We start from the raw sequence: 54,418 nt of genomic DNA, 5'->3' as shown, positions 1-54,418 counted from the left end.
CATTTAGACTGTAACTTGCTTGAACATTTGGTTGGAAGTCAGCTTTTCTAAGTAGAGACTGAATACGAGCGTAAGCGTATTGGATGTATGGCCCAGTCTCACCTTCAAATGAAACCATTGCTTCCAAATCAAAGTCATAACCATTTCGACGGTCAGTTTTCAGGTCGTAGAATTTGACAGCTCCAACCCCAACAGCTTGGGCGATTTGATCCTTGTTTTCAAGGTCAGGATTTTTTGCTTCGATTTGAGCTTTAGCACGAGTGATGGCTTCTTGGAGAGTTGGCTCGAGCAGGATGATGTTTCCTTTACGAGTAGAGAGTTTTTGGCGATTTTTGGTTACAAGACCAAAGTCAACGTGAACCATATCGTCACTCCAAGCAAATCCCATTTTCTTCAAGACAGCTTTCAACTGTTTAAAGTGGTTAGATTGCTCTTGGCCGACAGCATAGACATTTTTAACAAAGTTGTAAGTACGAGCACGGTAGATGGCTGTTGCGATATCACGAGTGATGTAGAGAGTAGCGCCATCTGATTTTTTAATCATAGCAGGTGGCAAATCGAAATCATCCAAGTTGACAATACAAGCCCCTTGAGACTCTTCGAGCAGACCTTTTTCCTCCAAGATTTGTACGGCTTCATCCATCTTGTCATTGTAGAAGGCTTCACCGTTTAAGCTATCAAATTCAACACCGAGAAGTTTGTAGATGCGGTTGAATTCGACCAAACTTTCATCACGGAACCATTGCCAAAGTTCAGTTGCTTCAGGATCACCATCTTCTAGTTTTTTGAACCAGAGGCGGCCTTCATCATCGAGAGCCTTGTCAGTTTCGATTTCGGCATTGATGCGAACATAAAGTTTCAACAACTCATCGATTGGGTTGGCTTCAATGGCTTCTTTAGATCCCCACTTTTTATAAGCAACCATGAGAAGACCAAACTGTTTCCCCCAGTCTCCAAGGTGGTTGATTTTAATGGTTTTGTAGCCCATCTTCTTAAAGATATTAGAGAGGGCATCTCCGATAACTGTTGAACGCAAGTGGCCGACTGAGAAGGGTTTGGCGATATTGGGACTAGAAAGGTCAATCGTAATATTTTGCTCTTGGCCTTCCGTTTGTTGGGCGTAGTCAGCACCTTTTTCGATGACTTCTTTGATAACTGCACCAGAAATAGCAGATTTATCAAGGAAAAAGTTTACGTAAGGACCTGTTGCCACCACTTTTTCAAAGGCTTGGCTGTTGATCTTTGCAGCAATATCAGCAGCAATCACTTGCGGTGCCTTGCGTTCGACCTTAGCTAGTGAGAAAGCAGGGAAAGCGATGTCTCCCATATCTGAATTTTTAGGTTGTTCTAGTAAATTGAAAATAGCCTCTTGGTCCAGGCTATCGATGACGCTAGCCAATTCGCCAGCAATCAGTTTTTTTGTATTCATAAGTAGGCTCCTTTTGGGCTTTTCTTCTATTTTAACACAATTTACTACATTTTTTGAGAAAGAAGAGAATTTTTTTGAATTCTCTATTTTTTTTGGTATAATATGGTTATAAAATAAATGAAAAATTTATTATAAATATTCGTTTAAGAGGATAATATGAGAAAAAGAGAACGGCATCAGTTGATTAAAAAGATGATCGCTGAAGAAAAACTTGGGACACAAAAAGAGATTCAAGATCGTCTAGAAGCTCAGAATGTCTATGTGACGCAAACGACTTTGTCACGTGATTTGCGTGAAATCGGCTTGACCAAGATCAAGAAAAATGATATGGTGTATTATGTACTAGCAAATGAGACAGATAAGATTGATTTAGTTGAGTTTTTGTCTCATCATTTAGAAGGAGTTGCAAGAGCAGAATTCACCTTGGTACTTCATACAAAACTTGGGGAAGCGGCAGTCTTAGCAAACATTGTAGATGCAAACAAGGATGAATGGATTTTAGGAACGGTTGCTGGTGCTAATACCTTATTGGTTATTTGTCGAGACCAGCACGTTGCCAAGCTGATGGAAGATCGTTTGCTAGATTTGATGAAAGATAAATAAGGTCTTGGGAGTTGCTCTCAAGACTTATTTTTAGCAAGGAGAGACGGAAAATGGCAACAGAAAAGCTATCACCCGGCATGCAACAGTATGTGGATATCAAAAAACAATACCCAGATGCTTTTTTGCTTTTTCGGATGGGTGATTTTTACGAGTTGTTCTATGAAGATGCAATCAATGCAGCACAGATTTTAGAAATTTCCTTAACAAGTCGGAATAAAAATGCAGAAAATCCGATACCCATGGCGGGCGTCCCCTATCATTCTGCCCAACAGTATATCGATGTTCTGATTGAACAGGGTTATAAAGTTGCCATTGCAGAACAGATGGAAGATCCCAAACAAGCGGTCGGGGTTGTCAAGCGAGAGGTGGTCCAGGTCATCACACCTGGTACAGTAGTTGATAGCAGTAAGCCCGATAGTCAGAATAATTTCTTGGTTGCCTTAGATCGTGATGGCAATCAATTTGGTTTAGCTTATATGGATCTAGTGACGGGTGATTTTTATGTGACAGGTTTATTGGATTTCACGCTGGTTTGTGGGGAAATTCGTAACCTCAAAGCTCGAGAAGTGGTTCTGGGCTATGACTTGTCTGAGGAAGAAGAACAAATTCTCAGCCGTCAGATGAATCTTGTGCTTTCCCATGAGAAGGAAGGCTTTGAGGATATTCATTTACTGGATCCACGTTTGGCAGCTGTGGAGCAAGCGGCAGCTAGTAAGCTACTCCAGTATGTTCATCGGACCCAGATGCGGGAATTGAACCACCTCAAACCAGTTATCCGCTATGAAATCAAAGATTTCTTGCAGATGGATTATGCGACCAAGGCTAGTCTGGATTTGGTTGAGAATGCCCGTTCAGGCAAGAAGCAGGGGAGTCTCTTCTGGCTTTTGGATGAAACCAAAACAGCTATGGGCATGCGGCTTTTGCGCTCTTGGATTCATCGTCCCTTGATTGATAAGGAACGAATCGTCCAACGTCAAGAGGTGGTGCAGGTCTTTCTTGACCACTTCTTTGAGCGTAGTGATTTGACAGACAGTCTCAAGGGTGTTTATGACATCGAACGCTTGGCTAGTCGGGTTTCTTTTGGCAAGACCAATCCCAAGGATCTCTTGCAACTGGCGACTACCTTATCTAGTGTGCCACGGATTCGAGCGATTTTAGAGGGAATGGAGCAGCCTGCTCTAGCCTATCTCATCGCACAGTTGGATGCCATTCCGGAGTTGGAGAGCTTGATTAGCACAGCGATTGCCCCTGAAGCCCCTCACGTGATTACGGAAGGTGGTATTATTCGGACGGGATTTGATGAGACCTTGGATAAATACCGTCGTGTCCTCAGAGAAGGTACGAGCTGGATTGCAGAGATTGAGGCTAAGGAGCGAGAAAACTCTGGCATCAGCACGCTTAAGATTGACTACAATAAAAAGGACGGTTACTATTTCCATGTGACCAATTCGCAACTGGGAAATGTGCCAGCCCACTTTTTCCGCAAGGCAACGCTGAAAAACTCGGAACGCTTTGGGACTGAGGAATTAGCTCGTATCGAGGGAGATATGCTGGAGGCGCGTGAAAAGTCAGCCAACCTAGAGTATGAAATCTTTATGCGTATCCGAGAGGAAGTCAGCAAGTACATCCAGCGTTTGCAGGCTTTAGCCCAAGGGATTGCGACAGTTGATGTCCTGCAAAGTCTGGCAGTTGTGGCTGAAACCCAGCATTTGATTCGACCTGAGTTCGGTGACGACTCACAAATCGCTATCCAGAAAGGACGCCATGCTGTCGTCGAAAAGGTTATGGGGGCGCAGACCTACATTCCAAACAGCATCCAGATGGTAGAAGACACCAGCATTCAATTGATTACAGGACCTAACATGAGCGGGAAGTCTACCTACATGCGCCAGCTAGCTATGACGGCGGTGATGGCTCAGATGGGTTCTTACGTGCCAGCAGAAAGTGCCTACTTGCCGATTTTTGATGCTATCTTTACTCGTATCGGAGCGGCAGATGACTTGGTTTCAGGTCAATCAACCTTTATGGTGGAGATGATGGAGGCCAACAATGCCATTTCGCATGCGACTAAGAACTCTCTCATTCTCTTTGATGAATTGGGACGAGGAACTGCAACTTATGACGGGATGGCTCTTGCTCAGTCCATCATCGAATACATTCATGAGCATATCGGAGCCAAGACCCTCTTCGCGACCCACTACCATGAGTTGACTAGTCTGGAGTCCAGTTTGGAACACTTGGTCAATGTTCATGTGGCAACCTTGGAGCAGGATGGGCAGGTCACCTTCCTTCACAAGATCGAACCAGGACCAGCTGACAAATCCTACGGTATCCATGTGGCAAAGATCGCTGGCTTACCAGCTGAACTTTTAGCAAGAGCGGATAAGATTTTGACTCAGCTAGAGAATCAAGGAACAGAAAGTCCAGCTCCGATGAGGCAAACAAGTGCCGTCACGGAACAGATTTCACTCTTTGATACGCCAGCAGAACATCCTATCCTAGCAGAATTAGCTCAACTGGATGTGTACAACATGACACCTATGCAGGCTATGAATGTCTTAGTTGAGTTCAAGCAAAAATTATAAAAAGAGCCCACTCATGCATTTGTGAGTGGGTTTTTCTCTATTACTTTTTATGGGCCAAAAGTTGATTGATGTGGTCCACTTTTTTAGCTTCTCTTTTATAGAGGATAGTCCAGATGATGAGGTAGACAATCGCAAACTCTGGAATGAGTTGGAGATAGAAAATCCAGTGGAAGGGGAACCAACCGGCCAGAGTAGCCAGAGGGACAAAACCAGCTAGCATGAGGAAGAAATGGGAAAGCGTCGCACGGAGCAAGCTCCAGTCGCGGCTGAATAAGCGTCTGCCAAAGCTAAAGAGAACTCCGATAGCTGACCAGATGACCATACAGTAGAGCAAGACGAGGGCACCGTGAACCTGATGTTGCACCATCACTTGTCCGACCAGAGAATCGGGACTCAGTGGGGCGTAGGTATTTGGTGCATAAATGAGTGAAAAGATAATAGATAGGATGAGGCCGATGAGAACACCAGCAGCAGCATCGTGAAAGATTTGTTTTTTCATAGTTCTAATTTCTCCTTGATGGTTTTTAGGTAACGGCGAGATGAGTAGGTGAAGCTTTCGTTTTTGAGAAAGATTTCAACCAGACCGTTAGAGGTTAGCTTGAGATGAGAGATCGAGTCGATATTGATGATTTCTGATTGGGAAATTTGGATAAAAGTGGTCGGCAGAATGTCAAGAACTTGATAGAGACGCAAATCAATAGTGTAGGTATGAGATGCAGTTTCTGCAAGAACCTTCCGATTCTCGATATAGAAGCGTTGAATCTTGCCAATCTTAACTAGATAAACCTGATCATCAATCTTTCCTTTGATTGTTTCTTTTTGGTCAAGATTTTCTACGAACTCGATGACTTTCTGGACTTTTTCGGTCGGCTGAGGAGTTTGGACAATCAGCTTTTCCTCCTCATAAGTCTCCTTAATCTGTAGTTCTACTTTCATAAATTTTCCTCCTTTTCAGTTATACAAGGTTGTGATCACTTCCTGTACACCTTTATTAAACACTATTTTACGAACCATGGCAAGAGCTTTTGACTATGTGGAGAGATTTGGAGTCTATGTGGTATTTGCTTTTTCTGGTAGTATCTGAAATATGGTATAATAGCACTAATCAATTTCTAGGAAAATAGATACAGAAAGGGGCTGAAAGATGTCTCATATTATTGAATTGCCAGAGGTGCTGGCAAACCAGATCGCGGCAGGAGAGGTCATTGAACGTCCTGCCAGTGTGGTCAAAGAGTTGGTAGAAAATGCCATTGACGCGGGCTCTAGTCAGATTATCATTGAGATTGAGGAATCAGGTCTCAAGAAGATTCAAATCACAGATAATGGTCATGGAATTGCCCACGATGAGGTGGAATTGGCCCTGCGTCGTCATGCGACCAGCAAGATAAAAAATCAAGCAGACCTTTTTCGGATTCGGACGCTTGGTTTTCGTGGTGAAGCCCTGCCCTCTATCGCATCCGTCAGTGTCTTAACTTTGTTGACAGCGGTGGATGGTGCGAGTCATGGGACCAAGCTAATCGCGCGTGGGGGAGAAGTTGAGGAAGTCATCCCAGCGACTAGTCCTGTGGGGACCAAAGTTTGTGTGGAGGACCTCTTTTTCAACACACCTGCCCGCCTCAAGTATATGAAGAGCCAGCAAGCGGAGCTGTCTCATATCATTGATATTGTCAACCGTCTGGGCTTGGCCCATCCTGAAATTTCTTTTAGCTTGATTAGTGATGGCAAGGAAATGACACGAACAGCTGGAACTGGTCAACTGCGCCAAGCTATCGCAGGGATTTATGGTTTGGCGAGTGCCAAGAAGATGATTGCTATTGAAAACTCTGACTTAGATTTCGAGATTTCAGGTTTTGTTTCTTTGCCGGAGTTGACTCGAGCTAATCGCAACTATATCAGCCTCTTCATCAATGGCCGTTATATCAAGAACTTCTTGCTTAATCGTGCTATTTTGGATGGTTATGGAAGCAAACTCATGGTAGGCCGTTTTCCACTGGCCGTGATTCATATCCATATTGACCCTTATTTGGCAGATGTCAATGTGCATCCGACCAAGCAAGAGGTGCGAATTTCCAAGGAAAGAGAGCTAATGGCGCTTCTTTCAGAGGCTATTTCAAATAGTCTCAAGGAACAAGCCTTGATACCGGATGCTTTAGAAAATCTTGCCAAGTCGACCGTACGCAATCGTCAAAAGGTAGAGCAGACCATTCTCCCACTCAAAGAAAATACGCTCTACTATGAAAAAACAGAACTCTCAAAACCCAGTCAAGCTGAGGTGGCTGATCATCAGGTGGAGTTGACTGAGGAGGGTAGGGACCTAACCCTGTTTGCTAAAGAAACTTTGGACCAATTGACTAATCCAGCAAAACTGCATTTTGCAGAGAGAAAGCCTGCTAACTATGACCAATTAGACCATCCAGAGTTAGACTTGGCCAGTCTCGATAAGGCTTATGACAAGCTGGAGCGAGAAGAATCTTCAAGCTTTCCAGAGTTGGAATTTTTCGGGCAAATGCATGGAACTTATCTCTTTGCCCAAGGGCGAGATGGCCTCTACATCATAGACCAGCACGCGGCTCAGGAGCGGGTTAAGTACGAGGAATACCGTGAAAGCATTGGCAATGTTGACCAAAGCCAGCAGCAACTCCTAGTGCCCTACATCTTTGAATTCCCAGCAGATGATGCGCTTCGTCTCAGGGAAAGAATGGCACTTTTAGAGAAAGTGGGCGTCTTTCTAGCAGAGTACGGAGAAAATCAATTTATCCTGCGTGAACATCCTATTTGGATGGTAGAGGAGGAAATCGAGTCTGGTATCTATGAGATGTGCGACATGCTCCTCTTGACCAAGGAAGTTTCTATCAAGAAATACCGAGCAGAGCTGGCTATCATGATGTCCTGCAAGCGGTCTATCAAGGCCAACCATCGTATCGATGACCACTCAGCCAGACAGCTCCTTTATCAGCTCTCTCAATGTGACAATCCCTACAACTGTCCTCATGGACGTCCTGTTTTGGTGCATTTTACCAAGTCGGATATGGAAAAGATGTTCCGACGTATTCAGGAAAATCATACGAGTCTTCGTGAGTTGGGGAAATATTAAGAACACAAAAAGCCTTTGTTCCTTTTGAACAAGGCTTTTTAGCTTTTCTATGGTGGGAATTTTGAATGGACATGGCAACTTGCCATGAGGTTTACACTTGCTTGACAAGAAAAAGTAATGAGAAATATGATTCAATTGACTCAAGGTTTCATAGAGTCGTCTTGGTTTGAGGGATTCTCAAGACCAATCACTTTATCAAGATAACGTTGTTTGGTTTTGAGAGTCTTGCTGATAGCAATCGCTGAAGCAATCAAAAGAACGAAGGTCAGCCAAATCCAGGCGGTGAACTCGGCTGGAAAACTAGAACCAGCTAAAAAGAGATAGATAGCCAGAGCTAAGACGAAAATATAAATCACTTGCCAAAGACCAAAGGATTTAACCTCCTTATAGTATTTGTCCTTGTCTTCCTCAAAAATTACTGCTGTGGAATCTTTTTCAGAGTTTTCATCTAGTAGTAGATAGTCAGTTGTCACTTGAAAAATCTTACTTAATTCAATGATTTTTTCGATTTCAGGAAGGACTTGTCCAGACTCCCATTTTGAGATGCTTTGCCGAGAAACATTGATTTGTTCAGCTAGCTTTTCCTGGGACCAACCTTTTTCCTTTCTGAGCTCAAATAGTTTTTCTGCGAGTTTCATCATTCTATCCTCCTTTTTCTACCTCTATCCTAACAATTTTTACTTATAATGAGAATACAATCTCCTGTACTATTTGTCAACCAGAGGTTGCACCTTTTGTTGCAGTCTGTCTTGGGGAAATATGGTATACTAGATAGGCAAAATAATGGAGAAAAATTATGTACGAATATTTAAAAGGAATCATTACCAAAATCACTGCTAAATACATCGTCCTAGAGGCAAATGGTATAGGTTATATTTTGCATGTAGCCAATCCCTATTCTTACTCAGGTCAGGTCAATCAAGAAACTCAAATTTATGTGCACCAAGTTGTCCGTGAGGACGCCCATCTGCTCTATGGTTTTCGATCAGAAGATGAGAAGAAACTCTTTCTTAGTCTGATTTCGGTATCAGGGATTGGTCCGGTATCAGCTCTTGCTATCATCGCAGCTGATGACAATGCTGGCTTGGTTCAGGCGATTGAAACTAAGAACATCACCTACTTGACTAAGTTCCCTAAAATTGGCAAGAAAACAGCCCAGCAGATGGTGCTAGACTTGGAAGGTAAGGTAGTTGTGGCTAGCGATGACCTTCCTGCCAAGGTGGCAGTGCAAACCAGCGCTGAAAACCAAGAACTGGAAGAAGCCATGGAAGCCATGTTGGCACTGGGCTACAAGGCGACTGAGCTCAAGAAAATCAAGAAATTCTTTGAAGGAACGACAGATACAGCTGAGAACTATATCAAATCGGCCCTTAAGATGTTGGTAAAATAGGAGAATAATATGACAAAACGCTGTGGTTGGGTTAAAATGAACAATCCTTTATATGTGGCCTATCATGATGAAGAGTGGGGTCAACCCCTTCATGATGACCGTGCTCTTTTTGAACTGCTCTGTATGGAAACTTACCAGTCGGGTCTATCTTGGGAAACGGTACTAAACAAACGCCAAGGATTCCGAGAAGTCTTTTACAACTACCAAGTTCAACGTGTCGCGGAAATGACAGATGGCGAGTTGGAAGCCTTGTTAGAGAATCCAGCCATCATCCGAAATCGTTCCAAGCTCTTTGCGACACGTGCCAACGCCCAAGCATTTTTGCAAGTCCAGAAAACCTACGGCTCTTTTGACGCTTATCTCTGGTCCTTTGTTGAGGGAAAAACGATCGTGAATGATGTTCCTGACTATCACCTAGCACCTGCTAAAACAGCCTTGTCTGAAAAGTTGTCTCAAGATCTCAAAAAACAAGGCTTCAAGTTTACAGGTCCAGTCGCAGTTTTGTCTTTTCTACAGGCGGCAGGCCTGGTTGATGACCACGAGAATGATTGCGAGTGGAAAAACGGAAATTAGTGAGTCCAAGCGTCTAACTATCTGAGAAAATAGAAAAAGCTGAGAAAATTATCTCAGCTTTTTGATTATATGCTAGTAACTTTTATAGTGCAGTAAGAAATGTCAGTCCACCTAAGACAACGCCAGCTGAGTTTGGAATAATTAGTATCCAATCCTTCTTAGGCTCTTTTGTCCATCCGTAAATAACCCAAATTAAACAAGATACTGCTGCGGATAAAGGCTGGAATGGTTGAGCTTTGTTGCCTTGTAAATTGGCAAAAATTTGTGGGATGTAGGCGATAAATACAACAATCCCGATAAAGGCTCCAATTGAACCGACAATTTGATTTATTTTTTGTTTAGTCATATACACCTCCTTTAAAAAGATATCATAGAAATAAGCAAAATGCAATAAATTCAGACACAAATTGTAACGAAAATCAATACCAAAGCACAAAAATGGAGAAATTGTTTATTTTTTGTTATAGTCAAAGCGAATGACTTGCTTCTGTGTATCCACATAAGCGTGAACGCCAAAGGGCACAATGGCTCTTGGAGTTGCGTGACCGACATTCAGATTATAGACAATCGGGATATTGTTATCAATGATATCCAATAGTGCTTCCTTATAGTCGTCATAGAAGGTTTCATCCATTGGCTTTCCGACCAAGAGTCCACTGATAACCCCAAATATCCCCGTGTCCTTTAAAGTCCGCAACATTTTTTTGAAATCATCAGGTTCAGGCTTTTCTTCGCTTGTTTCTAGCAAGAGAATCTTTCCTTCCCAGTCACATAAGTCAGGGAAGAGTCGGTACTCTTGGCAGAGGTCCGTGCTGTCTGCGTATCGAGAATTGTCAAAGATATCATAGAGGGACTCAAGGCAACCACCGAGAATTTCTCCCTCAAACTGAGCATTTCCTTGCAACAAATCAAAGCCTGTATTTACATGACTGATACGAGCTGTTCCCAGAGCCTTGGGACTAAAATCAGTCCGTTCCTCATACCAAAGGTCGCTAGGGCAGATTTCTGAGATTCTTCCTGTCTTGATCAATTCTTTAAAGTAGTGAAAGCTATAGGGTAACATCTCATTGTCTAATTCACAAATGTCTGCTAGAAAGGATTGCCCATAAAAAGTCTTGATCCCTAGTTTGTGCAACATAAGGTGGTTCATGGTTGTATCCGAGAAGCCAAGAAAAATCTTTTGTTGGATAACCTTTTGGAGCTGGTCGTTTTCAAAAAGGTAGGGTAGCAAGCGATAGGTATCATCCCCACCGATGGCGCATAGGATCATGTCGATGCTATCATCAGAAAAGGCCTGCATCAAATCCTCTGCACGTGCCTCCGGATGGTCCTTGATAAAGTCTAACCCTTTTAGCGAATGGGGCAAAAAGATAGGATTGAGTCCCAAATCCTTAAGACGTTGGAGCCCCAAGTCGACTTCGTGTTTGACAAAATCCTCTCCGATAACACCGCTAGACAAACTAACAATACCAATAGTAGAAACCATATCTCATCCTCCTAGAAATAGATTGATACTCTTCGAAAATCAAATTCAAACCACGTCAGCTTTGCCTTGCCGTACTCAAGTACAGCCTGTGGCTAGCTTCCTAGTTTGCTCTTTGATTTTCATTGAGTATGAGCCTATTCTATCACAAAAGATGAGAGAAAACTACAAGAATGAGACTCAGAAGTGCTATTGAATCTCAAGAAAGCAAGTGAAAAAAGCAACCGCTTGTGCAGTTGCTTTTCGTTTTTCTAATCTCTAATCTCACTAGATATGAGTTACTTGGTCAACTCTTGATTATAGGAGAGAGCTAAATCAATCCAGTAAGGAAGTTCTTTTTGACCTTCGATATCTAGGTCTATATAGCCATGATAAGGTCGCCCTCTCATCAATGTGGTATGAGCTCCTGTTCGGGGTAGAACTTGCTTTTCCGTTTCTTTGCCAATTCTCACCATAACCAGCTCGTCCTTTCTGGAACTGACAGTAAGGACCATTTTCCCACGAATCATAAAGGCCAGGCCACCAAACAGTTTCTTTTCTTCTAACTCTTCTTCGAAAATTTGGGGAGGAAGTTTGAGTGCTAGAATTTTTCGAATCTGCTTAGCTAAAGATTGACTATATGCCATAGCGTTTCACTTTTCTTAATAACGTGATGGGCCCGCGCTTGCACTTCGGATGTTAAAACGTTTCTTGAGATAGAAGCGAAGAGCGAGAAGGGCAGCTCCCAGGATAGCCAAAGGCAATGGAGCAAGGACTGGATTGAGGCTGGCTGGTAGGAAGCTTGTTGCAAAGAAGACAACCAACCAAAGGACCATAGAAGCCAAGATAACGAGGATTGATTTCCAGAATGGAGGACGTTGGCTACGATCTGTGTCTGGTCCATAGTACTGGTAGACAAAGTAGTACATCAAGTAGAAGGCAAGTCCTCCTACAAGTCCAACCAACAAGAGGGTAATCAACCCATAGCCAATGGCCTGATCTGTAGAGAAGAAGGTAGTCAGAGCGCTAACCAATGCAAAAAGACTGGTGATAAAAAGGGCTGAGTCCATAATCATGAGTTTTGGATCGTCATTTTCTTTTGGATGCTCTTTTTCATATTGCTCCTTGACTGTAAAGCTGTGAGCCCAGTGGGTTGGGGCCCCGTAGAGGGAACGAGCTGTCGTTCCTTTGGCTTGCTCTTCAAGGATTTGGGGAATGACTTCCTCAAAGACAGCCTTGATTTCAGCGTCTGTCTTACCATCTTTGATAAATTGTTGGGTAGCGATGTGGATAAACTCTTGGTTTTTCTTGGTTAGTTTTTGTAAATCAATCTGAGACATAGGGATTCCTCTTAGAACCATTTTTTATGGATGAGATAGAGAGTGAGCGAGACACTCATAGCAAAGGCGATAAAGACGATTAACCAGAAGGCATGTGGCTCACCGTTCAAAGGGATTTCATTATCCTTAAAGTTCATCCCATAGGCAGAGAAGATCATAGTTGGGATAGACATGACGATGGTCACGAGAGCCAGGGTCTTCATGATGTTGTTCTGGTTGTTGGAAATGATAGAGGCAAAGGTCTCTGTCATAGAGTGAAGGACGTTTCCATAGATATCTGCCATCTCGATGGCCTGTTGGGTTTCAATCAGGGTGTCTTCGAGCAGGTCCTCGTCTTCTAGGTATTTCTTGATATTGCTGGTTGCACTGGTCAATTTCTTAATCACGCGCTCATTTGTCTTAAGTGAGGCCTTGAAATAGACGATGGTCTTTTCCAATTCCATGAGCTCGATTAGCTCTTCGTTTCGAGTGGACTTGTGAAGTTGACTTTCGATTTGTTCACTCTTACGGTCAATCGAACGAAGGGCAGTCAGGTAAAGCTCAGCATTGCGATAAAGGAGTTGAAAGATAAAGCGTGACCGCATGAAAGTGTAGAAGTTACGCAGTTTGCGGTTGATGAAGACATCGAGAACAGGGAGGGATTCCAAACAGGTAGTGATAATGGTTTCCTCGGTGATGATAATCCCCAGCGGAATCGTTACGTAGTAGGTACGGTTGTTTCTCTCCTCTGTGATGGGGACGTCCACGATGATCAAAGTATACTCGTCTTCGATGGTAATACGGGACATTTCTTCCGCATCGAGTGGTGCTCGAAGGTCGGCAATATCAATGTCAAAGGCATTAGCAATTTCCAATGATTCATTTTGTGTAGGATTGACGAGGTTGATCCAAGTGCCCGGTTCAAGCGTGTCGATCTCTTTAAATTCAGTTGTTGTTGAGAGAAAAACTTGTTTCATATCCCCTATCCTTTCCTACTATTCAATGATTCATTTTTTGCACCGTACTATTATACTATAAAAACAGCTTTTTGGGTAATAGAATTTCATATTTTTTGGTATAATGGAAAGCAATAATGGACTAGAAAGAACAAAGATGCAAGATAAAATTGTGATTCATGGGGCGCGTGCCCATAACTTAAAAAATATTGATGTGGAGATTCCGCGAGACAAGCTGGTTGTTGTGACTGGTTTGTCTGGGTCTGGGAAATCCAGTCTGGCTTTTGATACCCTCTATGCTGAGGGGCAACGTCGCTATGTAGAGAGTTTATCAGCCTATGCTCGCCAGTTTTTGGGTAATATGGAAAAACCAGATGTGGATGCCATTGATGGTCTCAGCCCAGCTATTTCCATCGACCAAAAAACGACTAGCAAAAACCCACGCTCGACCGTGGGAACGACGACTGAAATCAATGATTATCTGCGTCTCCTCTACGCACGTGTGGGGACGCCTTACTGTATTAACGGGCACGGAGCTATCAAGGCTTCTTCTGTAGAGCAAATAGTGGATAAGGTCTTGGAATTGCCAGAACGCCAACGTCTGCAAATTTTAGCTCCTGTCATTCGCAAGAAAAAAGGGCAACATAAGAGCGTCATTGAAAAGGTTCAGAAAGATGGTTATGTCCGCGTCCGAGTGGATGGGGAGGTCTATGATGTGGCCGAAGTTCCAGAGCTGTCCAAGAGCAAGCAACACAATATCGATGTTGTGGTCGACCGTATTGTCATCAAGGAGGGCATTCGTAGCCGTCTCTTTGATTCCATTGAGGCTGCCCTTCGTATCGCAGAAGGTTATGTCATTATCGACACTATGGACGATTCTGAGTTGCTATTCTCTGAGCACTATGCCTGTCCAGTTTGTGGTTTTACCGTACCAGAGTTAGAGCCTCGTCTCTTCTCCTTCAATGCTCCTTTTGGTTCTTGTAGTGAGTGTGACGGTTTGGGCATCAAGCTGGAGGTGGATACTGACTTGGTAGTGCCAGATGCCAGCAAAACGCTACGTGAGGGGGCTTTGGCACCTTGGAATCCTATCTCATCTAACTACTATCCAAATATGCTAGAGCAGGCCATGACAGCCTTTGGAGTAGATATGGACACGCCTTTTGAGGACTTGTCAGAAGAAGATAAGAACTTGATTCTCTACGGCTCGGATGGCAAAGAATTTCATTTCCACTATGAAAATGAATTTGGTGGTGTGCGCGATATTGACATTCCTTTTGAGGGAGTTGTCACTAATATCAAGCGTCGTTACCATGAGACTAACAGTGATTACACGCGCACCCAGATGCGTCTCTACATGAATGAGCTGACCTGCGGGACTTGTCACGGCTACCGTCTCAATGACCAGGCCTTGTCTGTCCGTGTGGGTGGTGAGCAAGGACCACATATTGGTGAAATCTCAGACCTGTCTATCGCAGACCACTTGGCTTTGGTGAGCCAGTTGACTCTGTCTGAAAATGAAGCCATTATTGCCCGTCCCATTCTCAAGGAAATCAAGGATCGCTTGACCTTCCTCAATAACGTAGGTCTTAACTATTTGACTCTGTCACGTTCGGCAGGAACCCTTTCAGGTGGGGAGAGTCAGCGTATTCGCTTGGCGACCCAGATTGGATCCAACCTATCAGGTGTCCTATATATCCTGGATGAGCCGTCCATCGGTCTTCACCAGAGGGATAATGACCGCTTGATTGCCAGTCTGAAAAAGATGCGTGACTTGGGCAATACTCTCATCGTGGTGGAACACGACGAAGATACCATGCGCGAGGCGGATTATCTGATTGATGTTGGTCCGGGTGCCGGTGTTTTTGGTGGAGAGATTGTTGCTGCAGGAACGCCCAAACAGGTGGCTCGCAACAGCAAGTCTATCACTGGTCAGTACTTGTCAGGAAAAAGAGCGATTCCAGTGCCAGCAGAGCGCCGTTCCGGAAATGGTCGCTTTATCGAGGTGACGGGAGCGCGTGAGAACAACTTGCAAAATATCACCGCTCGCTTCCCACTAGGAAAATTCATTGCAGTAACGGGGGTGTCAGGCTCAGGGAAGTCGACCTTAATCAACAGCATCCTCAAAAAAGCCATTGCCCAGAAACTAAACCGCAATTCAGACAAACCTGGTAAGTTTAAGACGATTACAGGGATTGAGCATGTAGACCGCTTGATTGACATTGACCAGAGCCCTATCGGACGGACTCCAAGGTCTAACCCTGCTACCTATACAGGAGTTTTTGACGACATCCGTGACCTCTTTGCCCAGACAAATGAGGCCAAGATTCGAGGCTACAAGAAGGGCCGTTTCAGTTTCAACGTCAAGGGTGGTCGTTGTGAAGCCTGCTCAGGTGACGGGATTATCAAGATTGAGATGCACTTCTTACCAGATGTTTACGTGGCTTGTGAAGTCTGCCACGGAACCCGCTACAACAGTGAAACCCTTGAAGTTCACTACAAGGAAAAAAATATCTCGCAGGTTTTGGATATGACGGTTAATGATGCGGTGGAATTTTTCCAACACATTCCGAAAATTCAACGCAAACTTCAGACCATCAAGGATGTGGGGCTGGGCTATGTGACGCTAGGGCAACCGGCTACTACCCTTTCTGGAGGAGAAGCTCAGCGTATGAAGTTGGCTAGCGAACTCCATAAACGCTCGACAGGAAAATCTTTCTACATTCTGGATGAGCCGACGACAGGGCTTCATACTGAGGATATCGCTCGCTTGCTTAAAGTCTTGGCTCGCTTTGTTGACGATGGCAATACCGTCCTCGTTATCGAGCACAATCTGGATGTCATCAAGACGGCAGACCATATCATCGACTTGGGACCTGAAGGTGGTGTTGGTGGTGGAACCATCATAGCAACAGGAACTCCAGAAGAAGTAGCGGCCAATGAAGCCAGCTACACAGGACACTATTTGAAAGGAAAGTTACATCATGAATAAACGCGTGCAAGCATTTCTAGCTAAAATGCAAGAAAAAGAACTAGATGGAATCATTATCAACAACCTTAAAAATGTCTACTATTTGACAGGATTTTGGGGCTCAAATGGAACAGTCTTCATCAGCCGTGACCGTCAGGTCTTGGTGACAGACTCTCGCTATATCATTGCAGCTAAGCAAGAAGTGACAGGTTTTGAGATTGTGGCTGACCGTGATGAGTTGGCTGTTATTGCAGGCATTGTTAAGGATATGGGCTTGTCTCGTATCGGTTTTGAGGACGAGATTTCGGTCTCTTATTACCACCGTATGCAGGCAGCTTTTGCGGGAATTGACTTGCTTCCACAGACTCAGTTTGTAGAAGCGCTTCGTATGATTAAGGATGAGAAGGAGATTGCGACTATTCGCAAGGCTTGTTCTATCTCAGACCAAGCTTTCCGCGATGCGCTTGACTTTATCAAACCTGGAAAGACCGAGATTGAGATTGCCAACTTCCTTGACTTCCGTATGCGGGAGCTAGGAGCATTTGGCTTATCTTTTGACACGATTCTAGCCAGTGGTATCAACTCTTCTAAACCCCATGCTCATCCTATGCACAAACCAGTGGAGCTGGGAGAAGCCATTACCATGGACTTCGGCTGTCTCTACGACCACTATGTCAGCGATATGACACGGACCATCTATCTAGGCCATGTCAGTGACGAGCAAGCAGAGATTTACAATACGGTTCTGAAAGCCAACCAAGCTCTGATTGACCAAGCCAAGGCAGGTCTAGGTTTCCGTGACTTTGACAAAATTCCTCGTGATATTATCATTGAGGCAGGCTATGGCGACTACTTTACTCATGGTATTGGCCATGGTATTGGACTGGACATCCACGAAGAACCCTACTTTAGCCAAACTTCGAAAGAAGCCATTAAATCTGGTATGGTCTTGACTGATGAACCGGGCATTTATATTGAAGGTAAATACGGGGTTCGTATCGAGGATGATATCCTGATTACAGATAACGGTTGTGAGTTATTGACACTTGCTCCAAAAGAATTGATTGTTATCTAAAAAATGAGATAAATCATTGACTTTTATATTTTAAAGGTTTATACTGATAGACGAAAACGGTAGGTGAGGCTACCATAGGGATACGGATGACTACCGCAAAGCAGTGGAGACACTACTCGTTGGTCAACAGTCCTGGTCGCGAAGGCCAAAACTAAGCTCATTTCATTGCCCTATGGAGTTAAAGCTTGAACGAAAAACAGATAATTAGTTTTTTAATCCTGCCATTTTATGGCAGGATTTTCTACTGTTTTAGAACAGGGAAAGGAGACAGACGATGCAAATTGACGACCACCCAGAACCGCACATACACAGCCAATCGCTGATTTGTGTCGTTCTGCCCTTATAAAGTGATTGGTCTCTGTGTATGAAACACATCATTCATACAGATAGGAGAAACCAATGAAAACTACAAAAGAAAGATTAGCAGCAGCTATTAATACACCTTTAAACGAAACTCTATCTTTTTACAAGACAAGTCTAACAGGCTTAACTGAGGAACAGATAGAAAAGAATCGTGATTTATATGGTGAAAACACCATCACCAAGGGTCAGGAAGACAGTATCCTCAAAAAAATTTACGAATCTATTATCAATCCATTTACAATCATCCTCCTGGTCATCGCTATGATCTCCATGGTGACCAACGTCTGGTTGGCGAAGCCTGGGCAAGAAGATCCGACGACCTCTATCATCATCGTCGTTCTCGTTCTAATCTCTGGTGGCATTCGCTTTGTCCAAGAACTGCGGAGTGACAAGGCTGCGACCAATCTATCAAAAATGATTGTGAACACAGCCACAGTTATTCGCGAAGGCCAGAGTTTAGAGGTGGCAATTGAAGATTTGGTCGTTGGAGATATGGTCAAATTGAGTGCTGGGGATATGATTCCAGCAGACCTCCTTTTAATTGAATCACGTGATTTCTTTGTTCAACAATCTGGTTTGACAGGTGAAAGTGATTCGGTTGAAAAACTGGCCTTGTCAAAAATGAGTCAGTCAAACTTTGATAGTCTACTAGAAGCAGAAGCACTCGCTTTTATGGGAACCAATGTGATATCAGGAAGTGCCAAGGCTTTGATTCTAGCGGTCGGTGATGACACCATGATGGGAGAAATCGAGCAAACCCTCAATACCTATGACGAACCAACCTCTTTTGAGCGGGAGATGAACAGTATCTCTTGGCTCTTGATCCGTTTGATGTTAGTCATGGTTCCCATCGTGTTTCTCTCCAATGGCTTGACAGATGGGGATTGGTTGGAAGCAGGTGTGTTTGCACTGAGTGTGGGTGTCGGGCTCACACCTGAGATGCTTCCTATGATCATCACTGCCAGTTTAGCAAAAGGCTCCATTATCATGGCCAAGGAAAAAGTCGTCATCAAAAAACTCAATGCCATACAGGACCTAGGTGCTATTGATATCCTGTGCACGGATAAAACCGGAACCCTTACCCAAGACGAAATTGTCTTGGAATATCCTTTGGATATACATGGAGATTTGGATTTGTCTGTGTTGAGACGGGCCTACCTCAATTCCTATTTTCAAACCGGTTTGAAAAACTTGATGGACCGTGCCATTATCAGTAGAACTGAAAAAGAAGCTAAAGAACACGCTATTCTACAAAATTTGGATACTAGCTTCCAAAAAATAGATGAATTACCCTTTGATTTTGAACGCAGACGGATGAGTGTCATCGTCAAGGATGAGAACGAAGTTGTTAGTTTGGTAACCAAGGGTGCCCTAGAGGAAATGCTTGCGATCTCAACCCATGTGGAATATCAAGGTCAGATTAGTCCTCTGACGGATGATATCCGAGTGGAAATCTTAAAAGAAGTGGACCAACTCAATCAACAGGGATTGCGAGTCTTGGGAGTCGCTTATAAAACAGGTCTAAAAGAAGGTTTTGCTTACTCAGTTGAAGATGAAAAAGAGATGATTCTAACCGGATATCTTGCCTTTCTAGATCCACCAAAACCATCAGCAGCACCTGCTATCCAAGCTTTGTTAGAACACGGTGTTCAAACAAAGATCTTGACGGGAGACAATGAGAAGGTAACCCAAGCAGTTTGCGAAAAAGTTGGTCTAGACGTTGATCAAATCTTGTTGGGTTCTGATATTGACGCCATGACGGACGAAGAGTTGGCCCAAGCAATTGAGAAGGTGACTGTCTTTGCCAAACTCTCTCCGGATCAAAAAGCACGAATCATTTTACAAATCAAATCTAATGGACATTGTGTCGGCTATATGGGAGATGGGATCAATGATGCCCCTTCGATGAAAGTCGCAGATGTGGGGATTTCTGTTGATACAGCAGTAGATATTGCCAAAGAAACGGCTGATGTCATTTTGCTAGATAAGGATTTGATGGTGCTTGAAAAAGGGCTGGTTGAAGGGCGTAAGGTCTACGCTAATATGACCAAATATATCAAGATGACGGTCAGCTCTAATTTCGGGAACATTTTCTCTCTTTTAGTGTCTGGTATCTTTTTACCTTTCCTTCCTATGGCTCCGATTCACTTGATTGTGTTGAACCTAGTCTATGATCTTTCTTGCATTGCCTTGCCATTTGATAATGTGGATGAAGACTTTTTAAAACATCCCCATAAGTGGGAGGCTAAGTCTATTACTCGCTTTATGATTTGGATGGGTCCGATTTCTTCTGCCTTTGATATTTTGACCTTTATCTTGCTCTATTTTGTCATTGTCCCAATGGCGACAGGTCAAGCCTATGCTCACGGAGCAGAGTCTGCAACGGGCTTTATCATCTTGTTCCAGACAGGTTGGTTCATTGAATCCATGTGGTCCCAAACCATGGTTATCCATATGCTTCGTTCAGCAAAACTTCCTTTCTTACAAAGTCGTCCATCATGGTTTGTTCTTGGAACAACCTTGCTAGCAGCTAGTTTTGTGACCTTCCTTCCCTACTCTTCAATTGCTAGCCTGCTTCATTTAACCCCTTTGGAACCAATTTATTTCCTCTTTTTGCTTTTGATTATCGTTCTCTATATGATAAGTGTTACAGTTGTAAAACGATTGTATATCAAAAAATTTAAAAGTTGGTTATAAATTGATTTTGTCAAGAAAAAAGTACGAAAATCGCGAAAAAAGTTAAATTTTTTTAAAAATAGGTCGCAAGTCGGATGCTTTTTATGGTATAATAGACTAAACTGATAGTAACATGTAGCGAAAGGGGTAGGTACATGATCAAAATTTATACAGTCTCAAGTTGTACTAGCTGTAAAAAAGCGAAAACCTGGCTCAATGCCCACCAGTTAAGTTATAAAGAACAAAATCTCGGTAAAGAAGGAATTACAAGAGAAGAGTTATTAGATATTCTCATGAAAACAGATAATGGAATTGCCAGTATCGTTTCGTCAAAAAACCGCTACGCTAAGGCACTTGGAGTTGACATCGAGGATTTGAGTGTCAATGAAGTGCTCAACTTAATCATGGAAACACCACGGATCTTAAAGAGTCCGATTCTCGTTGATGAGAAGCGCCTGCAAGTCGGCTATAAAGAAGATGATATCCGTGCCTTCTTGCCACGCTCTGTCCGTAATGTAGAAAATGCAGAAGCACGTCTACGTGCAGCTCTATAAAACATCAAGGCTGGGAGTGACTCCTGGCCTTGTTTGCTCTTTTGTTTTAAAATCATGTGAGGAATTATGAAAAAGTTACTAATTGCTAGTTTGGCCGTCTTCTTTTTACTTGCTGGGTGTGGGCAAAAAAAGGAGGCGACCTCTCCTACAACATCGGAGTCTGAACCTCTCCAATCCAACCTTCCTGTTTTGGATAATGCCGAAAAAAATACGGTGGTCACCAAGACCTTGCTGATGCCAAAGTCGGAAAATGGAACGCAGCAGATTCAGACCATTACCTATAAAGGCAATCAATTTTTGACCTTGACCATCCAGCAAAAACGACCTGTCGGGGATGAACTCAAGACCTTTATCTCTGAAAATGGCCTAGAGGAAACGCAAAAAGCGCTTCTAGAAGCAGAAGAAAAGGATGAGACCATCCAAGAGGCTCGCAAACTAGCAGGATTTACACTGGAAACCAAGCTACTCAGCGAGACAGAAATCCAGACCACAACGACTTATGATTTTCAAGTGCTGGATGTCAAAAAGGCATCTCAAATAGAATATTTAAAAAATATTGGTCTTGAAAATCTCTTAAAAAACGAACCTAGCCAGTATATTGCTGACAGAGTGGCAAATGGGGCGGTAGAACAGTAAGAAAATCCAAATAAACAAACTGATTTATTTGTAGAACGTAAGGAAATATGCTATAATAGTAATATTCTAAGGAAAGAGGGTGTTAGAATGGGATTTACTGAAGAAACTGTACGGTTTAAATTGGATGATTCCAATAAGAAAGAAATTAGCGAAACATTGACAGATGTTTATGCTTCTTTGAATGACAAGGGCTACAATCCGATTAACCAGATCGTCGGTTATGTATTGAGTGGTGACCCTGCCTACGTTCCTCGTTATAACAATGCACGAAATCAAATCCGTAAGTATGAGCGTGATGAAATTGTTGAAGAATTGGTACGCTACTACCTTAAAGGACAAGGAGTCGATCTATAATCTATGAGAATTATGGGATTGGACGTTGGTTCAAAAACAGTGGGTGTTGCCATTAGCGATCCCCTAGGCTTCACTGCTCAAGGACTTGAAATCATCCAGATTAATGAGGATCAGGGCCAGTTTGGTTTTGACCGTATCAAGGAATTGGTTGACACCTATTCGGTGGAACGCTTTGTAGTTGGTCTGCCTAAAAACATGAACAATACCAGTGGACCGCGGGTAGAAGCTAGTCAAGCCTACGGGGCAAAATTAGAGGAACTTTTTGGTTTACCAGTAGACTATCAAGATGAGCGTCTGACGACTGTCGCTGCGGAACGTATGTTGATTGAACAAGCAGATATCAGTCGCAACAAACGCAAGAAAGTTATTGATAAGTTGGCTGCTCAGCTGATTTTGCAAAATTATTTAGATAGAAAATTTTAAGACAGAGGAGAAACTATGTCACACGATCACAACCACGATCACGAAGAACGTGAATTGATTACACTTGTTGATGAACAAGGAAATGAAACCTTGTTTGAAATCCTTTTGACCATTGATGGAAAAGAAGAATTTGGTAAGAACTATGTTCTGCTTGTACCAGTCAACGCAGAAGAAGACGAAGACGGGCAAGTTGAAATCCAAGCCTACTCATTCACTGAAAATGAAGATGGAACAGAAGGCGAATTGCAACCAATTCCAGAGGATTCAGAAGACGAATGGAACATGATTGAAGAAGTCTTCAACAGCTTTATGGAGGAGTAAAAACGTTCGGGGAACGTTTTTAGCCCAACTCCTGAAAATTAGAAGAGTTGGAACTTCCAGTGGATGTTTTTAGCCCTGCGCCAGAAATTAGAAACGCAGGAACGTTCGGGGAACGTTTTTACCCCAGTTCCTTTAAATAGGAGAGAACTGGTAAGTCTGGGAGACTGTATCACCCCAACTCCTAGAAATTGGAAGAGTTGGAACATCCAGTGGATATTTTTACCCCAGTTCCTTTAAAAAAGAGAGAACTGGTAAGTCTGGAAGACTGTATCAGCCCTGCTTCTAGAAATAAGAAAACGCAGGAACGTTCGGTGGACGTTTTTAGCTCACGTTGAAATTCATAGTAGCTAGTGATTAGCTAACCAGGTAAGAGGTCGGGATTTTAGTCCCGACCTCGCTTTTTATTTGTAATCATACTTTGATGCGGTAGTTGATTGGACTTTTGTTAAGGAGATATGTATGTTTGAAGTAGAAGAATGGCTTCATAGTCGGATTGGTTTAAACTTTAGATCTGGTCTTGGACGAATGCAGCGAGCTGTGGATTTGCTGGGGAATCCTGAGAAGACTTATCCGATTATCCACGTAACAGGGACTAACGGTAAAGGGTCAACTATTGCCTTTATGAGGGAGTTGTTTGTAGCTCATGGAAAAAAAGTTGGCACCTTTACCTCTCCTCATATCATCAGTATCCATGATCGAATCTGTATCAATGGACAACCAATCGCAGATGAAGACTTTGTCCGTATGGCTAACCAAGTCAAGGAGATGGAAAAAACTCTCTTAGAAACACATGATCAATTGTCTTTCTTTGAGTTGTTGACCCTGATTGCTTTGCTTTACTTTAAAGAGCAGGGAGTGGATCTAGTCCTGCTAGAGGTGGGGATTGGTGGTTTGCTTGACACCACTAATGTCGTAACAGGCGAGATTGCAGTTATTGCTTCGATTGGTCTAGATCATCAGGAGACCTTGGGCGATAGTCTGGAGGAAATAGCCGAGCAGAAAGCTGGTATTTTCAAGGCTGGCAGGAAGGCGGTCATTACTAAGCTCGCTCCAGAAGCTGAGCTTGTCTGTCAAAAAAGAGCAAGAGAGTTAGACGTAGACCTTTATCAAGCTGGACGAGACTTCGCTTTGAAAGCTGGGGATTTTTCAAGTAGCCTAGCGAGTTTTTCACAACTTGAAATCAGTTTGGAAGGTGTTTATCAGCAAGAAAATGCCGCCTTGGCTTTACAAACTTTTCTTCTGTTTATGGCATCAAGAGGTGAAAGGGTCGAAGAAGTGCTTGTCAGACAGGCTTTGAAGGAGACACACTGGGCAGGTCGATTAGAACGGATTCGCCCGCAGATTTACCTAGATGGAGCTCACAATCTTCCAGCCTTAACTCGTCTGGTCGAATTTATTCAGGAAAAAATCCAGCAAGGATACCAGGTTCATGTCCTTTTTGGCGCCCTTAAACGCAAGGATTACCAAGGGATGTTAGCCTATCTAACAGAGCAGTTGCCTCAGGTGGAACTTAAGGTAACAGGCTTTGACTACCAAGGATCTCTAGAAGAAAGCGATGTTTCTGGTTATAAACTGGTTGACTCTTATCGTGATTTTATCAGCAAATTTGAAGAAAATGCCAACAATCAGGACTTGCTTTTCGTGACGGGCTCTCTCTATTTTATCTCGGAAGTACGAGCGGGTTTGGTGGGAAATCATGAGATTAGTTGACCTTCTAGACTTAAGTTGCTATACTGGGGATAGGAAAACTCGAAAACGATTTCAGAAATACATTAGCACAAAAGAAAGGAAGTCGCTATGAAAACGAAAACATTCACACTTTCTATTGCTTCTTTAGCAATTCTTAGTCTTTTAGCAGCTTGTGGATCTAAGACACAAGCACCTACCCAGCAATCTGCTCAACAAACCTCTACTCAACAAGAGTCATCTTCTAGTGCTGCTACAAGTGCCAGCCAACCACAGGCGTCCTCAAGTCAGGACACTACTGTAGCTCAACTTACGAACATCGATGGTACCTATACTGGAAAAGATGAGAATGACCAGATCACTCTAGTTGTAACAGGTAAAAGTGGTAGATGGACTGAGGTCGAACCAGATGGAGATAAGGAAATCAAGCAAGTTAGCTTTGAGCCAGAAAATCAACGTGTCATTATCGGTGATGATGTCAAAATTTACACGGTTAATGGTAATCAATTGATTATCGATGATATGGACCGAGAGCCATCTGACCGAGTGGTATTAACTAAGCAATAATCATTCAGTAAAAGTTCCAATGAGATGAAATCCATCTTTTTGGAGCTTTTTTGTTTAAAAACGTGACCAGTGGTTCTTTACCGTTTTTTTACTTAAAGCGCTTATAAATATTTGTAAAATGAAGGATAAGGTCATATACTTAAGGTAAATAATCAAATAGCGCAAAGGCGCAGGAGGAAAAACATATGGCTACATTTTACGTTCCGGCAGTTAACCTTATTGGTAAAGGCGTTGTAAATGAAGTAGGTCCGTATATCAAGGAACTGGGGTATAAAAAGGCTCTTTTGGTGACAGACAAGTTCATCGAGGGAAGTGATATTTTACCTAAGGTCCTAAAACCATTAGATGCTGAAGGGATTGAATATGTGATTTTTAGCGATGTGGAGCCAAATCCGACTTGCAAGAACGTCACAGATGGAGTTACTGCTTTGAAAGAGCATGGTTGTGACTTCATTATCAGTCTTGGAGGAGGATCTCCTCAGGATGCGGCTAGTTGTATCTCTATCATTGCTACAAATGGTGGCAAACCACAGGACTACGAAGGTCTCCACAAGTCTGCTAAAAAAGGATTACCAGTGGTTGCGGTCAATACAACAGCTGGAACTTCAGCAGAAATCACCATCAACTATGTCATTACTGATGAAGAACGCAAGGTCAAGATGGTAATGGTTGACAAGAACAGCCTTGCCCTGATCTCTGTCAATGATCCAGAACTTATGGTATCAAAACCGCAAGCGCTCACAGCAGCAACAGGTATGGATGCTCTTACTCACGCTGTCGAAGCCTTGGTCACACCGGGTGCTTATGATGTAACTAAGAAACTCTCTATCGGAGCGATTGAACTCATCAAAGAGTATCTTCCTCGTGCTGTGGCAAATGGTCAAGATATTGAAGCGCGTGAGGCGATGGTTAATGCCATCTTCCTCGGTGGTATGAGTTTTAACAACGCTGGTTTGGGCTACGTTCACTCAATGGCTCACCAACTCGGTGCAGTGTATAATTTACCACATGGCGTCTGCTGTGCCATGCTTCTTCCAGTTGTTGAACGTGAAAATGCTAAACGCGTGCCAGAAGCTTTCCGCAATGTAGCCAAAGCTTTGGGACTCCATATTGAAGGGAAAACAGACCAGGAATGCGCTGACTATGCTATTGCTGAAATTGAGAAACTGTCTGAAACAGTAGGAATTCCGAAGAAACTCACTGAACTTGGTATCCAAGAAAAAGACTTTGACTTTGACTTTGACTATCTTTCTAAAAATGCTTTGATCGATGCTTGTGCGCCAGGCAATCCATTCATGCCGACTTTAGAAGAGACCATTGCTCTTTATAAAGAACTCTTCTAGAGATTAACTTAAGAGGAAGTGACGTATTCCCGATAATATAAATAATATTGGAAAGAACTATCATTATGGTAGTTCTTTTTTTAAAAATTTGCTATCCTAGACATATGAGAAAAATCAAAATTGATGTGCTTGTAGTACCCTTAAGTGGGCATCTCTTCCCGACCCTCAATCTACTCGCACCCTTGTTGAAGGATCCCCTGTATGAGATTCGATTATTTACAGGACCGCAACGAAAAGCGGTCGCAGAGGAGATGGGATTTCAGGTGATTCCCATTTTAGAAAATTCTGTAGATGAGTTTGAACGGGTAGCCAACAATGAAGGGCAATTAAACCTTATCTCTGCTTATCGACAGTTGTCAGCTAGTCTTGATTTAATCAATGTGGTGTCTGACCAATTGGTGCAAGAGTGGCAGGAAAATCGACCTGATATTGTGATTGCGGATTTTATAACCCTCTCTGGAGGACTTGTAGCGGAACAGTTGAATATTCCCTGGATTACCACTATGGCGACACAGTTTGCCATTGAAACAACAGATGGACCGCCTTGTTTCTTTAGGGGAATGGGCAGTCCAAAGAATCCTTTCCAATCTACCCAGCAATGGCTAGGAAGAAAAGGGACTCGTTTAGGGAAACGAATCGTAACCTTTTTATTGAGAGAACGATTGAAACGTTACGATTTTAAGCTCTACAATCAGAAAGGTCAGGAAACCATCTATTCACCCTATTCCATCTTGGGAATTGGGATGAAAGAGTTGGAGCTGAAAAGTGGTTTTCCAGAGCACTACCTTTGGGTAGGACCTTTTGGCTCTTCGATTGAGAGGGCAGAGAATTATCCCCTCGATTTGGTTCCTTATGCAAATCATAAGAAAGTCCTCGTCTCTTGTGGGACTCAGCTAGCATGGGCCAAAGACAACCTCCTCTATCAGACACAACAATTGGCAGAAGCACATCCGGACTGTCACTTCTTTGTAACTCTGGGGTTCGGCGGACAAGGTTTCCAATGTGAGGAGGTCATGGACAATGTTTCTGTGGTATCCTATCTTCCCTATAAGGAATACATTCCCCAGATGGACTATGTCATTCATCATGGAGGGGCTGGTATTTTTTATCAATGTATTATTCATGGTAAGCCAGCTTTAATCCTTCCCCACGACTATGACCAATACGACTATGCGGCTCGTGGACTTGAAGCAGGTATTGCCTTGACTGCTAAACGGGAGGATAGAGAAGCGATTGGACGTGCCTTTGATGAGTTGTTGGCTAGAGATGACTGGCCAGACTTGAACAGACTTAGTCGTGCAGCTCAAATCTATCAGCCAACAGAGATTCTGAAGAGCGAAATACATCGGCTCTTAGGGGACAAGGAGAAGTAAAAAATGAAGAAAGTATTGGTAACAGGTGCTACGGGCTTTCTAGGCAAGTATGTTGTTGAAGAGCTCAGTCAGCATGGCTATCAGGTACGCGCTTTTGGACGCAATCTCAAGGCGGGTCAGTCTTTGGAGAACTTCCTAGTAACTTTTTTTCAGGGAGATTTGACCAAGCAAGAGAATCTGACTCAGGCTTGTCAGGGTATGGACATGGTTGTGCATGCGGGTGCTCTTTCTACCGTCTGGGGGTCTTGGGAGGATTTCTACCAGACAAATGTCTTGGGGACCAAGTATGTTCTAGAGGCTTGTCGGGAGACGGGTATCCAACGCTTGGTTTACGTATCCTCACCTAGCATCTATGCTGCTTCTAAAGACCAGTTCGCCATCAAAGAAAGCGATGCTCCGCAAGAAAATAAGCTTAACAACTATATCCGTAGTAAGCTGGCTTCGGAGCAACTCTTTAAAGACTATCCGGATGTACCTAGCATCATCTTACGCCCCCGTGGGCTTTTTGGGATTGGGGATACCAGTATTTTACCCCGAGTTCTCAAACTCAGTCAGAAGATTGGCATTCCCTTGATAGGGGACGGTCGCCAGCACATGGATATGACCTGTGTGGAAAATGTTGCTCTGGCCATTCGTTTGGCTCTAGAGGCCCCTCAAGCTAGTGGCCAAGTCTATAACATCACCAATGGAGAACCAAGGGAATTTAGGAGTCTGATAGAAGAAACTTTGAGAGGGCTAGGCTATCCGATAACATACCGAAAAGTGCCAGCTCCTCTTCTTTCAGCTATTGCGAGTACGCTAGAGTTTATTTACAAAATCTTGCATCTCAAAGGGGAACCAGTTCTGACACGCTACACCTATTACTTGCTGAGGTATAGCCAGACGCTGGACATCAGAAAGGCGGAGCGAGACTTGGGTTATCGCCCTCGAATCAGTATTTCAGAAGGGATTGACCAATATGTCCAAGATTATCGAAAGCATTGATTATTTCCCGGCCGGCTACTGTACCAGCTATGCGGGTTTACTGTTTAAGGGAGTCAAGAATAAAAAAATGACCTTCCCAGCGGGAGTATTTCTCATCAAGCATAGAGACAAGGGCTATCTACTATATGATACGGGTTATCACTATAACATTAAGACGAAGCTACGCTATGGTTTTTACCGTATAGGAACTCCTGTTCAAATGACGGAAAAGGATCAGATTTCATACTTATTGAAGGCAAAAGGAATTAGGCCAGAAGAGATTACCTATGTCATGTTGTCTCATCTCCATCCAGACCATTTAGGAGGGGCAAGTTTTTTCCCGAACGCTCAATTTATCCTGACTCAGGAGGTTTTTGAAGTTTACCAGAAACCCAAGCTCAAGGATTTGGTCTTTAAAGAGTTTTTACCAGTTGATTTTGAGAAAAGACTGACCGTTATCAAGGCAAATCAGCGCTATTCAAACTTTCCCTATGGTCCGATTTGTGACCTCTTTGGAGATAGCAGTATCCTAGTAGCTTCTGTTGATGGGCATGCTAGGGGGCAAGCCTGTCTGTATCTTCCAGACCTTAATCTCCTCATTGCAGCAGACCTCTGTTGGGGAATTGACCTCTTACCTTATACCAAGCAGATGCACCTGATTCCTTCCTTGGTTCAAGATAACAAGGTGGACTATATCAAGGGGACAGAGTTTCTGGAGGAAGTCTTGAAAGACGGAATTGAGGTGCTTGTTAGTCATGACCCTGTAGAAAGGATAGAGTCAATCTTATATGAAAAAAATAACCTTTCTTAAAATCTTTATCCAAACTCGCTGGCTTCATTATTTCAAATCTCGAGAAGCTGTAGAAAACTATCAGAAAAAGCAATTAGCTAACTATATGGACTTTTTAAAGCGAGAGTCTCCCTACTTTAAAAATGGGGTGCCTAGCGACTTTGACCATATGGATAAGGCTTTTATGATGGAACATTTCAATGAGCTCAACACCCAAGGAGTGGATCGTGATGAAGCCTTATCCTTAGCCATTGAAAGTGAGAAGACCCGTGACTTCACTGAACTTAAAGGGGAAGTGGCCGTCGGTCTGTCTTCAGGGACGTCTGGACATCGGGGGCTCTTTATCACAACAGAGAAAGAGCGAAGTATGTGGGCTGCGGCTATCTTGGCAAAGATGTTGCCAAAGGGGCAGCTTTTTGGGCACCGTATCGCCTTTTTCCTGAGAGCTGATAATGAACTCTATCAGACCATTAATACGGCCCTCATTCGTTTAGAGTATTTTGATATTTTCAAACATACAGATGAGCATATCGAGCGTCTCAATAGCTACCAACCGACGATTATTGTGGCGCCAGCCTCTATGTTGATTGAATTGAGCAAGCGTCTCAAGGCTGGACAGTTAGCCATCCATCCACAAAAAATCGTTTCGGTGGCAGAAATCTTAGAAGATAGTGATAGGGAACGGATCGCTGAAGCCTTTTCTCTATCCATTATTGACCAAGTTTATCAGGCGACTGAAGGTTTCTTAGCCTGCACTTGCCCAGCTGGTAATCTACATCTCAACGAAGACATTATCTTTGTGGAAAAGCGGTATCTGGATGACCGCCGTTTTTATCCAGTGATTACGGACTTTAAACGAAGCAGTCAGCCTGTTTATCGCTACCAGCTCAATGATATCTTGGTTGAAAATCGGGAGCCTTGTCCATGTGGCTCCTGCTATACACGGATTGACAAGGTCGAAGGACGCTCTGACGACATCTTCTATTTCGAAGGACTGGATGGGGGTCAAGTGACCATCTATCCTGACTTTATCAGGCGGTGCATCCTCTTTGTGGAGAATGTAGAAGATTACCAAGTCAAGCAACATTCTGAGAAGGTAGTGGAAGTTTGTCTAAGCCAACGAGATGAGGCAGTGGAAGCATCTATTCTAGCCCAGTTTCAACTCCTAGCCCAGCAAAAGCAGTTTATAGTTCCTCAAATCCAATTTTCAGATTATCACTGGGATACTAGCCGTAAACTCAAACGAATCCAACGTTTATGAAAGGATAATAGACAATGACAGAAGTAAAAAGACATGTAGAAATCGCTGGTTATGGTGTTTGCCTTCCCAAACATACCGTCCAATTCAAAGACCAGACTCGTTATCGTGTAGTTGAAAATGAAGAAACGCAACTCGACTTGGCAGAGGTAGCGATTCAGCGTGCGCTTGAACATGCAAATTTAGATATTAAAGATATCGATTGCCTTGTATCAGCTAGTGCAGTTGGAGTTCAGCCTATTCCTTGTACTGCTGCCTTGATTCATGAGCGCGTGGCAAAAGGACTCTCTATTCCAGCTATGGATATCAATACGACCTGTACTAGCTTTATTTCTGCCCTATCGACCATGTCCCACTTGATTGAGGCGGGCGAATACAATCGTGTTCTGATCGTGTCTAGTGAGGTTGGTAGTTTAGGGCTCAATCCCAAGCAAAAAGAAAGTTTTGAACTCTTTAGTGATGGGGCGGCAGCCTTTATTTTCCAAAAAAGCCATCAGGAAAAAGGGGTCATTGCTAGTCTCCAACGTACTTGGTCAGAAGGAGCTCACGATACGGAAATTCGTGGAGGTCTGACTTCTTTTCAACCAAAAGAGTACTCTGAAGCGACTAAGACCAACTATATGTTTGATATGAAGGGAAAGAAAATCCTCCTCTTGTCAGCTCGTAAAATCCCAGTCATGTTTGAAGAGTTTCAAGAAAAGACCCAGCTAGCCTTGGCAGACGTGGACTATATCATTCCTCACCAAGCAAGTCGTGCTCTTCCTTTGGTTATGGAAAAGCTAGGTGTGGCTGAGAATCAATACCTCAATCTCGTCACGGACTATGGAAATATGGTGTCAGTCTCTGTGCCATTTGGCTTGGCCTATTCATTGGACCATGGATTGGTTAAAGAAGGAGATACCGTCTACCTTATGGGAACTGCAGCAGGTATGACAGTCAATATGTTGGCTCTCAAACTGTAATATACATCTGAAAATGGAAGGGCAAGAGTAAAAGGTTGCTATCTACCCCTGAACTGAGGTATACTAGTAGAAAGATTAGTTTATTAAGCAGTTAAGGAGAATGTTAGAAAAAGAAGGGGATGTATGACAGCTAGAAAAATGCAGCTACTCATGTCCAAGTATGGTTTTAGTATTACTATCATGTTGGCAGAGTTGTTTATCATCTTTGGTTTATTTCTCTATCTAGGGCAGATGGCTCCGATTCTCTGGATTATCCTTGTCATTTTAGTAAGCTTAGCGACCATTGTATCGATTGTTAATCGATCTATGAATCCTGAGAGTAAGGTAACATGGTTGTTAGTAGCCTTTGTGCCAGTTTTTGGCCCTTTGCTCTATATCATGTTTGGAGAGCGCCGTTTATCTAAAAAAGAATTGAAGCAGCTAAAGCAGCTCCAATCAATGGTTTACCGAGAGGACAATAGCAGAGCTCTCCGTTTGGAGTTAAAAGAACAAGACAAGTCGGCTTACGGGGTTATCAAATCTCTCCTCAGTATGGACACGAATGCAGATGTCTATAATCGAACGGATACCCAATTTTTTGCATCTGGTAAAAGCATGTGGCATCAGATGCTAGAGGATCTCAAGAAAGCAGAGAAGTTTATCTTTCTCGAATACTATATCATCGAAGAAGGTTTGATGTGGGATAGTATTTTGGAGATTTTGGAAGAAAAGGCAGCTCAAGGAGTAGAAGTGAAACTCCTTTATGATGATATTGGTTGTATGGCAACCTTGCCTGGGGATTATACTATCCAGCTTCGTAGCCGAGGGATTGAAGCCCATAAATTTAACAAGGTGATTCCGCGCTTAACCGTCGCCTATAACAACCGTGACCACCGTAAAATCATGATTATCGATGGTCAAATTGCCTATACAGGTGGTGTCAATCTGGCAGATGAGTATATCAACCATATCGAACGCTTTGGTTATTGGAAGGATAGCGGTATTCGCCTAGATGGATCAGCGGTTAAGGCTTTTACCAGACTCTTTTTATCAACTTGGTATATCAACCGTGGGGAAATTAGTGACTTTGACCAATACCATCTCGAAAATCAACCTAGAGATGGGATGGGGCTTTGCATTCCTTACAGTAGTGGGCCAAAGCCTATCTACCGAGCCCAAGTTGGAAAAACTGTCTATCAAAACCTTATCAATCAAGCTACAGACTATGTCTATATCACGACTCCCTATCTGATCACTGACTATGATCTAACTGAAAGTATTAAAAATGCAGCATTGAGAGGGGTAGAAGTGCGAATTGTGACGCCTTGTATCCCAGATAAGAAGGTCATCCAATTGGTTACTCGCGGGGCCTATCCTGACTTGTTGTCTGCTGGAGTTCGCATTTACGAGTACAGTCCCGGATTCCTTCATAGCAAGCAAATGCTGGTCGATGGAGAAGTAGCGACAGTGGGAACCATCAATTTTGACTATCGTAGCTTGCTCCACCACTATGAAAATGGTGTTTTGCTTTATAGAACACAATCTATTTTAGACATTGAGAGGGACTTCGAAGAAATTTTTAAGGTTTCTCAAGAAATCTATCCCCATACCATCAAAACAAGCTGGTACCAAAGGCTCATTAAGGAAATTGTCCAGTTGTTTGCACCCATGCTCTAACTATCCATCAAGATCTAGCCCAAGGCTGGATCTTATTTTTTTCTTCTTACGAATAGATAGGTAAAGGAGAAAACAATGCTTAATCTAGAAGATGAAGATTTTATTAAAGAGTACAGAGTTAGTAGGTTCCACCGTTTTCGTGAAATCGAACGCTTGGCGATATTGGATAAGAAATTAAGCAAATATCAATCCCAAGCTGACATTCCTGTAAGATTTTGATATACTAAAACAGATAAACTTAGAGGAGAAATTGAATGAACGTATACGGGAAAATAGATGAGAAACTAGAAGAATCTCATTACCAAGATTGGTCAGCGCCAGAAAAGAGAGAAGGAGCGTCCATCCCCTTTTTTAGTATTATGCTTTGGAGTTTAGTGGCCACAGCCATTTCGGTTGTCCTGCCTATTATTTTTGGTGTAGTCAGTCCGCAACAAAGTCAGGATCTTTATACCGGTTGGGCCTTGCATCAAAATGGTCAAATGTATACAGATTACTTTGGAACGAATGGATTGCTCTATTACTTGCTAACCTATCTTTCCCTAGGAAGTATTCTGCTTGCTTTGGTTGAGTGGTTGGCCTTGTTTGGAGCAGGTGTTTTCCTTTTTAAATCTGCAGATGCTCTTACTGGTCAAGCAGAAGAAGCCAAGAAGCTGGTATTTGTGTTCTATTTGTTAGTGGCAGGACTCGCTTTTGGTGGTGGCTATGCTCTCTTAGTAGCCTTGCCTTTCCTATTTTATTCATTGAGTGTTGTTACGAACTACTTAGCTTATCCAAATGACGACAAAGGATTTGTAAGAGTGGGGATGAGCCTTGCTCTCGCTTTCTTCCTTGCGCCAATCCCAACCGCCTTGTTTGCGGCTGTACTGGCCTTGGGCATTATCGGCTTTAATCTAGCTAAAGGTCACTTTGTTCATGGTCTATATCAGTTCTTTGCGTCAGCCCTAGGATTTTCACTCTTATTCTATCCTTTAGGCTACTATACAGTGTGGACAGGAAGTTTTGGGGATGCCATTAGCCAGACCTTATATCCAGTAAATACTCTTAGCCTCTTTTCAAATGCGCATTTGCTTGAAAATGCAGCCTTCTATGGTTTACTTGCAGTGGGGCTAGGTTCCCTTAGTTTGCTCTTTACTGGTTTATTCCAGTCAAAACCAGCCAAGCAATATGCCCTCTCAATTGCTGCTAGCTTGGGATTGTTGGTTTCTTTGGGAATCTTAATTCTCTCAAATGAACCTGTCAACGGTACTCGTCTCGCTATTCTCCTTCCTTTCTTGGTCTTGCTCCTTCTGACAGGAATTAAGGAAAGTGCCTCGGAGGGAGGAAGCCGTCGTAGAAGACGTGAGGAAAAAGCCTCTTTTATTAAAGGGAATTTCTATCTACCACTGCTTGCCCTTGCCTACCTCCTTGCTCTTCCTATCCTGAGTCGCTACCTTTCACATCCAGCGACTTACCAGGAGAGAGAACGTCTTGCTAGCCTGGTCAAACAGCAAACGAGTTCGGAGGATCGTGTCTATGCTTGGGATGATCGTCCAGATTTCTATCGTGCAAGTGAACGCTTGGCGCCGACTTCTCTAGTGACACCAACACTCTATACCGCAAGCGACGAAAATAAAACTAAACTGATGAATGATCTAAAAGAAAATCAACCAAAGATGATTATGGTCAATCAAAAAGTTGCCTTGTGGTCGGATGTAGAGAGCTGGCTCAGCGAAAAATATGAGCTTGTTCAGACAGATACTAGTGAATTCAAACTTTATAAATCTAAATAAAAAATCAATATCTTGTGGAATTTTAAAAATTTTAGGATTTTTGACACAAGATATTGATTTTTATTTTTAGAGTGGTATAATACTGAATATAAACAATTCAACAATATTTTAGAAAAGAGCATGGATATGATTGTATTAGAAGAAAAGCTTGCAACCGTTCCCACCTTGTTCGTTGAAAAACGAGATGGTAGACGTGTAGTGTTTGATGTAGACAAGATTGACAAGGCTCTCCACAAGGCGGCAGAAAAAGTTATGGACCTTACGCCTCTAGTAGAAAAACGCCTAAACGGTCTGGTTGAAAGAATCGTCACTGAAATTCACAGTCGCTTCCCTCAAGGTGTCAAGATTTACGAAATTCAGAATGTCGTAGAACATGAACTCCTTGAAGCCAAAGAATATGCCTTGGCTGAGGAGTATATCACTTATCGGACACAAAGGGATTTTGAGCGCTCAAAAGCGACAGATATCAACTTTAGTATCCATAAGCTGCTCAATAAAGATCAGGCAGTTGTCAATGAAAATGCCAATAAAGACAGCGATGTCTTTAATACCCAGCGTGATTTGACAGCAGGGATTGTTGGAAAATCAATTGGACTGCAAATGCTTCCTAAGCACGTAGCCAATGCTCACCAAAAAGGGGATATCCACTATCATGACTTGGACTACAGTCCCTACACACCGATGACCAACTGCTGTTTGATTGATTTTAAAGGCATGTTGGAAAATGGTTTTAAGATTGGCAATGCAGAGGTAGAGAGTCCCAAGTCTATCCAGACTGCGACGGCTCAAATTTCACAAATCATCGCCAATGTTGCTTCTAGCCAGTACGGGGGCTGTTCAGCTGACCGTATCGATGAAGTCTTGGCTCCATATGCAGAGAAGAATTATCAAAAACACCTCAAGGATGCGGAAGAGTGGGTTCTGCCTGATAAACGGGAAGATTACGCTTGGAAGAAAACGCAAAAGGACATCTACGATGCCATGCAATCTCTCGAGTATGAAATCAACACTCTCTTCACTTCAAATGGCCAAACACCTTTTACTTCGCTAGGTTTTGGTCTGGGAACCAATCGTTTTGAGCGTGAAATTCAAAAAGCTATTTTGACCATTCGTATCAAGGGTCTTGGTTCAGAACATCGAACAGCCATCTTCCCTAAACTCATCTTTACGTTGAAAAGAGGACTCAACTTAGAGGAAGGTTCACCTAACTACGACATCAAACAATTGGCTCTTGAGTGTGCAACCAAGCGGATGTACCCAGATGTCTTGTCCTATGATAAGATTATCGAGCTGACAGGCTCCTTCAAGGTTCCTATGGGCTGCCGTTCTTTCCTCCAAGGATGGAAGGATGAGAATGGTGTCGAGGTCAATTCAGGTCGTATGAATCTAGGTGTTGTGACAGTCAATCTGCCTCGTATCGCCCTCGAGTCTGAAGGGGATCTGAATAAGTTCTGGGAAATCTTCAATGAGCGGATGAACATCGCGGAAGATGCTCTGGTTTACCGTGTTGAACGGACCAAGGAAGCAACACCAGCGAATGCCCCTATCCTCTATCAGTACGGAGCCTTCGGTCGCCGTCTTGGAAAAGAAGAAAGTGTTGACCAACTCTTTAAGAATCGCCGTGCGACAGTTTCGCTGGGCTATATCGGTTTGTATGAAGTGGCGACGGTCTTCTTTGGCAATAGCTGGGAAAGCAATCCAGAAGCCAAGGAATTTACGCTTGACATCATTCGTGATATGAAACGACGTGTAGAAGAGTGGTCAGATCAATATGATTACCATTTCTCTATCTACTCAACACCATCCGAAAGTTTGACAGATCGCTTCTGTCGTTTGGATACAGAGAAGTTCGGTTCTATTCCTGATATTACAGACAAGGAATACTACACCAACTCTTTCCACTATGATGTCCGTAAAAATCCAACACCGTTTGAAAAGCTGGATTTTGAAAAAGTTTATCCAGAAGCAGGTGCGTCAGGTGGTTTCATCCACTATTGTGAGTATCCAGTTCTTCAACAAAATCCTAAGGCCCTGGAAGCTGTTTGGGACTATGCCTATGACCGAGTTGGCTATCTAGGGACCAATACTCCGATTGATCGTTGCTACAAGTGTGACTTTGAAGGGGATTTTGAACCAACTGAGCGAGGATTTGCTTGTCCTAACTGTGGCAATAGCGACCCTAAAACAGTAGATGTGGTCAAACGTACGTGTGGGTATCTGGGAAATCCTCAAGCGCGTCCGATGGTTAACGGACGCCACAAGGAAATCGCTGCGCGTGTCAAACACATGAACGGCTCAACTATTAAAACATCCGGACATGAAGTAATAAATTAGAAGGAAACGCAATGGGGAAATACCAATTAGATGATAAGGGACGTGCTCAAGTAACCCGTTATCATGAAAAACATTCGAAAGGTGGAGTAGGAAAAAAAGAACGCTTGCTCAACCTCAGAGAACAGTTTTTAAACAAGAACAAGAAAAAATAAAAGTGAGAGTCCGCTCTCGCTTTTCTCTTAGCAGGAGGTAAGGATGGAACTACGTAGACCAAGTTTGGAAGATAAAGAAGCGATTTTAGAAATGATGGCAGAGTTTGAACAGACTCAATCAGCCCACGATGGTGGGTTTTGGAACGCCAACAATTTTGTTTATGAAGAGTGGCTAAAAGAAAATCTTCAAGCGGAAGCGGGACTCAATATTCCTGAAAACTGGGTTCCTGCTATCCAGTTGGTTAGTTTTGACGTAGCAGGCCAGGCTCTTGGCTTTCTCAACCTTCGTCTCCGATTAAATGACTACTTACTAGAAAATGGGGGCCATATTGGCTACTCCATTCGTCCATCTGAAAGAGGTAAGGGTTATGCCAAAGAATCCCTCCGACAAGGTCTACAAGTTGCTAAGGGAAAGAATATTAAACGAGCTTTAGTGACTTGTAGCATAGAAAATCCGGCTAGCAGAGCCGTCATTCTTGCAAATGGAGGTCTTATTGAGGATGTTCGCAATGGCGTAGAACGTTACTGGATAGATTTGGAGTAAAAGAATGACATGGAATACACCAAAACCAGGCGAGTGGAAAAGCGAGGAGCTTAGTAAAGGTCGGATCATTGACTACAAGGCCTTTAACTTTGTCGATGGAGAAGGCGTGCGTAACTCTCTCTATGTCGCAGGCTGTATGTTCCACTGCGAGGGCTGCTATAATGTTGCGACTTGGTCTTTCAATGCAGGCATTCCTTATACAGCAGAGTTAGAAGAACAGATTATGGCAGATCTTGCCCAGCCCTATGTTCAAGGCTTGACCTTACTGGGAGGAGAACCTTTTCTTAATACAGGAATTCTCTTGCCTCTCGTCAAACGTATCCGTAAGGAATTGCCAGAAAAGGACATCTGGTCTTGGACTGGCTACACCTGGGAAGAAATGATGTTGGAGACTCCAGACAAACTGGAACTCTTGTCGTTGATTGACATCCTTGTCGATGGTCGTTATGACAAAAGCAAGCGCAATCTCATGCTCCAGTTCCGAGGTTCCTCTAATCAACGAATTATCGATGTGCAAAAATCTCTCAAAAGTGGGCAAGTAGTGATTTGGGACAAGCTCAATGACGGAAAAGAAAGCTATGAACAGGTGAAGAGAGAATGAAGAAAAAAGAGTTAGTAGACAAACTGGTTTCAGAGATAGAGTTAGGGAAAGTCAAAACACTGGGGATTTACGGTCACGGTGCATCAGGTAAGTCTACCTTTGCTCAAGAATTGTTCCAAGCTCTAGATTCTGAAAAGGTAAATCTACTAGAAACAGATCCCTATATCACTTCAGAACGTCACCTGGTAGTACCAAAGCAAGCACCAAATCAAAAGGTGACAGCTTGTCTCCCAGTGGCGCATGAACTGGCAAGTTTAGAAAGAGATATTATAGCTTTAAAGGCAGGCATGGACATCTTGACGATTGATGAACCTTGGAAGCCAAGTGAAGTCTTATCTGGTTCAAAACCGTTCTTGATAGTCGAAGGGATGTCTGTGGGTTTTCTACCCAAGGAACTCTTTGACAAAACCATCTGCTTTTATACGGACGCAGAAACGGAATTGGAGAGGCGCCTAGCTCGAGATACGATTATGAGAAATCGCGATGCTTCCTTTATACTAGCTAGCCATCAAATGAGACGGGAGCAGTATCTGCAATACTACAGAGAAACCGAGTCTAAAGCAGATATCTTGGTGGATCAATCAGCAGATAAATTCAAGGTCAAAATGGCTCGTATTATCTCGTATTATATAGAAGAAAAGATTAAATTTTAAGATCGTAAATCAGTAGTCATAGGAAGATGAAATAGGAAAACAGTTTCATCTAAAAAAATTAAAAAATCCTGTCAAATCCCTTGCAATCGCAGGGGCTTTGTGTTATTCTATTATGGTGCTGTAAATTACAGTCTTAGCTTTGATGCAAGAGGTTGCGACACGCTCGGTTGCATTGCCACGCAACGCGCGTCGGTTTTCTTGTGGAGCTAGCCTATTATCTTAAATAGACGAAAAGGAGAAAAAGATGGCAAACAAAAAAATCCGTATCCGTTTGAAAGCTTACGAACACCGTACGCTTGACACAGCGGCTGCTAAAATCGTAGAATCAGCTACTCGTACAGGTGCAGAAGTTGCAGGTCCAATCCCACTTCCAACTGAGCGTAGCCTCTACACAATCATTCGTGCGACTCACAAATATAAAGACTCTCGCGAACAATTCGAAATGCGTACACACAAACGTTTGATCGATATCATCAACCCAACTCAAAAAACAGTTGATGCGTTGATGAAATTGGATCTTCCAAGTGGTGTAAACGTAGAAATCAAACTTTAATTTAAAGCTTGATACCTTGAGCATGAAAAACGCTCGTTAAAAACTTTTTGAATAAAAAATATAGAAAAGGAACTATTTTCTCATGACAAAAGGAATCTTAGGGAAAAAAGTGGGAATGACTCAAATCTTCACTGAAGCTGGCGAATTGATCCCTGTAACAGTTATTGAAGCAACTCCAAACGTTGTTCTTCAAGTTAAAACTGTTGAAACAGACGGATACAACGCTATCCAAGTTGGTTTTGATGACAAACGCGAAGTATTGAGCAACAAACCTGCTAAAGGACATGTAGCGAAAGCTAACACGGCTCCTAAGCGCTTCATTCGTGAATTCAAAAACGTTGAAGGCTTGGAAGTTGGTGCTGAAATCACAGTTGAAACATTCGCAGCTGGAGACGTTGTTGACGTAACTGGTACTTCTAAAGGTAAAGGTTTCCAAGGTGTTATCAAACGCCATGGACAATCACGTGGACCAATGGCTCACGGTTCTCGTTACCACCGTCGTCCAGGTTCTATGGGACCTGTTGCACCTAACCGCGTATTTAAAGGTAAAAACCTTGCAGGACGTATGGGTGGCGACCGTGTAACAATTCAAAACCTTGAAGTTGTACAAGTTGTTCCAGAAAAGAACGTTATCCTTATCAAAGGTAACGTACCAGGTGCTAAGAAATCTCTTATCACTATCAAGTCAGCAGTTAAAGCTGGTAAATAATAAGGAAAGGGGAATACAGTCAAAATGGCAAATGTAACATTATTCGACCAAACTGGTAATCAAGCTGGCGAAGTTGTTCTTAACGATGCAATCTTTGGTATTGAACCAAACCAATCTGTTGTGTTTGATGTGATCATCAGCCAACGTGCTAGCCTTCGTCAAGGAACTCACGCAGTTAAAAATCGCTCAGCTGTTTCAGGTGGCGGACGCAAACCATGGCGTCAAAAAGGAACTGGACGTGCTCGTCAAGGTTCTATCCGCTCTCCACAATGGCGTGGTGGTGGAACTGTCTTCGGACCAACTCCACGTAGCTATGCGTACAAACTTCCTCAAAAAGTTCGTCGCCTTGCGCTTAAATCTGTTTACTCAGAAAAAGTTGCTGAAAACAAATTTGTAGCCGTTGATTCTCTTGAATTTACAGCTCCAAAAACTGCTGAATTTGCAAAAGTTCTTGCAGCTTTGAGCATCGATTCTAAAGTCCTTGTTATTCTTGAAGAAGGAAACGAATTCGCAGCTCTTTCAGCTCGTAACCTTCCAAACGTGAAAGTTGCGACTGCTACAACTGCAAGTGTTCTTGACATCGCAAATAGTGACAAACTTCTTGTTACTCAAGCAGCTATCTCTAAAATCGAGGAGGTTCTTGCATAATGAATTTGTATGATGTTATCAAAAAACCTGTTATCACTGAAAGCTCAATGGCTCAACTTGAAGCAGGAAAGTATGTATTTGAAGTTGACACTCGTGCGCACAAACTTTTGATTAAGCAAGCTGTTGAAGCTGCTTTTGAAGGTGTTAAGGTTGCAAATGTCAACACAATCAACGTAAAACCTAAAGCTAAACGTGTTGGACGTTACACTGGTTTTACTAACAAAACTAAAAAAGCTATCATCACACTTACAGCTGATTCAAAAGCAATCGAGTTGTTTGCTGCTGAGGCTGAATAATCTAAGGAGGAAATATCGTGGGAATTCGTGTTTATAAACCAACAACAAACGGTCGCCGTAATATGACTTCTTTGGATTTCGCTGAAATCACAACAAGCGCTCCTGAAAAATCATTGCTTGTTGCTTTGAAGAACAAGGCTGGTCGTAACAACAACGGTCGTATCACTGTTCGTCACCAAGGTGGTGGGCACAAACGTTTCTACCGTTTGGTTGACTTCAAACGTAACAAAGACAACGTTGAAGCAGTTGTTAAAACTATCGAGTACGATCCAAACCGTTCTGCAAACATCGCTCTTGTACACTACACAGACGGTGTGAAAGCATACATCATCGCTCCAAAAGGTCTCGAAGTTGGTCAACGTATCGTTTCAGGCCCAGAAGCAGATATCAAAGTCGGAAATGCTCTTCCACTTGCTAACATTCCAGTTGGTACTTTGATCCACAACATCGAATTAAAACCAGGTCGTGGTGGAGAATTGGTGCGTGCAGCTGGAGCTTCTGCTCAAGTATTGGGTCAAGAAGGTAAATATGTTCTTGTTCGTCTTCAATCTGGCGAAGTACGTATGATTCTTGGAACTTGTCGTGCAACAGTTGGTGTTGTCGGAAACGAACAACATGGACTTGTAAACCTTGGTAAAGCAGGACGTAGCCGTTGGAAAGGTATCCGCCCAACAGTTCGTGGTTCTGTAATGAACCCTAACGATCACCCACACGGTGGTGGTGAAGGTAAAGCACCAGTTGGTCGTAAAGCGCCATCTACTCCATGGGGCAAACCTGCTCTTGGTCTTAAAACTCGTAACAAGAAAGCGAAATCCGACAAACTTATCGTTCGTCGTCGCAACGAGAAATAATTTAAAACTAGTCGCATAAGCGCTAGATAATCCGCCAGCTCGGTAGCGCTCCATGTGAGCGCAAGCCGCTGTGGTACAACATTTAAAGGAGAAAACATAAAAATGGGACGCAGTCTTAAAAAAGGACCTTTCGTCGATGAGCATTTGATGAAAAAAGTTGAAGCTCAAGCTAACGACGAAAAGAAAAAAGTTATCAAAACTTGGTCACGTCGTTCAACGATCTTCCCAAGTTTCATTGGTTACACTATTGCAGTTTATGACGGACGTAAACACGTACCTGTTTACATCCAAGAAGACATGGTAGGTCACAAACTTGGTGAATTCGCACCAACTCGTACTTACAAAGGTCACGCTGCAGACGACAAGAAAACACGTAGAAAATAAGGAGAACATAAATGGCAGAAATTACTTCAGCTAAAGCAATGGCTCGTACAGTACGTGTTTCACCTCGTAAATCACGTCTTGTTCTTGACAATATTCGTGGTAAAAGCGTAGCCGACGCTATTGCAATTTTGACATTCACTCCAAACAAAGCTGCTGAAATCATCTTGAAAGTTTTGAACTCAGCTGTAGCTAACGCTGAAAACAACTTTGGTTTGGACAAAGCTAACTTGGTAGTATCTGAGGCATTCGCAAACGAAGGACCAACTATGAAACGTTTCCGTCCACGTGCGAAAGGTTCAGCTTCACCAATCAACAAACGTACAGCTCACATCACTGTAGCTGTTGCAGAAAAATAAGGAGGTAACATCGTGGGTCAAAAAGTACATCCAATTGGTATGCGTGTCGGCATCATCCGTGATTGGGATGCCAAATGGTATGCTGAAAAAGAATACGCGGATTACCTTCATGAAGATCTTGCAATCCGTAAATTCGTTCAAAAAGAACTTGCTGACGCAGCAGTTTCAACAATCGAAATTGAGCGCGCAGTGAACAAAGTTAACGTTTCACTTCACACTGCTAAACCAGGTATGGTTATCGGTAAAGGTGGCGCTAACGTTGATGCACTCCGTGCAAAACTTAACAAATTGACTGGAAAACAAGTACACATCAACATCATCGAAATCAAACAACCTGATTTGGATGCTCACCTTGTAGGTGAAGGAATTGCTCGTCAATTGGAGCAACGTGTTGCTTTCCGTCGTGCACAAAAACAAGCAATCCAACGCGCAATGCGTGCTGGAGCTAAAGGAATCAAAACTCAAGTATCAGGTCGTTTGAACGGTGCAGATATTGCCCGTGCTGAAGGATACTCAGAAGGAACTGTTCCACTCCACACACTTCGTGCAGATATCGATTACGCTTGGGAAGAAGCAGATACTACATACGGTAAACTTGGTGTTAAAGTATGGATCTACCGTGGTGAAGTTCTTCCAGCTCGTAAAAACACTAAAGGAGGTAAATAACCAATGTTAGTACCTAAACGTGTTAAACACCGTCGTGAATTCCGTGGAAAAATGCGCGGTGAAGCAAAAGGTGGAAAAGAAGTAGCATTCGGTGAATACGGTCTTCAAGCTACAACTAGCCACTGGATTACTAACCGCCAAATCGAAGCTGCTCGTATCGCCATGACTCGTTATATGAAACGTGGTGGTAAAGTTTGGATTAAAATCTTCCCACACAAATCATACACTGCTAAAGCTATCGGTGTGCGTATGGGATCTGGTAAAGGGGCGCCTGAAGGTTGGGTAGCACCAGTTAAACGTGGTAAAGTGATGTTTGAAGTTGCTGGTATATCTGAAGAGATCGCTCGCGAAGCGCTTCGTCTTGCAAGCCACAAATTGCCAGTTAAATGTAAATTCGTAAAACGTGAAGCAGAATAAGGAGAAGGCATGAAACTTAATGAAGTAAAAGAATTTGTTAAAGAACTTCGTGGTCTTTCTCAAGAAGAACTCGCGAAGCGCGAAAACGAATTGAAAAAAGAATTGTTTGAACTTCGTTTCCAAGCTGCTACTGGTCAATTGGAACAAACAGCTCGCTTGAAAGAAGTTAAAAAACAAATCGCTCGTATCAAAACAGTTCAATCTGAAGCGAAATAATAGACTAGGGAAGGAGAAATTTCAATGGAACGCAATAATCGTAAAGTTCTTGTTGGACGTGTTGTATCTGACAAAATGGACAAGACAATCACAGTTGTAGTTGAAACAAAACGTAACCACCCAGTCTATGGTAAACGTATTAACTACTCTAAAAAATACAAAGCACATGATGAAAACAATGTTGCCAAAGAAGGCGATATCGTACGTATCATGGAAACCCGTCCGCTTTCAGCTACAAAACGTTTCCGTCTTGTAGAAGTTGTTGAAGAAGCGGTCATCATCTAATCAAACCTGAAAGGAGAAAACTGAAATGATTCAAACAGAAACTCGTTTGAAAGTCGCAGACAACAGCGGTGCTCGCGAAATCTTAACTATCAAAGTTCTTGGTGGTTCAGGACGTAAATTTGCAAACATCGGTGATGTTATCGTGGCATCTGTAAAACAAGCTACTCCTGGTGGTGCGGTTAAAAAAGGTGACGTTGTAAAAGCTGTTATCGTTCGTACTAAATCAGGTGCTCGTCGTGCTGATGGTTCATACATCAAATTTGACGAAAACGCAGCAGTTATCATCCGTGAAGACAAAACTCCTCGCGGAACACGTATCTTTGGCCCAGTTGCACGTGAATTGCGTGAAGGTGGCTTCATGAAGATCGTGTCACTTGCTCCAGAAGTACTTTAATTTTTAGAAACAAACTAGTCCCCTAGCTTCAAGCTAGGGTGCCCTTATGGGCGTAAGAAAAATCAAGGAGAAACCTAATGTTTGTAAAAAAAGGCGACAAAGTTCGCGTAATCGCTGGTAAAGATAAGGGAACAGAAGCTGTTGTCCTTACTGCCCTTCCAAAAGTAAACAAAGTTATCGTTGAAGGTGTGAACATCGTTAAGAAACACCAACGTCCAACTAACGAACTTCCTCAAGGTGGTATCATCGAGAAAGAAGCAGCTATCCACGTATCAAACGTTCAAGTTTTAGATAAAAACGGTGTAGCTGGTCGTGTTGGTTACAAATTTGTAGACGGTAAAAAAGTTCGCTACAACAAAAAATCAGGCGAAGTGCTTGATTAATCACGAAGGAAAGGAGAAGTATAATGGCAAATCGTTTAAAAGAAAAATATCTTAATGAAGTAGTTCCTGCTTTGACAGAACAATTCAACTACTCATCAGTGATGGCTGTGCCTAAAGTAGATAAGATCGTTTTGAACATGGGTGTTGGTGAAGCTGTATCAAACGCTAAAAGCCTTGAAAAAGCTGCTGAAGAATTGGCACTTATCTCAGGTCAAAAACCACTTATCACTAAAGCTAAAAAATCAATCGCCGGCTTCCGTCTTCGTGAAGGTGTAGCGATCGGTGCAAAAGTTACCCTTCGTGGTGAACGTATGTACGAATTCTTGGACAAATTGGTTTCAGTTTCACTTCCACGTGTACGTGACTTCCACGGTGTTCCAACAAAATCATTTGATGGACGCGGAAACTACACACTTGGTGTGAAAGAACAATTGATCTTCCCAGAAATCAACTTTGATGACGTTGACAAAACTCGTGGTCTTGACATCGTTATCGTAACAACTGCTAACACTGACGAAGAGTCACGTGCATTGCTTACAGGCCTTGGAATGCCTTTTGCAAAATAATATAGGAGGTAAATCTAATGGCTAAAAAATCAATGATTGCTAAGAACAAACGTCCAGCGAAGTTCTCTACTCAAGCTTATACTCGTTGTGAAAAATGTGGTCGTCCACATTCAGTTTACCGCAAATTTAAACTTTGCCGTGTTTGCTTCCGTGAATTAGCTTACAAAGGACAAATTCCTGGTGTAACAAAAGCATCTTGGTAATTTAAGATATCAAGGGCGTCAAAACTCCAAGTGAAAATAGGAACCTTGACGAAGAAACTGAAGTTTCTAGGAAAGGTTATCTTTTTCACACCGAGTTTAGCCCGGGTTCAGTTGGCTTTGCCAATTTGAACACGAGCTACAGCTTTGGCAAAAAAGACCAATTTGCTTTGGAGCATCGCTCCTGCATCAAATTGCCTATTTTTGCTCTAGCTGTTACGCTCTTTGTATCATGTATTAACTAGCAAGTGCGACTTGCAAACTACTAGTAAGAGGAGAATAATTAAATGGTTATGACTGACCCAATCGCAGACTTCCTAACTCGTATTCGTAACGCTAACCAAGCGAAACACGAAGTACTTGAAGTACCTGCATCAAACATCAAAAAAGGGATTGCTGAAATCCTTAAACGCGAAGGTTTTGTTAAGAACGTAGAATTCATCGAAGATGACAAACAAGGCATCATCCGTGTATTCCTTAAATACGGACCAAACGGTGAAAAAGTTATCACTAACTTGAAACGTGTTTCTAAACCAGGACTTCGTGTCTACAAAAAACGTGAAGATCTTCCAAAAGTTCTTAACGGACTTGGAATTGCTATCCTTTCAACTTCTGAAGGTTTGCTTACTGATAAAGAAGCACGCCAAAAGAATGTTGGTGGTGAGGTTATCGCTTACGTTTGGTAATATTTAGTTCCCAATTTCTTTGTGACTCTTCGTTATCGTTTCTTGCCTAACCCAAAGTTATGCCCGCGAGACGATGCCTAGATTCACTTTGAAATTGAAACCTAAATGTTCCTTTAAATCGAGAAATCGATTTAACCCCGTGAAAACTGGCTGTAATGGCCTGACAATCTAACAGGAGAAAATAAACATGTCACGTATTGGTAATAAAGTTATCGTGTTGCCTGCTGGTGTTGAAATCACTAACAATGACAACGTTGTAACTGTAAAAGGACCTAAAGGAGAACTTACTCGTGAGTTCTCAAAAGATATTGAAATTCGTGTGGAAGGTACTGAAGTAACTCTTCACCGTCCAAACGATTCAAAAGAAATGAAAACAATCCACGGAACTACTCGTGCCCTTTTGAACAACATGGTTGTTGGTGTATCAGAAGGATTCAAGAAAGTACTTGAAATGCGTGGGGTTGGTTACCGTGCACAACTTCAAGGAAACAAACTTGTTTTGGCTGTAGGTAAATCTCATCCAGACGAAGTTGAAGCTCCAGAAGGAATTACTTTTGAACTTCCAAACCCAACAACAATTGCTATCAGCGGAATTTCAAAAGAAGTAGTTGGTCAAACAGCTGCTTACGTACGTAGCCTTCGCTCACCAGAGCCATATAAAGGTAAAGGTATCCGTTACGTTGGCGAATACGTTCGTCTTAAAGAAGGTAAAACAGGTAAATAATGTTGAGTGGTTGATCTTCAACCACCGACCTATTTTCCAACTTTGTGCATAGCACACGATTTAAAACTAAAGAGGTGAAAACTGTGATTTCTAAACCAGATAAAAACAAACTCCGCCAAAAACGCCACCGTCGCGTTCGCGGAAAACTCTCTGGAACTGCTGATCGCCCACGTTTGAACGTATTCCGTTCTAATACAGGCATCTACGCTCAAGTGATTGATGACGTAGCGGGTGTAACGCTCGCAAGTGCTTCAACTCTTGACAAAGAAGTTTCAAAAGGAACTAAAACTGAACAAGCCGTTGCTGTCGGTAAACTCGTTGCAGAACGTGCAAGTGCTAAAGGTATTTCAGAAGTGGTGTTCGACCGCGGTGGATATCTATATCACGGACGTGTGAAAGCTTTGGCTGATGCAGCTCGTGAAAACGGATTGAAATTCTAATAGGAGGACACTAGAAAATGGCATTTAAAGACAATGCAGTTGAATTTGAAGAACGCGTAGTTGCTGTCAACCGTGTTACAAAAGTTGTTAAAGGTGGACGTCGTCTTCGTTTCGCAGCTCTTGTTGTTGTTGGTGACCACAATGGTCGCGTAGGATTTGGTACTGGTAAAGCTCAAGAAGTTCCAGAAGCAATCCGTAAAGCAGTAGACGATGCTAAGAAAAACTTGATTGAAGTACCTATGGTTGGAACAACAATTCCTCACGAAGTTCTTTCAGAATTCGGTGGAGCTAAAGTATTGTTGAAACCTGCTGTAGAAGGTTCTGGAGTTGCCGCTGGTGGTGCAGTTCGTGCCGTTGTGGAATTGGCAGGTGTTGCAGATATTACGTCTAAATCACTTGGCTCTAACACTCCAATCAACATTGTTCGCGCAACTGTTGAAGGTTTGAAACAATTGAAACGCGCTGAAGAAGTTGCTGCCCTTCGTGGTATCTCAGTTTCTGATTTGGCATAAGAAAGGGGATAAAATGGCTCAAATTAAAATTACTTTGACTAAGTCTCCAATCGGACGCATTCCATCACAACGTAAAACTGTTGTAGCACTTGGACTTGGCAAATTGAACAGCTCTGTTATCAAAGAAGACAACTCTGCTATCCGTGGTATGATCACTGCAGTATCTCACTTGGTAACAGTTGAAGAAGTAAACTAATGGATTTTTAGGGGATGTGGAAATACTCATCCCCTAAAACTAGGTATAGTCATCTAAGATGACGAATGTATAGGCGAGTTGATAAGGGAGACAACCTTTTCTCTCTTATCGGCGCTAGCATTTTACAAAAGAGGAGAAAATAATAATGAAACTTCATGAATTGAAACCTGCAGAAGGTTCTCGTAAAGTACGTAACCGTGTTGGTCGTGGTACTTCATCTGGTAACGGTAAAACATCTGGTCGCGGTCAAAAAGGTCAAAAAGCTCGTAGCGGTGGCGGAGTTCGCCTTGGTTTTGAAGGTGGACAAACTCCATTGTTCCGTCGTCTTCCAAAACGTGGATTCACTAACATCAACGCTAAAGAATACGCAATTGTAAACCTTGACCAACTCAACGTCTTTGAAGACGGTGCAGAAGTAACTCCAGTTGTGCTTATCGAAGCAGGAATTGTGAAAGCTGAAAAATCAGGCGTTAAAATTCTTGGTAACGGTGAGTTGACTAAGAAATTGACTGTGAAAGCAGCTAAATTCTCTAAATCAGCTGAGGAAGCTATCACTGCTAAAGGTGGTTCTGTAGAAGTCATCTAAGAGAGGTGACCCATGTTTTTTAAATTATTAAAAGAAGCGCTCAAGGTTAAACAAGTTCGATCAAAAATTCTCTTTACGATTTTTATCATTCTTGTTTTCCGTATTGGGACAAGTATTACTGTTCCAGGTGTCAATGCAAAAAGTTTAGAAGCTCTCAGTGGTTTATCTTTCTTGAACATGCTTAGTCTTGTTTCAGGGAATGCCATGAAGAACTTCTCCGTTTTCGCACTCGGTGTAAGTCCGTATATCACTGCTTCCATCGTTGTTCAATTGCTACAAATGGATATTTTACCGAAGTTTGTAGAATGGGGCAAACAAGGGGAAGTGGGACGGAGAAAACTAAACCAAGCTACTCGATATATTGCACTTGTGCTTGCATTCGTTCAATCTATCGGGATCACAGCAGGGTTTAATACTCTATCTGGAGCAAAATTATTAACGACAGCCTTAACTCCACAGGTTTTTGTTACCATTGGTATTATCCTCACAGCAGGTAGTATGATTGTAACATGGCTTGGAGAACAAATTACGGATAAGGGATACGGAAACGGTGTTTCTATGATCATCTTTGCAGGTATTGTTGCTTCAATCCCTGAAATGATTAAAGGAATCTATGTTGACTACTTCGTCAATATTCCAAGTAGCCGTTTGACTTCATCTATTATCTTTGTCGTTATTTTGATTATCGCTGTCTTGTTGATTGTATACTTTACAACCTATGTTCAACAAGCAGAATATAAAATTCCAATCCAATATACAAAAGTTGCTCAAGGAGCCCCATCAAGTTCATACCTTCCATTGAAGGTGAACCCGGCGGGGGTTATCCCAGTTATCTTTGCAAGTTCCATTACAGCAGCACCTGCAGCCATTCTTCAGTTTTTGAGTGCTACAGGTCACGATTGGGCATGGGTACGGACAGCACAGGAAATGTTATCTACAACATCTCCGACAGGTGTTGCAATGTATGCCTTGCTAATCATTCTCTTTACGTTCTTCTATACATTTGTACAGATCAATCCAGAGAAAGCAGCAGAAAACTTGCAAAAGAGTGGAGCCTACATTCATGGTGTCCGTCCTGGTAAGGGAACTGAAGAATTCATGTCGAAACTTCTTCGTCGCCTTGCGACGGTCGGATCAATCTTCCTTGGTGTGATCTCAATCTTGCCGATTGTGGCAAAAGATGTCTTTGGCCTTTCAGAAGCTGTTGCTTTTGGGGGAACTAGTCTTTTGATCATTATCTCAACAGGTATCGAAGGAATCAAACAACTTGAAGGTTACCTATTGAAACGTAAGTATGTTGGTTTCATGGACAAAACAGAATAAAAGCAAAATTACTTTTGCTTAGAGAGTGGAGTATGAAGGTCTATCTATCAGAGAGATTTTCGTCTCCCCTCTTCTATTTTGTTTTTAAATAGGGGTTGAAATAGATTTCTGCTTCTATTTAAATACAAAATAAGGAGATCCTATCATGAATCTTTTGATTATGGGCTTACCTGGAGCAGGTAAGGGAACGCAAGCAGCTAAAATTGTGGAGAAATTCCATGTTGCACATATCTCAACAGGCGATATGTTCCGTGCTGCAATGGCTAATCAAACTGAAATGGGTGTACTTGCCAAGTCATACATTGACAAAGGTGAGTTGGTCCCAGACGAAGTTACAAATGGTATTGTTAAAGAACGCCTTTCACAGGACGATATCAAAAAAACAGGTTTCTTGTTAGATGGTTACCCACGTACGATTGAACAAGCTCATGCCTTGGATGAAACATTGGCTGAACTGGGTATTGAACTTGAAGGAGTAATCAACATCGAAGTGAATCCAGACTGTCTCTTGGAACGCTTGAGTGGTCGTATCATTCACCGCAAAACAGGTGAAACTTTCCACAAAGTTTTCAATCCACCAGTTGACTACAAAGAAGAGGATTACTACCAACGTGAAGATGACAAACCGGAGACAGTGAAGCGTCGTTTGGATGTGAATATTGCACAAGGTGAACCAATCATTGCCCACTATCGTGCTAAAGGTTTAGTTCATGATATCGAAGGAAATCAAGATATCAATGATGTGTTCAAAGACATCGAAAAAGTATTGACAAATTTGAAATAAAGCGTTTTTCATACTTGCAAAAAATCGCGACAAATGTTATACTGAAATAGTCTGACTTATAATTGTTGCCTCTGTGTCTTGAGGCATCGAATCGAAATTTATGGAGGTGCTTTTGCGTGGCAAAAGACGATGTGATTGAAGTTGAAGGCAAAGTAGTCGATACAATGCCTAACGCAATGTTTACGGTTGAACTTGAAAATGGACATCAGATTTTAGCAACAGTTTCTGGTAAAATTCGTAAAAACTATATTCGTATTTTAGCGGGAGATCGTGTTACTGTCGAGATGAGTCCATATGACTTGACACGTGGACGTATCACTTACCGCTTTAAATAATCGAAAAACTTGGAGGGATAAGAAATGAAAGTAAGACCATCGGTCAAACCAATTTGCGAATACTGTAAAGTAATTCGTCGTAATGGTCGTGTTATGGTAATTTGCCCAGCAAATCCAAAACACAAACAACGTCAAGGATAAGATAGAAAGGAGAAAACATGGCTCGTATTGCTGGAGTTGACATTCCAAATGACAAACGCGTAGTAATCTCATTGACTTACGTTTATGGTATCGGACTTGCAACATCTAAGAAAATTTTGGCTGCTGCTGGAATCTCAGAAGATGTTCGTGTACGTGACCTTACATCAGATCAAGAAGATGCTATCCGTCGTGAAGTGGATGCAATCAAAGTTGAAGGTGACCTTCGTCGTGAAGTAAACTTGAACATCAAACGTTTGATGGAAATCGGTTCTTACCGTGGCATTCGTCACCGTCGTGGACTTCCTGTCCGTGGACAAAACACTAAAAACAACGCTCGCACTCGTAAAGGTAAAGCTGTTGCGATTGCTGGTAAGAAAAAATAATATAGGAGGTAAAAGTCTTGGCTAAACCAACACGTAAACGTCGTGTGAAAAAGAATATCGAATCTGGTATTGCTCATATTCACGCTACATTTAATAACACTATTGTTATGATTACTGATGTGCATGGTAATGCAATTGCTTGGTCATCAGCTGGTGCTCTTGGTTTCAAAGGTTCTCGTAAATCTACACCATTCGCTGCTCAAATGGCTTCTGAAGCTGCTGCTAAATCTGCACAAGAACACGGTCTTAAATCAGTTGAAGTTACTGTAAAAGGTCCAGGTTCTGGTCGTGAGTCAGCTATTCGTGCGCTTGCTGCCGCTGGTCTTGAAGTAACAGCAATTCGTGATGTGACTCCAGTGCCACACAATGGTGCTCGTCCTCCAAAACGTCGCCGTGTATAATCATCGCATTACACTGCTTTTCGTTTAAGAGGGAGTAACTAAATGATTGAGTTTGAAAAACCAAATATAACAAAAATTGATGAAAATAAAGATTATGGCAAGTTTGTAATCGAACCACTTGAACGTGGCTACGGGACAACTCTTGGTAACTCTCTTCGTCGTGTACTACTTGCTTCTCTACCAGGAGCAGCAGTGACATCTATCAATATTGAAGGTGTCTTGCATGAGTTCGACACAGTTCCAGGTGTTCGTGAAGACGTGATGCAAATCATTCTGAACATTAAAGGGATTGCAGTGAAATCATACGTTGAAGACGAAAAAATCATTGAACTTGACGTTGAAGGTCCTGCTGAAATTACAGCTGGAGACATTTTGACTGACAGTGATATTGAGATTGTAAATCCAGATCATTATCTCTTTACAATCGGTGAAGGTTCTTCTCTAAAAGCGACAATGACTGTTAACAGTGGTCGTGGATATGTACCTGCTGATGAAAACAAAAAAGATAATGCACCAGTTGGAACACTTGCTGTAGATTCTATTTATACACCAGTTACAAAAGTCAACTATCAAGTTGAACCTGCTCGTGTAGGTAGCAATGATGGATTTGACAAATTAACCCTTGAAATCTTGACTAATGGAACAATTATTCCAGAAGATGCTTTAGGGCTTTCAGCACGTATCTTGACAGAACATCTTGATTTGTTTACAAATCTTACTGAGATTGCTAAGTCAACTGAAGTGATGAAAGAAGCTGATACTGAATCTGACGATCGTATTTTGGATCGCACGATTGAGGAACTGGACTTGTCTGTGCGTTCATACAACTGTTTGAAACGTGCCGGTATCAACACTGTGCATGATTTGACAGAAAAATCTGAAGCAGAGATGATGAAAGTACGAAATCTTGGACGCAAGAGTTTGGAAGAAGTGAAACTCAAACTCATTGATTTGGGTCTTGGATTAAAAGATAAATAAAGGAGGAATACATGGCTTACCGTAAACTAGGACGCACTAGCTCACAACGTAAAGCAATGCTTCGCGATTTGACAACTGACCTTTTGATCAACGAATCAATCGTGACAACTGAAGCTCGTGCTAAAGAAATCCGTAAAACTGTTGAAAAAATGATTACTCTAGGTAAACGTGGTGATTTGCATGCACGTCGTCAAGCAGCTGCTTTCGTACGTAATGAAATCGCATCTGAAAACTATGATGAAGCAACTGACAAGTACACTTCTACTACAGCACTTCAAAAATTGTTCTCAGAAATCGCACCTCGTTATGCTGAACGTAACGGTGGATACACTCGTATCCTTAAAACTGAACCACGTCGTGGGGATGCTGCGCCAATGGCGATCATCGAATTAGTATAAAATCATCAATTTTGTTGAGTGTTATGATGATGGAGTCTTGTGCTCTTAGTCTAGCTCTGGTCTACCGCTGGGACTTCGGTCCTAGCGGGAACACTCATCATCATTTGATAGGGTAGACGCTTGTTTACGAAATTGTTTTTTTGTTTAAGAACAACTTCGTAAGCAGGCGTTTTTT

Annotated in this window: 67 protein-coding genes and 1 riboswitch (1 of these 68 cut by a window edge); of the genes, 58 read left to right on the top strand and 9 right to left on the bottom strand. The window is 42.5% G+C overall.

What is annotated here, in order from left to right:
• Positions 1 to 1,429, bottom strand: the 5' portion of a protein-coding gene (gene argS, locus ADI74_RS09690) for an arginine--tRNA ligase (protein ID WP_049538564.1). The gene continues 260 nt to the left of window position 1, outside the view; only the first 1,429 of its 1,689 coding nucleotides appear in the window; its start codon is at positions 1,427 to 1,429; its stop codon lies beyond the left edge, outside the window.
• Positions 1,430 to 1,585: 156 nt separating this feature from the next.
• On the opposite strand from argS, the gene argR reads away from it, so the two are divergent.
• Together argR and mutS are read left to right on the top strand one after the other, a co-directional pair.
• Positions 1,586 to 2,032, top strand: coding sequence for an arginine repressor (gene argR, locus ADI74_RS09685; protein ID WP_004239711.1), 447 nt, complete (start codon positions 1,586 to 1,588; stop codon positions 2,030 to 2,032).
• 50 nt (positions 2,033 to 2,082) lie between these two features.
• Positions 2,083 to 4,617: a DNA mismatch repair protein MutS gene (gene mutS / locus ADI74_RS09680; protein WP_049538563.1), complete on the top strand. Its 2,535-nt coding sequence runs from the start codon at positions 2,083 to 2,085 to the stop codon at positions 4,615 to 4,617.
• 40 nt (positions 4,618 to 4,657) lie between these two features.
• On the opposite strand, the gene ADI74_RS09675 is transcribed toward mutS, so the two are convergent.
• Together ADI74_RS09675 and ADI74_RS09670 are read right to left on the bottom strand one after the other, a co-directional pair.
• Positions 4,658 to 5,116, bottom strand: coding sequence for a DUF3021 domain-containing protein (locus ADI74_RS09675; RefSeq protein ID WP_049538562.1), 459 nt, complete (start codon positions 5,114 to 5,116; stop codon positions 4,658 to 4,660).
• Positions 5,113 to 5,553: a LytTR family DNA-binding domain-containing protein gene (locus ADI74_RS09670; protein WP_049538561.1), complete on the bottom strand. Its 441-nt coding sequence runs from the start codon at positions 5,551 to 5,553 to the stop codon at positions 5,113 to 5,115. The genes ADI74_RS09675 and ADI74_RS09670 overlap by 4 nt, the downstream gene beginning before the upstream one ends.
• Positions 5,554 to 5,761: 208 nt before the next feature.
• Between ADI74_RS09670 and mutL the strand changes: the two genes are divergently transcribed.
• Positions 5,762 to 7,711: a DNA mismatch repair endonuclease MutL gene (mutL, locus tag ADI74_RS09665; protein ID WP_049538559.1), complete on the top strand. Its 1,950-nt coding sequence runs from the start codon at positions 5,762 to 5,764 to the stop codon at positions 7,709 to 7,711.
• A 140-nt stretch (positions 7,712 to 7,851) separates the two neighbouring features.
• Here the strand turns inward: mutL and ADI74_RS09660 are convergent, their stop codons facing one another.
• Positions 7,852 to 8,349, bottom strand: a complete 498-nt coding sequence (locus tag ADI74_RS09660; protein WP_000761361.1) for a helix-turn-helix domain-containing protein — start codon at positions 8,347 to 8,349, stop codon at positions 7,852 to 7,854.
• 158 nt (positions 8,350 to 8,507) lie between these two features.
• On the opposite strand from ADI74_RS09660, the gene ruvA reads away from it, so the two are divergent.
• Together ruvA and ADI74_RS09650 are read left to right on the top strand one after the other, a co-directional pair.
• Positions 8,508 to 9,101: a Holliday junction branch migration protein RuvA gene (gene ruvA, locus ADI74_RS09655; RefSeq protein WP_000273413.1), complete on the top strand. Its 594-nt coding sequence runs from the start codon at positions 8,508 to 8,510 to the stop codon at positions 9,099 to 9,101.
• A gap of 9 nt (positions 9,102 to 9,110) precedes the next feature.
• Positions 9,111 to 9,674 carry a DNA-3-methyladenine glycosylase I gene (locus tag ADI74_RS09650; protein WP_000166573.1) on the top strand — a complete coding sequence of 188 codons (564 nt, stop codon included), beginning with the start codon at positions 9,111 to 9,113 and terminating at the stop codon, positions 9,672 to 9,674.
• 82 nt (positions 9,675 to 9,756) lie between these two features.
• On the opposite strand, the gene ADI74_RS09645 is transcribed toward ADI74_RS09650, so the two are convergent.
• The 5 genes from ADI74_RS09645 to ADI74_RS09625 all read right to left on the bottom strand — a co-directional run bounded on the left by ADI74_RS09645 (position 9,757) and on the right by ADI74_RS09625 (position 13,432).
• Complete coding sequence (locus tag ADI74_RS09645) at positions 9,757 to 10,020, bottom strand: SemiSWEET family transporter (protein WP_000166113.1); 264 nt, start codon at positions 10,018 to 10,020, stop codon at positions 9,757 to 9,759.
• A gap of 105 nt (positions 10,021 to 10,125) precedes the next feature.
• Positions 10,126 to 11,160, bottom strand: a complete 1,035-nt coding sequence (locus tag ADI74_RS09640; RefSeq protein ID WP_000255132.1) for a S66 family peptidase — start codon at positions 11,158 to 11,160, stop codon at positions 10,126 to 10,128.
• Positions 11,161 to 11,435: 275 nt separating this feature from the next.
• The gene (locus tag ADI74_RS09635; protein WP_000331819.1) at positions 11,436 to 11,783 is read right to left on the bottom strand and encodes a TfoX/Sxy family protein; all 348 of its coding nucleotides are present in this window, start codon (positions 11,781 to 11,783) and stop codon (positions 11,436 to 11,438) included.
• A gap of 15 nt (positions 11,784 to 11,798) precedes the next feature.
• Positions 11,799 to 12,476 carry a DUF1129 domain-containing protein gene (locus ADI74_RS09630; RefSeq protein ID WP_049538557.1) on the bottom strand — a complete coding sequence of 226 codons (678 nt, stop codon included), beginning with the start codon at positions 12,474 to 12,476 and terminating at the stop codon, positions 11,799 to 11,801.
• 11 nt (positions 12,477 to 12,487) lie between these two features.
• Positions 12,488 to 13,432 (bottom strand): magnesium transporter CorA family protein, encoded by a 945-nt coding sequence (locus ADI74_RS09625; RefSeq protein WP_033585835.1) that lies wholly within the window; start codon positions 13,430 to 13,432, stop codon positions 12,488 to 12,490.
• Positions 13,433 to 13,568: 136 nt separating this feature from the next.
• On the opposite strand from ADI74_RS09625, the gene uvrA reads away from it, so the two are divergent.
• The 53 genes from uvrA to rplQ all read left to right on the top strand — a co-directional run bounded on the left by uvrA (position 13,569) and on the right by rplQ (position 54,243).
• Positions 13,569 to 16,400, top strand: a complete 2,832-nt coding sequence (gene uvrA, locus ADI74_RS09620) for an excinuclease ABC subunit UvrA (protein ID WP_049538555.1) — start codon at positions 13,569 to 13,571, stop codon at positions 16,398 to 16,400.
• Complete coding sequence (locus ADI74_RS09615) at positions 16,393 to 17,454, top strand: M24 family metallopeptidase (protein WP_001042868.1); 1,062 nt, start codon at positions 16,393 to 16,395, stop codon at positions 17,452 to 17,454. Before uvrA ends, ADI74_RS09615 begins: the two co-directional genes overlap by 8 nt.
• A 53-nt stretch (positions 17,455 to 17,507) precedes the next feature.
• Positions 17,508 to 17,658, top strand: a riboswitch (M-box (ykoK) riboswitch).
• 195 nt (positions 17,659 to 17,853) lie between these two features.
• On the top strand, positions 17,854 to 20,514 hold the full coding sequence (gene mgtA, locus ADI74_RS09610; RefSeq protein WP_049538553.1) for a magnesium-translocating P-type ATPase: 2,661 nt from the start codon (positions 17,854 to 17,856) through the stop codon (positions 20,512 to 20,514).
• Between the two features lie 134 nt (positions 20,515 to 20,648).
• Entirely contained in the window at positions 20,649 to 21,047 is a 399-nt protein-coding gene (gene spx / locus ADI74_RS09605) for a transcriptional regulator Spx (protein WP_049538552.1), read from the top strand.
• A gap of 66 nt (positions 21,048 to 21,113) precedes the next feature.
• A complete protein-coding gene (locus tag ADI74_RS09600) occupies positions 21,114 to 21,683 on the top strand; it encodes an SP0191 family lipoprotein (protein WP_049538551.1) in 570 nt (189 codons plus the stop codon).
• 87 nt (positions 21,684 to 21,770) lie between these two features.
• Positions 21,771 to 22,037 (top strand): IreB family regulatory phosphoprotein, encoded by a 267-nt coding sequence (locus ADI74_RS09595; protein WP_000507059.1) that lies wholly within the window; start codon positions 21,771 to 21,773, stop codon positions 22,035 to 22,037.
• A gap of 3 nt (positions 22,038 to 22,040) precedes the next feature.
• The gene (gene ruvX, locus ADI74_RS09590) at positions 22,041 to 22,460 is read left to right on the top strand and encodes a Holliday junction resolvase RuvX (protein WP_049538550.1); all 420 of its coding nucleotides are present in this window, start codon (positions 22,041 to 22,043) and stop codon (positions 22,458 to 22,460) included.
• A gap of 15 nt (positions 22,461 to 22,475) precedes the next feature.
• Positions 22,476 to 22,781 carry a DUF1292 domain-containing protein gene (locus ADI74_RS09585; protein WP_000017622.1) on the top strand — a complete coding sequence of 102 codons (306 nt, stop codon included), beginning with the start codon at positions 22,476 to 22,478 and terminating at the stop codon, positions 22,779 to 22,781.
• A gap of 459 nt (positions 22,782 to 23,240) precedes the next feature.
• Entirely contained in the window at positions 23,241 to 24,491 is a 1,251-nt protein-coding gene (locus tag ADI74_RS09580) for a bifunctional folylpolyglutamate synthase/dihydrofolate synthase (protein WP_049538549.1), read from the top strand.
• An 87-nt stretch (positions 24,492 to 24,578) separates the two neighbouring features.
• A complete protein-coding gene (locus ADI74_RS09575) occupies positions 24,579 to 25,034 on the top strand; it encodes an SP_0198 family lipoprotein (RefSeq protein WP_049538547.1) in 456 nt (151 codons plus the stop codon).
• Between the two features lie 185 nt (positions 25,035 to 25,219).
• Positions 25,220 to 26,377: an iron-containing alcohol dehydrogenase gene (locus tag ADI74_RS09570; protein ID WP_049538546.1), complete on the top strand. Its 1,158-nt coding sequence runs from the start codon at positions 25,220 to 25,222 to the stop codon at positions 26,375 to 26,377.
• A 104-nt stretch (positions 26,378 to 26,481) separates the two neighbouring features.
• Positions 26,482 to 27,750 (top strand): glycosyltransferase, encoded by a 1,269-nt coding sequence (locus tag ADI74_RS09565; RefSeq protein WP_049538593.1) that lies wholly within the window; start codon positions 26,482 to 26,484, stop codon positions 27,748 to 27,750.
• 3 nt (positions 27,751 to 27,753) lie between these two features.
• Positions 27,754 to 28,734 (top strand): NAD-dependent epimerase/dehydratase family protein, encoded by a 981-nt coding sequence (locus ADI74_RS09560; RefSeq protein ID WP_049538544.1) that lies wholly within the window; start codon positions 27,754 to 27,756, stop codon positions 28,732 to 28,734.
• The gene (locus tag ADI74_RS09555; RefSeq protein ID WP_049538543.1) at positions 28,709 to 29,524 is read left to right on the top strand and encodes an MBL fold metallo-hydrolase; all 816 of its coding nucleotides are present in this window, start codon (positions 28,709 to 28,711) and stop codon (positions 29,522 to 29,524) included. Before ADI74_RS09560 ends, ADI74_RS09555 begins: the two co-directional genes overlap by 26 nt.
• On the top strand, positions 29,502 to 30,764 hold the full coding sequence (locus ADI74_RS09550; protein WP_049538542.1) for a F390 synthetase-related protein: 1,263 nt from the start codon (positions 29,502 to 29,504) through the stop codon (positions 30,762 to 30,764). The genes ADI74_RS09555 and ADI74_RS09550 overlap by 23 nt, the downstream gene beginning before the upstream one ends.
• Before the next feature lie 14 nt (positions 30,765 to 30,778).
• The gene (locus ADI74_RS09545) at positions 30,779 to 31,723 is read left to right on the top strand and encodes a 3-oxoacyl-[acyl-carrier-protein] synthase III C-terminal domain-containing protein (RefSeq protein ID WP_049538541.1); all 945 of its coding nucleotides are present in this window, start codon (positions 30,779 to 30,781) and stop codon (positions 31,721 to 31,723) included.
• Between the two features lie 123 nt (positions 31,724 to 31,846).
• Entirely contained in the window at positions 31,847 to 33,379 is a 1,533-nt protein-coding gene (gene cls / locus ADI74_RS09540; RefSeq protein ID WP_049538539.1) for a cardiolipin synthase, read from the top strand.
• 75 nt (positions 33,380 to 33,454) lie between these two features.
• Entirely contained in the window at positions 33,455 to 33,598 is a 144-nt protein-coding gene (locus ADI74_RS11260) for a hypothetical protein (RefSeq protein WP_192833041.1), read from the top strand.
• 35 nt (positions 33,599 to 33,633) lie between these two features.
• Positions 33,634 to 35,148 (top strand): hypothetical protein, encoded by a 1,515-nt coding sequence (locus ADI74_RS09535; RefSeq protein WP_049538538.1) that lies wholly within the window; start codon positions 33,634 to 33,636, stop codon positions 35,146 to 35,148.
• A 126-nt stretch (positions 35,149 to 35,274) separates the two neighbouring features.
• Positions 35,275 to 37,482 (top strand): anaerobic ribonucleoside-triphosphate reductase, encoded by a 2,208-nt coding sequence (gene nrdD, locus ADI74_RS09530; RefSeq protein WP_049538536.1) that lies wholly within the window; start codon positions 35,275 to 35,277, stop codon positions 37,480 to 37,482.
• Between the two features lie 11 nt (positions 37,483 to 37,493).
• Positions 37,494 to 37,634, top strand: a complete 141-nt coding sequence (locus ADI74_RS09525; RefSeq protein ID WP_000521629.1) for a hypothetical protein — start codon at positions 37,494 to 37,496, stop codon at positions 37,632 to 37,634.
• A gap of 43 nt (positions 37,635 to 37,677) precedes the next feature.
• Positions 37,678 to 38,178: a GNAT family N-acetyltransferase gene (locus ADI74_RS09520; protein ID WP_049538535.1), complete on the top strand. Its 501-nt coding sequence runs from the start codon at positions 37,678 to 37,680 to the stop codon at positions 38,176 to 38,178.
• Positions 38,179 to 38,182: 4 nt separating this feature from the next.
• Entirely contained in the window at positions 38,183 to 38,779 is a 597-nt protein-coding gene (nrdG, locus tag ADI74_RS09515; protein WP_049538534.1) for an anaerobic ribonucleoside-triphosphate reductase activating protein, read from the top strand.
• Positions 38,776 to 39,432 carry a uridine kinase family protein gene (locus tag ADI74_RS09510; RefSeq protein WP_049538532.1) on the top strand — a complete coding sequence of 219 codons (657 nt, stop codon included), beginning with the start codon at positions 38,776 to 38,778 and terminating at the stop codon, positions 39,430 to 39,432. The genes nrdG and ADI74_RS09510 overlap by 4 nt, the downstream gene beginning before the upstream one ends.
• Before the next feature lie 244 nt (positions 39,433 to 39,676).
• A complete protein-coding gene (rpsJ, locus tag ADI74_RS09505) occupies positions 39,677 to 39,985 on the top strand; it encodes a 30S ribosomal protein S10 (RefSeq protein WP_001284511.1) in 309 nt (102 codons plus the stop codon).
• Between the two features lie 82 nt (positions 39,986 to 40,067).
• A complete protein-coding gene (gene rplC, locus ADI74_RS09500) occupies positions 40,068 to 40,694 on the top strand; it encodes a 50S ribosomal protein L3 (RefSeq protein WP_000160197.1) in 627 nt (208 codons plus the stop codon).
• 24 nt (positions 40,695 to 40,718) lie between these two features.
• Positions 40,719 to 41,342: a 50S ribosomal protein L4 gene (gene rplD, locus ADI74_RS09495; RefSeq protein WP_049538530.1), complete on the top strand. Its 624-nt coding sequence runs from the start codon at positions 40,719 to 40,721 to the stop codon at positions 41,340 to 41,342.
• Positions 41,342 to 41,638: a 50S ribosomal protein L23 gene (locus ADI74_RS09490; protein WP_001055347.1), complete on the top strand. Its 297-nt coding sequence runs from the start codon at positions 41,342 to 41,344 to the stop codon at positions 41,636 to 41,638. The genes rplD and ADI74_RS09490 overlap by 1 nt, the downstream gene beginning before the upstream one ends.
• Positions 41,639 to 41,655: 17 nt before the next feature.
• Positions 41,656 to 42,489 (top strand): 50S ribosomal protein L2, encoded by an 834-nt coding sequence (rplB, locus tag ADI74_RS09485; protein ID WP_000512901.1) that lies wholly within the window; start codon positions 41,656 to 41,658, stop codon positions 42,487 to 42,489.
• 102 nt (positions 42,490 to 42,591) lie between these two features.
• Positions 42,592 to 42,873, top strand: a complete 282-nt coding sequence (gene rpsS / locus ADI74_RS09480) for a 30S ribosomal protein S19 (protein WP_000533766.1) — start codon at positions 42,592 to 42,594, stop codon at positions 42,871 to 42,873.
• Positions 42,874 to 42,884: 11 nt separating this feature from the next.
• Positions 42,885 to 43,229: a 50S ribosomal protein L22 gene (gene rplV, locus ADI74_RS09475; protein WP_000818137.1), complete on the top strand. Its 345-nt coding sequence runs from the start codon at positions 42,885 to 42,887 to the stop codon at positions 43,227 to 43,229.
• 12 nt (positions 43,230 to 43,241) lie between these two features.
• Positions 43,242 to 43,895, top strand: a complete 654-nt coding sequence (gene rpsC / locus ADI74_RS09470; RefSeq protein WP_000529936.1) for a 30S ribosomal protein S3 — start codon at positions 43,242 to 43,244, stop codon at positions 43,893 to 43,895.
• A gap of 3 nt (positions 43,896 to 43,898) precedes the next feature.
• Complete coding sequence (rplP, locus tag ADI74_RS09465) at positions 43,899 to 44,312, top strand: 50S ribosomal protein L16 (RefSeq protein WP_049538527.1); 414 nt, start codon at positions 43,899 to 43,901, stop codon at positions 44,310 to 44,312.
• A gap of 9 nt (positions 44,313 to 44,321) precedes the next feature.
• The gene (gene rpmC, locus ADI74_RS09460; RefSeq protein WP_000772918.1) at positions 44,322 to 44,528 is read left to right on the top strand and encodes a 50S ribosomal protein L29; all 207 of its coding nucleotides are present in this window, start codon (positions 44,322 to 44,324) and stop codon (positions 44,526 to 44,528) included.
• A gap of 24 nt (positions 44,529 to 44,552) precedes the next feature.
• A complete protein-coding gene (rpsQ, locus tag ADI74_RS09455; protein WP_000440801.1) occupies positions 44,553 to 44,813 on the top strand; it encodes a 30S ribosomal protein S17 in 261 nt (86 codons plus the stop codon).
• A gap of 25 nt (positions 44,814 to 44,838) precedes the next feature.
• Positions 44,839 to 45,207, top strand: a complete 369-nt coding sequence (gene rplN, locus ADI74_RS09450) for a 50S ribosomal protein L14 (protein WP_000616545.1) — start codon at positions 44,839 to 44,841, stop codon at positions 45,205 to 45,207.
• A 77-nt stretch (positions 45,208 to 45,284) separates the two neighbouring features.
• Entirely contained in the window at positions 45,285 to 45,590 is a 306-nt protein-coding gene (gene rplX, locus ADI74_RS09445; RefSeq protein WP_000497691.1) for a 50S ribosomal protein L24, read from the top strand.
• A 23-nt stretch (positions 45,591 to 45,613) separates the two neighbouring features.
• Positions 45,614 to 46,156: a 50S ribosomal protein L5 gene (gene rplE, locus ADI74_RS09440; RefSeq protein WP_000013542.1), complete on the top strand. Its 543-nt coding sequence runs from the start codon at positions 45,614 to 45,616 to the stop codon at positions 46,154 to 46,156.
• Positions 46,157 to 46,173: 17 nt separating this feature from the next.
• A complete protein-coding gene (locus tag ADI74_RS09435) occupies positions 46,174 to 46,359 on the top strand; it encodes a type Z 30S ribosomal protein S14 (RefSeq protein WP_001085697.1) in 186 nt (61 codons plus the stop codon).
• A gap of 284 nt (positions 46,360 to 46,643) precedes the next feature.
• Positions 46,644 to 47,042 (top strand): 30S ribosomal protein S8, encoded by a 399-nt coding sequence (gene rpsH / locus ADI74_RS09430; protein WP_049538525.1) that lies wholly within the window; start codon positions 46,644 to 46,646, stop codon positions 47,040 to 47,042.
• A 187-nt stretch (positions 47,043 to 47,229) separates the two neighbouring features.
• The gene (gene rplF, locus ADI74_RS09425) at positions 47,230 to 47,766 is read left to right on the top strand and encodes a 50S ribosomal protein L6 (protein WP_000086628.1); all 537 of its coding nucleotides are present in this window, start codon (positions 47,230 to 47,232) and stop codon (positions 47,764 to 47,766) included.
• Positions 47,767 to 47,849: 83 nt separating this feature from the next.
• Positions 47,850 to 48,206: a 50S ribosomal protein L18 gene (gene rplR, locus ADI74_RS09420; RefSeq protein WP_004251098.1), complete on the top strand. Its 357-nt coding sequence runs from the start codon at positions 47,850 to 47,852 to the stop codon at positions 48,204 to 48,206.
• A 17-nt stretch (positions 48,207 to 48,223) separates the two neighbouring features.
• Complete coding sequence (rpsE, locus tag ADI74_RS09415) at positions 48,224 to 48,718, top strand: 30S ribosomal protein S5 (protein WP_000874196.1); 495 nt, start codon at positions 48,224 to 48,226, stop codon at positions 48,716 to 48,718.
• Between the two features lie 13 nt (positions 48,719 to 48,731).
• Entirely contained in the window at positions 48,732 to 48,914 is a 183-nt protein-coding gene (gene rpmD, locus ADI74_RS09410) for a 50S ribosomal protein L30 (RefSeq protein WP_049538523.1), read from the top strand.
• A 145-nt stretch (positions 48,915 to 49,059) separates the two neighbouring features.
• Positions 49,060 to 49,500: a 50S ribosomal protein L15 gene (rplO, locus tag ADI74_RS09405; RefSeq protein ID WP_000766089.1), complete on the top strand. Its 441-nt coding sequence runs from the start codon at positions 49,060 to 49,062 to the stop codon at positions 49,498 to 49,500.
• 12 nt (positions 49,501 to 49,512) lie between these two features.
• On the top strand, positions 49,513 to 50,823 hold the full coding sequence (gene secY, locus ADI74_RS09400) for a preprotein translocase subunit SecY (RefSeq protein WP_000465387.1): 1,311 nt from the start codon (positions 49,513 to 49,515) through the stop codon (positions 50,821 to 50,823).
• 145 nt (positions 50,824 to 50,968) lie between these two features.
• A complete protein-coding gene (locus ADI74_RS09395) occupies positions 50,969 to 51,607 on the top strand; it encodes an adenylate kinase (protein ID WP_049538522.1) in 639 nt (212 codons plus the stop codon).
• Positions 51,608 to 51,723: 116 nt separating this feature from the next.
• On the top strand, positions 51,724 to 51,942 hold the full coding sequence (gene infA, locus ADI74_RS09390) for a translation initiation factor IF-1 (protein WP_001029883.1): 219 nt from the start codon (positions 51,724 to 51,726) through the stop codon (positions 51,940 to 51,942).
• 24 nt (positions 51,943 to 51,966) lie between these two features.
• Complete coding sequence (gene rpmJ, locus ADI74_RS09385; protein ID WP_001808836.1) at positions 51,967 to 52,083, top strand: 50S ribosomal protein L36; 117 nt, start codon at positions 51,967 to 51,969, stop codon at positions 52,081 to 52,083.
• A gap of 17 nt (positions 52,084 to 52,100) precedes the next feature.
• Positions 52,101 to 52,466, top strand: coding sequence for a 30S ribosomal protein S13 (gene rpsM, locus ADI74_RS09380; RefSeq protein WP_000090781.1), 366 nt, complete (start codon positions 52,101 to 52,103; stop codon positions 52,464 to 52,466).
• Between the two features lie 17 nt (positions 52,467 to 52,483).
• Positions 52,484 to 52,867: a 30S ribosomal protein S11 gene (gene rpsK / locus ADI74_RS09375; RefSeq protein ID WP_001118385.1), complete on the top strand. Its 384-nt coding sequence runs from the start codon at positions 52,484 to 52,486 to the stop codon at positions 52,865 to 52,867.
• A 42-nt stretch (positions 52,868 to 52,909) separates the two neighbouring features.
• Positions 52,910 to 53,845 carry a DNA-directed RNA polymerase subunit alpha gene (locus ADI74_RS09370; RefSeq protein ID WP_000568993.1) on the top strand — a complete coding sequence of 312 codons (936 nt, stop codon included), beginning with the start codon at positions 52,910 to 52,912 and terminating at the stop codon, positions 53,843 to 53,845.
• Between the two features lie 11 nt (positions 53,846 to 53,856).
• On the top strand, positions 53,857 to 54,243 hold the full coding sequence (gene rplQ, locus ADI74_RS09365) for a 50S ribosomal protein L17 (RefSeq protein ID WP_000331493.1): 387 nt from the start codon (positions 53,857 to 53,859) through the stop codon (positions 54,241 to 54,243).
• Positions 54,244 to 54,418: the final 175 nt, after the last annotated feature.

Origin of the sequence: Streptococcus pseudopneumoniae, from assembly GCF_001074565.1 — a bacterium.
In the GTDB taxonomy this organism is placed as follows: Bacteria; Bacillota; Bacilli; order Lactobacillales; family Streptococcaceae; genus Streptococcus; species Streptococcus pseudopneumoniae_J.
Note: the sequence above shows the minus strand (reverse complement) of the source record. Positions and strands in the feature narration are given on the sequence as shown.

What these genes read in the sequence shown, in the direction of transcription:
- argR (WP_004239711.1), top strand. Translation starts at nt 1,586, where the DNA reads ATGAGAAAAAGAGAACGGCATCAGTTGATTAAAAAGATGATCGCTGAA.
- mutS (WP_049538563.1), top strand. Translation starts at nt 2,083, where the DNA reads ATGGCAACAGAAAAGCTATCACCCGGCATGCAACAGTATGTGGATATC.
- ADI74_RS09675 (WP_049538562.1), bottom strand. Translation starts at nt 5,116, where the DNA reads ATGAAAAAACAAATCTTTCACGATGCTGCTGCTGGTGTTCTCATCGGC.
- ADI74_RS09670 (WP_049538561.1), bottom strand. Translation starts at nt 5,553, where the DNA reads ATGAAAGTAGAACTACAGATTAAGGAGACTTATGAGGAGGAAAAGCTG.
- mutL (WP_049538559.1), top strand. Translation starts at nt 5,762, where the DNA reads ATGTCTCATATTATTGAATTGCCAGAGGTGCTGGCAAACCAGATCGCG.
- ADI74_RS09660 (WP_000761361.1), bottom strand. Translation starts at nt 8,349, where the DNA reads ATGAAACTCGCAGAAAAACTATTTGAGCTCAGAAAGGAAAAAGGTTGG.
- ruvA (WP_000273413.1), top strand. Translation starts at nt 8,508, where the DNA reads ATGTACGAATATTTAAAAGGAATCATTACCAAAATCACTGCTAAATAC.
- ADI74_RS09650 (WP_000166573.1), top strand. Translation starts at nt 9,111, where the DNA reads ATGACAAAACGCTGTGGTTGGGTTAAAATGAACAATCCTTTATATGTG.
- ADI74_RS09645 (WP_000166113.1), bottom strand. Translation starts at nt 10,020, where the DNA reads ATGACTAAACAAAAAATAAATCAAATTGTCGGTTCAATTGGAGCCTTT.
- ADI74_RS09640 (WP_000255132.1), bottom strand. Translation starts at nt 11,160, where the DNA reads ATGGTTTCTACTATTGGTATTGTTAGTTTGTCTAGCGGTGTTATCGGA.
- ADI74_RS09635 (WP_000331819.1), bottom strand. Translation starts at nt 11,783, where the DNA reads ATGGCATATAGTCAATCTTTAGCTAAGCAGATTCGAAAAATTCTAGCA.
- ADI74_RS09630 (WP_049538557.1), bottom strand. Translation starts at nt 12,476, where the DNA reads ATGTCTCAGATTGATTTACAAAAACTAACCAAGAAAAACCAAGAGTTT.
- ADI74_RS09625 (WP_033585835.1), bottom strand. Translation starts at nt 13,432, where the DNA reads ATGAAACAAGTTTTTCTCTCAACAACAACTGAATTTAAAGAGATCGAC.
- uvrA (WP_049538555.1), top strand. Translation starts at nt 13,569, where the DNA reads ATGCAAGATAAAATTGTGATTCATGGGGCGCGTGCCCATAACTTAAAA.
- ADI74_RS09615 (WP_001042868.1), top strand. Translation starts at nt 16,393, where the DNA reads ATGAATAAACGCGTGCAAGCATTTCTAGCTAAAATGCAAGAAAAAGAA.
- mgtA (WP_049538553.1), top strand. Translation starts at nt 17,854, where the DNA reads ATGAAAACTACAAAAGAAAGATTAGCAGCAGCTATTAATACACCTTTA.
- spx (WP_049538552.1), top strand. Translation starts at nt 20,649, where the DNA reads ATGATCAAAATTTATACAGTCTCAAGTTGTACTAGCTGTAAAAAAGCG.
- ADI74_RS09600 (WP_049538551.1), top strand. Translation starts at nt 21,114, where the DNA reads ATGAAAAAGTTACTAATTGCTAGTTTGGCCGTCTTCTTTTTACTTGCT.
- ADI74_RS09595 (WP_000507059.1), top strand. Translation starts at nt 21,771, where the DNA reads ATGGGATTTACTGAAGAAACTGTACGGTTTAAATTGGATGATTCCAAT.
- ruvX (WP_049538550.1), top strand. Translation starts at nt 22,041, where the DNA reads ATGAGAATTATGGGATTGGACGTTGGTTCAAAAACAGTGGGTGTTGCC.
- ADI74_RS09585 (WP_000017622.1), top strand. Translation starts at nt 22,476, where the DNA reads ATGTCACACGATCACAACCACGATCACGAAGAACGTGAATTGATTACA.
- ADI74_RS09580 (WP_049538549.1), top strand. Translation starts at nt 23,241, where the DNA reads ATGTTTGAAGTAGAAGAATGGCTTCATAGTCGGATTGGTTTAAACTTT.
- ADI74_RS09575 (WP_049538547.1), top strand. Translation starts at nt 24,579, where the DNA reads ATGAAAACGAAAACATTCACACTTTCTATTGCTTCTTTAGCAATTCTT.
- ADI74_RS09570 (WP_049538546.1), top strand. Translation starts at nt 25,220, where the DNA reads ATGGCTACATTTTACGTTCCGGCAGTTAACCTTATTGGTAAAGGCGTT.
- ADI74_RS09565 (WP_049538593.1), top strand. Translation starts at nt 26,482, where the DNA reads ATGAGAAAAATCAAAATTGATGTGCTTGTAGTACCCTTAAGTGGGCAT.
- ADI74_RS09560 (WP_049538544.1), top strand. Translation starts at nt 27,754, where the DNA reads ATGAAGAAAGTATTGGTAACAGGTGCTACGGGCTTTCTAGGCAAGTAT.
- ADI74_RS09555 (WP_049538543.1), top strand. Translation starts at nt 28,709, where the DNA reads ATGTCCAAGATTATCGAAAGCATTGATTATTTCCCGGCCGGCTACTGT.
- ADI74_RS09550 (WP_049538542.1), top strand. Translation starts at nt 29,502, where the DNA reads ATGAAAAAAATAACCTTTCTTAAAATCTTTATCCAAACTCGCTGGCTT.
- ADI74_RS09545 (WP_049538541.1), top strand. Translation starts at nt 30,779, where the DNA reads ATGACAGAAGTAAAAAGACATGTAGAAATCGCTGGTTATGGTGTTTGC.
- cls (WP_049538539.1), top strand. Translation starts at nt 31,847, where the DNA reads ATGACAGCTAGAAAAATGCAGCTACTCATGTCCAAGTATGGTTTTAGT.
- ADI74_RS11260 (WP_192833041.1), top strand. Translation starts at nt 33,455, where the DNA reads ATGCTTAATCTAGAAGATGAAGATTTTATTAAAGAGTACAGAGTTAGT.
- ADI74_RS09535 (WP_049538538.1), top strand. Translation starts at nt 33,634, where the DNA reads ATGAACGTATACGGGAAAATAGATGAGAAACTAGAAGAATCTCATTAC.
- nrdD (WP_049538536.1), top strand. Translation starts at nt 35,275, where the DNA reads ATGATTGTATTAGAAGAAAAGCTTGCAACCGTTCCCACCTTGTTCGTT.
- ADI74_RS09525 (WP_000521629.1), top strand. Translation starts at nt 37,494, where the DNA reads ATGGGGAAATACCAATTAGATGATAAGGGACGTGCTCAAGTAACCCGT.
- ADI74_RS09520 (WP_049538535.1), top strand. Translation starts at nt 37,678, where the DNA reads ATGGAACTACGTAGACCAAGTTTGGAAGATAAAGAAGCGATTTTAGAA.
- nrdG (WP_049538534.1), top strand. Translation starts at nt 38,183, where the DNA reads ATGACATGGAATACACCAAAACCAGGCGAGTGGAAAAGCGAGGAGCTT.
- ADI74_RS09510 (WP_049538532.1), top strand. Translation starts at nt 38,776, where the DNA reads ATGAAGAAAAAAGAGTTAGTAGACAAACTGGTTTCAGAGATAGAGTTA.
- rpsJ (WP_001284511.1), top strand. Translation starts at nt 39,677, where the DNA reads ATGGCAAACAAAAAAATCCGTATCCGTTTGAAAGCTTACGAACACCGT.
- rplC (WP_000160197.1), top strand. Translation starts at nt 40,068, where the DNA reads ATGACAAAAGGAATCTTAGGGAAAAAAGTGGGAATGACTCAAATCTTC.
- rplD (WP_049538530.1), top strand. Translation starts at nt 40,719, where the DNA reads ATGGCAAATGTAACATTATTCGACCAAACTGGTAATCAAGCTGGCGAA.
- ADI74_RS09490 (WP_001055347.1), top strand. Translation starts at nt 41,342, where the DNA reads ATGAATTTGTATGATGTTATCAAAAAACCTGTTATCACTGAAAGCTCA.
- rpsS (WP_000533766.1), top strand. Translation starts at nt 42,592, where the DNA reads ATGGGACGCAGTCTTAAAAAAGGACCTTTCGTCGATGAGCATTTGATG.
- rplV (WP_000818137.1), top strand. Translation starts at nt 42,885, where the DNA reads ATGGCAGAAATTACTTCAGCTAAAGCAATGGCTCGTACAGTACGTGTT.
- rplP (WP_049538527.1), top strand. Translation starts at nt 43,899, where the DNA reads ATGTTAGTACCTAAACGTGTTAAACACCGTCGTGAATTCCGTGGAAAA.
- rpmC (WP_000772918.1), top strand. Translation starts at nt 44,322, where the DNA reads ATGAAACTTAATGAAGTAAAAGAATTTGTTAAAGAACTTCGTGGTCTT.
- rpsQ (WP_000440801.1), top strand. Translation starts at nt 44,553, where the DNA reads ATGGAACGCAATAATCGTAAAGTTCTTGTTGGACGTGTTGTATCTGAC.
- rplN (WP_000616545.1), top strand. Translation starts at nt 44,839, where the DNA reads ATGATTCAAACAGAAACTCGTTTGAAAGTCGCAGACAACAGCGGTGCT.
- rplX (WP_000497691.1), top strand. Translation starts at nt 45,285, where the DNA reads ATGTTTGTAAAAAAAGGCGACAAAGTTCGCGTAATCGCTGGTAAAGAT.
- rplE (WP_000013542.1), top strand. Translation starts at nt 45,614, where the DNA reads ATGGCAAATCGTTTAAAAGAAAAATATCTTAATGAAGTAGTTCCTGCT.
- ADI74_RS09435 (WP_001085697.1), top strand. Translation starts at nt 46,174, where the DNA reads ATGGCTAAAAAATCAATGATTGCTAAGAACAAACGTCCAGCGAAGTTC.
- rpsH (WP_049538525.1), top strand. Translation starts at nt 46,644, where the DNA reads ATGGTTATGACTGACCCAATCGCAGACTTCCTAACTCGTATTCGTAAC.
- rplF (WP_000086628.1), top strand. Translation starts at nt 47,230, where the DNA reads ATGTCACGTATTGGTAATAAAGTTATCGTGTTGCCTGCTGGTGTTGAA.
- rpsE (WP_000874196.1), top strand. Translation starts at nt 48,224, where the DNA reads ATGGCATTTAAAGACAATGCAGTTGAATTTGAAGAACGCGTAGTTGCT.
- rpmD (WP_049538523.1), top strand. Translation starts at nt 48,732, where the DNA reads ATGGCTCAAATTAAAATTACTTTGACTAAGTCTCCAATCGGACGCATT.
- rplO (WP_000766089.1), top strand. Translation starts at nt 49,060, where the DNA reads ATGAAACTTCATGAATTGAAACCTGCAGAAGGTTCTCGTAAAGTACGT.
- secY (WP_000465387.1), top strand. Translation starts at nt 49,513, where the DNA reads ATGTTTTTTAAATTATTAAAAGAAGCGCTCAAGGTTAAACAAGTTCGA.
- ADI74_RS09395 (WP_049538522.1), top strand. Translation starts at nt 50,969, where the DNA reads ATGAATCTTTTGATTATGGGCTTACCTGGAGCAGGTAAGGGAACGCAA.
- rpmJ (WP_001808836.1), top strand. Translation starts at nt 51,967, where the DNA reads ATGAAAGTAAGACCATCGGTCAAACCAATTTGCGAATACTGTAAAGTA.
- rpsM (WP_000090781.1), top strand. Translation starts at nt 52,101, where the DNA reads ATGGCTCGTATTGCTGGAGTTGACATTCCAAATGACAAACGCGTAGTA.
- ADI74_RS09370 (WP_000568993.1), top strand. Translation starts at nt 52,910, where the DNA reads ATGATTGAGTTTGAAAAACCAAATATAACAAAAATTGATGAAAATAAA.
- rplQ (WP_000331493.1), top strand. Translation starts at nt 53,857, where the DNA reads ATGGCTTACCGTAAACTAGGACGCACTAGCTCACAACGTAAAGCAATG.